The organism is Planococcus sp. 1R117A (assembly GCF_051417975.1).
GTDB classification, from domain to species: domain Bacteria; phylum Bacillota; class Bacilli; order Bacillales_A; family Planococcaceae; genus Planococcus; species Planococcus shenhongbingii.
The window spans coordinates 1-57,671 of sequence record NZ_JBPRLO010000001.1 but is presented as its reverse complement, the minus strand read 5'-3'; the positions used below and the strand labels follow the sequence as shown (position 1 = coordinate 57,671).

Genomic DNA, 57,671 nt, shown 5'->3' with positions numbered 1-57,671 from the left:
AGTTTTCAGGAATCAATGATTCCAAAAATAATTGCGGCTCCATGTCAGATGTTAAAAAGTCCCGGACAATCGCGCCGCGAGAGATTTTATTCGCTTCCGGCATGGAGGGATCCCGGAAGTTGGTGAGAGCAGCAATCCGGCCGTTTTTGGCCACTCCAAGCCAGGTGCCCATTTGCATTAAATCTCGGCCTGCCAATAAAGCGGGCTCGTCTTTCCAGAAATGGGCAGGTTCTGTGGGACGATTGTAAAATTCATCCCGGTTTGCTGCCAGAACCAATTTGTATTTTGGATGATCCTTGTATTGAAAATTAACCAAACACATGAACGCCACTCCTTTTTCATTTCATTATATAGAAGGTATGGAAGGGTTAACAGGGAGAGGACTTTTATATGGGGTGAACTCTAGAGGGAATTATGAGGAGGGAAATTTAGGGGATTTCAACTTCAGCTTTTATAAGAAAGCTTGAATTTATTATTGCCCAATAAATGAAGATTGCTATAATGACAAGTAATAGCGCTAAATGAGGGAGGACTGTCGTGATGAGAAAAATCAGCATTGGCTTTATATCGCCATATGATGCGATGGTTCCAATGATTGAAGAATTAAAGCAAGGCCAGACCGATTTGGAGATTTCTGCTGAAGTAGGAAATCTGGAAAAAGGAGTGTCCATCGCAAAAGAGATGGAAAAGCAAGGGACTGATATCATAATCAGTCGGGGGGGGACGGCTAAATTAATACGGGATGCTGTGTTGCTTCCGGTTATTGATGTCCATATGTCCGGTTATGATTTAATGCGCTCAATCATGTTGGCAAATGACCATTCCGAAGAAAAAAAAGCGCTGGTGGGCTTTTCCAATATAACAATAGGAGCAGCTTCGATTGTCAGCTTGCTGGAAATTGATATGGAAGTGGTAACCTTGACAGATGCTTCGGAAGTAGAGACGATCTTAACTCAGTTAAAAGAAGCTGGATATACACGGATTCTTGGTGATGTTGTGACTGTCAATGCAGCTGCCCAGCACGGCTTGAACGGGCTGTTGATCCAATCGGGACGTGAGGCGATTTTACAATCGTTTGAAGAAGCGCGGCGGCTATTTAAAACCTTGAAAAAAAATCAGCAATTGCTGCGGGTTTTAGGACAGCTGGTTACTGAGCGGGAGCAGGATTTTATGGTTGCTGCAGAAAGTGGCATTGTCTTATTCGAAAACTGGCTTTCTTTCGAACGTCTCCCGATAGCCAGTGAAGAGCTGGAACCACTGAAGAAGCAGGTCCTGGAAGAGGGTTCACCAGTTTCAAGAGTTATAAACGATGCGGAATTTCCTTTTAGTGTTCAGGTGAATTCATGGCAAGATCGGAATGAACTCCTTTTTTCTTTCTTTTTCAAACGCATTTCTGCTTCAACTCTGGAACTATATGGAGGCAAAGCTGAAGAAATCAATCAGCTGCCTCAAATAGTAACGGAAAGTAAAGCTATGAAGAACATCAAACAATTGATAGAAGAACCTCTGCTAGCGGCAGAGCCTGTCATTTTGGTGGGGAAAGCGGGAACAGGCAAACAGACAATTGCCCGCTATATTCATGCCTACCATAAAAAAAAGGGATATTTCGTTTCTCTGCCAATTGAAGAGCTGAAAAAGTCATTCGGGGAATTGCATTCTTTAAATACCTCGACTTTATGTTTAATAGTGAATAAAATATCTGCTTCATTGAATATCTATGAAATTAATGAGCTGCTTACCATTATGGCTGCACAAAAAGTACAAGTTATTTTAGCGGCTGAAGAAATGCCTTCGGAATTAGCAGAGGCACTGGAATTACATGAAGCCATTAGAATTATTCTACCGGATTTAAACGACAGGCAAGAAGATATTGAATTTCTGGTGCGTCAATTTTTAACTGAATTTCATCAGTCGCTTGGCACGCAGCCGATCAAAGTGCGGGATGATGCAATGGAAGAGTTGAAACGAATCCAATGGAACGGCCACTTGAATGAGCTGAAAGCATACATTAAAAAATTGGCTTTAGCTGAAAAAGATTATGTCATTGAGAAAAGCGCTTTGCAAAAAACGCCAGCGATTTCTCAAGTCCCTCCTATAGAAGAAGGATTTATCATTGACGAAACAGATACATTAAAAACAATCGAACGAAAAATCATTGAGCAAATCCTGCAAAAAGAAGGGTACAATCAAACAAAAACTGCAAAACGGCTTGGCATAAATCGGGCAACTTTATGGCGCAAACTCAAAGAATGAGTTTGCGTTTTTTTATGTTCTAATTGTTGCATTTTTAAACTATTTTTATTTTATTTGAATTTTACGGTTTAATAGTGTTGCTTTTTGATACTAAAGTTTTTATAGTATTAGTTGAAAGCGGTTTCTAATAAAAGATTATTCAAATAATAAATAAAGGGAAGAGGGAGAAAAATGAAAATCAAAAAAACACTGGAACGTATTCCGGGCGGTATGATGGTCGTCCCTTTGCTGTTGGCTGCAACAATCAATACCTTGGCACCAGATTTATTGAGAATTGGCGGATTCACGGAAGCGCTTTTTGTCGATAGTGCAAATGCCCTCATCGCTTTGTTCCTTCTTTGTACTGGGGCGCAGATTAATGTTAAAATGTTTGGCGTCTCCTTGGCTAAAGGGGCGACGCTGTTAACAACGAAATGGGTAGTCGGTGCAGCTGTTGGGCTTATTGCATATATGTTTGCCGGTGATAATGGATTGTGGCTTGGAATTGCTCCTATAGCTGTAATTGCTGCAATGACAAACAGCAATGGCGGCCTCTACATGGCACTTGTAGGACAATACGGCGGAAAAGATGACCGCGCTGCTTATTCTTTGTTAGCATTAAACGATGGTCCATTCTTAACAATGGTTGCGTTAGTTATTTTCGGGACGATGGGATTTGTCGAAGGGCTATTTTCTCCGTTAACCTTTATTGCTGTCCTGTTGCCGATTATTATCGGAATGGTACTTGGGAATTTGGATGAAGATATGCGTTCTTTCTTGGAACAAGGCAGCTCAATGCTGATTCCGTTCTTCGCTTTCGCCCTTGGAATGGGCATTGATTTCCAAGCGATTATTGAAGGGGGACTTGGAGGAATTGCTCTTGGTTTAATGACTGTGTTCATTACAGGTACTGCAGGATACATGATCTTCAAAGCATTAAAATGGAATCCGATTGTTGGGGCCGCAGAAGGTTCAACAGCTGGAAACGCAGTAGCAACTCCAGCGGCTATTGCTGCAGCGAACGCAAGTTTTGCATCGATGGTTGATATTGCAACAGTACAGGTAGCTGCATCTACCGTGACGACAGCAATTTTGCTTCCTCTGTATATTGCGTTTTTAGTGAAACGATTAGAAAGAAAAGGGTTTATGTTTGATAATGGTTCTTTGATCAGAAAAGAGGCTTTAAGGAGTGACGGATAATGACAGCTCAGCTTGGCATCATTGCAGATGATTTTACAGGAGCGAACGACAGTGGAGTAAGGCTGGCGCAAAAAGGCTTAAAGTCGAAGGTTATACTCTCTGGTCCAGAAGAACAATATGACACCGATAACCAGGACATAGATGTGTGGATTGTCGACACGGATAGCCGGGCAATGACAGAAGAAGATGCTTATCATGCAGTTTTTAATGAAGTAGCACGATTAAAAAAACGGGGAGTAGAGTCATTCTATAAAAAGGTCGATTCTACTCTTCGAGGTTCGGTTGCAGCAGAATTGAAAGCGATGCAGGACGCCGCGGCAATGGATATTATATTTGTCGCACCGGCTTTTCCTGATATGGGAAGAACCGTGGAAGAAGGTGTTTTATATGTCAATGGGGTAGCTATTACAGAAACGGAATTTGCGCAGGATCCGAAAACTCCAGTGCTTCATAGCTATATACCGGATTTGTTGGCTTCAGGCAATATTAAAACAGCCGTGCTGACACGTCGCATCCTGCATTCAGCCACCCCGGAAAAATGGGTGTTAGAGCAAGTGCGATTTGGAGTTCAGTGGATTGTATGTGATGCTGTAGAAGAAGAAGACTTTCGTTTATTGGCGCAACTTGAACCAAATCTGGACTTGAAAATCGGTTGGGCTGGTTCAGCGGGTTTGATCAATCATTTATATACAAAGCGTGCAAGAGGTAGCCAAAAAAAAGCTTTGCCAAAACCGGTCGGTAAAGTATTGGTGGTTTCGGGGAGTTTGTCGGCAAAAACTCAGGAGCAGCTGAAAAGGCTGAAAGCAAGAAAAGCCACAGAAATGATTGAAATAGACCCATTGGAACTGTTGAAAGATCCGGTGCAAGCCGGCAAAGGAATTTCTGTTCTTGCGGAACCTGACAGCTGGGATAGTGCTGTTATATTCGTTGACGGGTCCAAAGAAAACCGGAATAAGGTCAGTGAATGGGCCGCTGAATATCACTGGACTGCCAATCAAACAGGCAAGGCCATATCTGAAGGGTTGGGACATCTGGTCCATGCCGCGCTGGAAGTGGCGGATTTTGATGCTATTATCATGACCGGCGGAGACACGGCAAAAGACATTTGCAGTATCCTCGGCATCCTTGATATGGAACTGCTTTTTGAAGTGGAGGCTGGTCTGCCGCTCGGTTTGGTGAAATGGAACAATAAAGAATTAGTGGCTATTACAAAAGCTGGCGGATTCGGCATGGCCGATTCACTTGGCAATGCTGTGAATTATTTGAGAGGAGTGAAACTGCATGCAAGCAAGTAAACCGATTATCGGAATTACTATGGGAGACGCTGCTGGCGTTGGACCTGAAATTATTTTAAAAAGTTTTGAACACGATGTTGTCCATGATACAAGCCGTTCGTTCGTCATAGGCGACGCTTCAATTTTAGAACGTGCAAAGAAGTTTACGGGAAGCGCAAAAACCATCAATCGCATCAGCCATGTTTCCGAAGCAAATTTTGAAAAAGAAGCAATTGATTGTCTGGATTTGAATTTGCTTTCGGATTCTTTGCCTATTGGACAAGTTTCACCCGAAGCGGGAGATGCAGCTTTTCAATACTTGGCAAAAGCAATTGACCTGGCAAATGCCAAAGAAATTGATGCGATATGTACTGCACCGTTAAACAAAGAGGCGCTTCAAAAAGGTGGCCATATGTACCCGGGGCACACCGAAATCTTAGCCGAGTTGACGGGCACTAAAGATTATTCGATGATGTTATCGGCTCCAAACTTAAAGGTTATTCATGTGACCACCCATGTTGGCATTATTGATGCTATTAACATGATTACACCTGAACGCGTATTCTATGTGATTCAACTGGCGCATGATACCTTATTAAAAGCTGGAATTGAAGAACCGAAAATCGCGGTGTGCGGCATTAATCCGCACGCGGGCGAGAATGGATTATTCGGGTACGGTGAAGAAGAAGAAAAAGTAATTCCTGCTGTCGAGAAAGCAAAAGCAATGGGAATAAACGTTCAAGGACCGCTTCCAGCCGACACACTGTTTTTCCGTACTGTTCGTGGAGATTTTGACATCGTCGTTGCCATGTACCATGATCAGGGCCATGCACCTGTCAAAGTACTGGGGCTTGAAGCAGGAGTCAATATCACAGTCGGGTTGCCGATTATCCGGACAAGTGTCGACCATGGAACAGCATTTGATATTGCAGGAACAGGCATTGCTGATGAAAAAAGCTTAGTTGAAGCATTGCGCCAAGCTGTAGAGCTGGCTCCGAAAAATCAATGAATTAGAAAAGCCGTTTATGCGCAAATGCATAAACGGCTTTTTTGATTGCAAATTAAACGTAAAAGCTTTGTATGGGGATTTTACTGCCAAAGTTGTTTTCGAATAAATAAAGAGAAATTCACTTCAACTCCAAATGCTCTTTTAATTGATCTTTTACAGCAGCGAGTTCATCTTCATCCATCATGTAATACCAAATGCCGTCAATTGTTTCGCCAGTCCCTTTTTCAAAAATGAGCTGCTCTACATTTTTGGAAGCTTCCCGGTAATTGCTTTGAATATCAATCATGGCGTTAAATTCCATATTGGTTTTAACGTTGTTTCCTAAAGCATCAAAAATTTTAGGGTAATTGAACAGCGTAGTGGCGGAGACCGCTTCTGTCATTATGCTTTTGATTACTTGCTTTTGGCGGTCCTGGCGGCCAAAGTCGCCGTTGGGATCTTGATACCTCATGCGCACATAGTCCAATGCCTCATCACCAGTTAAGGTGATAGCTCCTTTTTCGAAGCCGTCAAAAGGAAAAGAATTATCAACTGTGATGCCGTTCAAAGCATCGATAATATCTTTAAAGCCGTCCATATTCAATTGGACGACATAATCAATCGGAATATCCAGTAAGTTCTCCGTAGTATCAAGCGACATTTCAATTCCTCCGAAAGCGTAAGCGTGATTAATTTTATCCGATATATCAAGTCCTACGATTTCTGTATAGGTGTCTCGGGGAATACTGACCATTTTTGTAGATTGATCCGCTGGATTAATGGTCAAAACAATCATTGTATCGGAGCGTCCCCGGTCATCTTCTCTTTCATCGACTCCCAATAGCAGAACAGATATCGGATTTTTCTCTTCCAGCACTATTTTTTCCGCTCGTTTTGGTGATGCTTCTCTTTCAATGGGCTGGTGAATGTTATCCAATGTGCTTGAAGCTTTAGGGAAGAAGACAACTAGATAAATAACACCAAGCAAAATAAAAAATATGAGGGAGCGATTAACCCAGCGCTTCTTTTTTTTAGTTTTTCGGCTTTTGTTATTTGGTTTAAACATGCATTTCACCTCTTCTTGGGCAACAATTGCCCTAAATATGAAATATGCGACCAATGAACTTATAAATTCCTTTTATATAGCTTAATCGCTTTGAATTAATAGGTCAATAGTTTTAATTGAATTTTCAGAAATAAATAAGTTTTATTTTTGTGTGATAAATGGTATGATTCTAGTAAATCAAACAACCTATTTTAAATCCATTAATTGTAATTAATCTTTCTTAATTTTTCTGAATAATCCGTTATTGTGAAAAATATTTATTATTAACTTTTCCGGATGCATATCCTGCTAGCAATAATTGAACTTCAAGAAAACAGAGGTGTTCTATCATGTCTTCAACTTATCAAAATATATCTTTGGCGATTAAAGTATTGTTTATGTTTTGGATATTGCTAATGTTCTTAGGAATTGATGAACAGCCGGACCGTCAAATCAAAAGCGAACAGACCATACAACTTGACTCTGCCCAAAGACATCTGGAAATCGAAGATGAAATATTTATTTTCGAGGATCAAGAAGGGGATTTGACAATTGAAGATGTTACACAGCCGCTAATAGAAATGCAATTTCTTCCAAACAACGATGGCATACCGAATGAAGGGTTTACTGATCATGTCTATTGGTTGAGATTTCAAGTACAGAATCAGGAACCTGAAAAAAAATGGCTGCTTGAAATTGCAGCTCCTTCTTTAGATAGCGCTATTTTATATTCGCCGGTTTCTGCAGGAGGATTTGAAGCAAAAGAGTTGGGAAGGGCCAGTGATTCGGGGGATAGTAATTTTTATCACCGAAACTTGGTTTACCAATTGGAAATGCCAGAGACGGCTGAGAAGACTTTTTATATGAGAGTAGAATCAGCTGGACCGCTGCAAATTCCGATCTCCATATGGGAAATGGGAGGTTTTGAAGAGAACGGCCGAACGACTGCGGCTCTCATCGGAATTATCAGCGGAATCATTTTTGTGTTATTGCTTTATCACTTGGTGCAATTTATAAAAGTGCGACAATTGAGTTATTTATATTATGCCTTTCTTGCTTTTTCATTAATTTTTACATTTACTTCATTAGCAGGGCTGACATTGGCATTTGTTTGGCCGGATGTGCTTTGGCTGGATGAGCAGTTCTTATTATTATTTATTGGATTATCGAATATTTTCGCCATTCTTTTTGCGGAAAACTTTTTGGACATGCGGCGCCATCTTCCAAGAGCCGAGAAAATTTTTCAGTTTTTGATTGCTGTCAGTTTACTGGGGATTGGTGTTTTGTTCTTTTCAAGTGAAACAGTGCGCTGGGTGCTTCCGGCTTTGCTACTGGCTACAATCGCTTTTATATTCGTTCTGGCCATTATCTGCATGAACAAAGGAATATTGTATTCCCGTTATTTTGCAATAGCCCTGTTTTTGCTGGTATTTGGAATAGGGGTATCGTTCTCAACGCTTGCCGGCCTGTTGCCTTTGACAGATCGGTCTCATCATGGCGGCTATCTGGCTGTATGTCTCGGGGTGTTTTTCATGGCACTGGCATTAACGGACAAGGCTGCTGTAAAGCGGCAGGAAAAATACAATCTTGAACGCAAAGCAATAGAACGGCAACGTTTGGCTATGGAGTCATTAAAACATGCCAATGAACGGAAAGATGAATTGCTGGCTTTTACATCACATAGTTTAAGAACGCCTTTATATGGAATGATTGGAATAGCGGAATCTCTTCAAGAGATGTCTGCCGGAAGAGTTTCTCAAGCAATGTCCCATCAACTCGGCACTATCATATCGAGCGGGAAAAAATTGGCGCATATGATCAATGACATCCTGGATTTCTCGAAGCTGAAACAGAATGCCTTGGATATCCATGTAGAGCCAGTAAACTTATCCAATATAGTGGAAGCCGTAATAACGGTATGTGCGCCGTTAGTAAAAGATAAAGATGTGGCACTTTACCAGACCATCTCTGACAGTGTGCCTTTGGTTATTGCAGATTCAGACCGGGTCCAGCAGATATTGTTCAATTTAGTTGGCAATTCAATCAAGCACACTCAAACCGGCGAAATTGTGATTTCTGCACAAAAAGCTGGGAAGCAAGTTAAAATTTCAGTCAGGGATACAGGAAAAGGGATACAGCCAGACAAAATTCCGTCATTATTCGAGCCTTACAGACAGGAAGATGATGAATCTGGCACAGCAATCGGAGTTGGAATTGGATTGAATATTTCAAAGCGGTTGGTTGAGCTGCAAGGAGGCTGGCTGGAGGTTGAATCGGAAGTAGGTGCCGGATCTACATTCAGTTTCACGCTTCCGATCTATATAAAAGAAGAACTGGAAGAAACCGAAGCTGACGAAGATATTGTCGTAGAAGAGTTATCTACCGAAGAACTGGCACATTCAATGGTGCAGCGCAGATTCGACAGGAAACAAATGAGAGTTCTGGTTGTTGACCATGAAGATATCAACCGGCAGATGGTAACTTATCAGCTTATGAGAGAAGGCTTCGAAGTAACAGGAGTTACAGAAGGACAAGGTGCATTGCAGCTGCTGGAAGAACAGCCTATCGATATGGTCATTTTGGAATGGGAATTGGCAGATATGACCGGCGATGAACTATGCCGCAACATTCGGAAGAAATTTACTTTGACTGAATTGCCGATATTGATGTTATCGAAAGAAGAAGGGCTTCAGCATAAAACAAATGCCTTTACCGCAGGAGCTAATGATTATTTGGTGAAACCATGCGATAAAGAAGAATTTTTGATGCGCGTAGAGACGCTCGCGAACTTAAGAAGCCTGACACAAGAAATCACTAATATTAATTACTTCCTGGAGCGCAATATTAAAGAACGAACCATGGCACTGGAAATCACCAACATGAACCTAGTGACGGTAAATGATGAAATTCAGGAAATCGAGAAGTCACGGAATGAGATGCTTTCTACAATCTCGCATGAATTAGGTACTCCGATTACATTGATCCATAGTTATATCCAAGCGGTAAAAGAAAGTTTAATTGATGAAAAGAACCCCCGGTATTTGGATATGATCCATAATAAGTTATTGCTGCTGGAGCGGTTAACGGAAGATCTGGTTGAGCTGTCGAAATACAAATCGGGCAATATGACTTTGAGGTTTGAGCAAGTAGAGCTGGGAAGCTGGCTGCAGCGCCTGATTATTGGAATGGAATCAGATGTTACCCAAAGCGGCCGCATTTTTGAACATCATAAAGGAAAACATGAGTCTTGGGAAGACAAAATGATATTGTCCATAGATGTTGACCGGATTGATCAAGTATTTTCGAATGTTTTATGGAATGCTGTCAAACATACATCTTCAATAGATGGCAAGATTACGGTTTCTGCCGAAGTTTATACCAATGATAAAGAAGATGCGGTACTTGATCTGGAAGAATTTGACGGAGAAGTGATTATTAAAGTATCCGATACAGGAAGCGGTATTGATAAAGATGTCTTGCCTCATATTTTTGACCGCTTTTTCAAAATGGATGAATCCACAAAACATAAAGGCAGTGGATTGGGGCTTGCCATTGCAAAAGAAATTATTCTATCGCATAAAGGTGAAATTTGGGCAGAAAGTGAAGTAGGCAAAGGAAGTGCGTTCTATATCGCGCTGCCGCTGAATTTCTGATTATTTAGGAGGTATATTATGAGTGAAGCAACAGTGCTGGTCGTCGAAGACGAAGAAGGCATCCGTGAACTGATCCGATTGTTTCTGGTGAAAAAGGGCTACCGTGTCATTGATGCAGAAGATGGCTATGAAGCCATGGATATGCTGGCACGAGAAAATCCAGACCTCATTTTGCTGGATATTGAAATGCCGGGAATGAATGGGTTGGAAGTGTGCGAACAAATCCGTATGCAGACAAAACTGCCTATCCTTTTTGTCAGCTACCGAAAAGAATTATCTTACAAAATCCAAGGCCTTGAAGTCGGAGGAGATGATTACATCACCAAACCTTTTGACTTTAATGAACTGGAAGCGCGAATCAGAGCTATCCTAAGAAGAAATGGCTGGACGAACGGTGAAGATGATAAATTGTCAATTCTGCAATACAACAATATAAAAATTCATATTGACGCCCGGGAATTATATATCGACGATAAACCTGTACGCCTTTACCATAAGGAATTCCAGCTTCTTTTACTGCTGGCCCAAAATCCAAACCGGGTATGGACCGCTGAGCAATTGTATGACCGGGTTTGGGGATACTATTCCGAAGGTGACATCCAGACAGTGAAAGTCCATATCAGTAATTTGCGAAGGAAAGTAGAGAGAGATCCTGCTAATCCTGTTCATATTAGAACAGTCAGAGGATTTGGCTATAAGTTTGCAACTGAATAATAATACCCATACAGAATCTCCGATATTTTTGTCCATAAGACAAAAGGATCGGAGATTATTTTTTTATTGAAAAATTATTTGAATTATTAAAACTATTTAACTTCTTTTTAACCTAACCACTTTAGTATTAGGTCAAATGATTGAGAATAAAGGAGGAACAGAACATGGTTGAGAACAACTTTAAAATGTCCAATGAGCAGCAACTGGGAAATCTGGAAAAGCAAACAGTGTTCAAACGGCCTGCAGAAGTGGGCGTTGCAGGCTCAGATAGTACTTCGATCGGGCTCACTGAAAATATTGCTGGTTCGCTTGCTTACTTATTCGGTTTTTTCTCTGGTTTCATTTTACTTTTAATCGAACGAGAAAATCGATTTGTCCGTTTCCATGCATTTCAATCCATTTATTTATCCATTGTGTTTTTTACCGTATTTACGGTACTGGGCATGCTTCCAATGATTGGCTGGCTGTCCGGGGTTATCTTATCGCCAATCGGTTTAGTGCTCTGGATCATTTTGATGTTAAACGCCTATAACGGCAAATATTCAAAAATTTTTTATATCGGCCAATTTGCTGAAAAGCAATTGCATTAAAAGCAGTTCAAAACCAATTAGAAATAGAGGTGTAAGGCATGGAAAGTACGTTCAATATCAAGGAATTTTTACAAGCTTTACGGAAGCGGCTCCCGCTGATCATCATTGTGACTTTATTGTTTGTCGCATTGAGCGGAATTGTCAGCTACACAATGATGAAACCCATTTACGAGGCTTCTACACAAATTCTTGTTAACCAGCGAGTCACAAATCCGCTGCAAGCCAGTGAGCAGCTAAATATTGATGCCAATCTTCAATTGGTTGAAACGTATAACATCATTATTAAAAGCCCGGCTATTTTAACGGAAGTGATTGAGGAACTGGAATTGAAAGAATCAGTTTCAGATCTAAACGAAAACATTTCAGTTTCCAGCGCAGAGAATTCTCAAATTCTTACTGTAGAAGTTGAAGATGTATCTATGGAAAGAGCCGTTCTGATCGCAAATACAACTGCTTCAGTATTTCAGGCGAAAATTAAAAGCTTGATGAATGTGGACAACGTCAATATTTTGGCGCCTGCTATTGTACCAATTGATCCTGATCCAGTGAAGCCGGATCCGATGTTCAATATGGCAATCGGGGCAATTATCGGTTTCATGTTAGGCACGGGTCTTGCTATTTTGCTGGATCAAATGAACACAACAATCCGGAAAGAAGAAGATATTGAAGAAATTGTCGGCCTTCAAGTGCTGGGAATCGTCAGCACAGTGCCAGAAGTCAAGGAATTTAAAAGATCGGCAAATATTAATGATAAGAAGGAGTTGATAGCTGATGTGGACACAGAAAAAATCAAAGCGGTCAGCAACCCGAAAATTGGTGGGTCGTACTAAACCGCAATCACTCGTTACTGAACAATACCGGACCATCCGGACAAATATCAATTTTTCTTTGCCAAGCGATGACACGCAAACAATCCTGTTCACGTCTGCTTCGAAAGAAGAAGGGAAATCGACTACTTCCTGCAATATGGCCATTGTCTATGCAGAATCAGGCAAACGGGTACTGCTGGTCGATGCTGATATGAGACGCCCGACTTTGCATCATTCTTTCCAGCTCAGCAATAAAATCGGCTTATCAAACCTGCTGCTGAAAAAAGGAAGATTACAGGACACCGTAAAAAGAAGCGGTGTAGTGGGGTTGGATCTCCTGTTATGCGGGCAGATTCCATCAAATCCGGCGGAACTGCTCAGTTCGCCTGCACTGGACACCTTATTGGAAGAAATGAAAGCGAGATACGACTTGATCATCATCGATTCTCCGCCTTTGCTGGCAGTGACGGATTCAAAAATCCTGGCGAATAAATGCGATGGAACTGTATTGGTAGTGAATACAGGAAAGACGGAAAAAGACAGCGTCAAAAAAGCCAGAGACGCACTTGTCACTTCAAAAGCTTTCATCCTGGGCGTTGTCATGAACAACTACCAGCTGACCAAAGATAATTACTATTACCATAATTACAGCAATTGAAAGCTGTTCACAATGAAAGATGAGATGGGGTAATTCAATTGACGATAAAGAAAAGATTCATTTCATTATTCTTCATTGACTCACTGATCCTTCTCTCCTCCATTTATGCATGTTATTTGTTTCTGTATCCATATGCGAGCGTTCTGTCTAATGAAATGCTTTTTATCAGCACAGTAACGCTTTTCATCGCATATCATTCATTTGCCTGGCATTTCGGTTTATACCGTAAAGTGTGGTCTTATGCCTCTGTCGATGAGTTGAAATCGATCGTGACGGCGGTATCGTTGACCATATTTGTTGCAATGATCATGCAGTATGCGTATTCAAGTCAATTATATGTAAGAACATTGATGCTTTCATGGATGCTGCTGATTTTCTTCATTGGAACTTCCCGGATTTCCTTAAGGATTCTTCAGGAAGAAAAAATAAAGAAAAAAGCGATAATGACGAGCCGGACGATGGTAATTGGGGCTGGTCAGGCAGGAAGAATGATTGCGCGGCATATGAGGCAGAATCCGGAGTGGGGAAAAAACCCGGTAATTTTTGTAGATGATGACCGAACTCAATGGGGACTTGAAATTAATGGAATAGAAGTCGTGGGAGCTCTTAATAAAATTCCGGAATTCGTGGTTGATCATCGGATTGATCAGATTGTCATTGCGATTCCTTCGTTATCTAAGAAAGAGATGGCTGAACTGACTAAAAAATGCATCGATACAGGTGCTAAAACACAGACACTGCCACGCATAGAAGATTTAATGACCGGCAAAATCAAGGTCAGCGATATCCGGGATGTGAAAATTGAAGACTTGCTTGGACGTGAGGAAGTCAAATTGGACATGGCCGCTATTGAAGAGCAAGTAACAGGGAAAACGGTCATGGTTACTGGTGCCGGAGGATCAATCGGTTCAGAAATATGCCGGCAGATTTCCAACTTCAATCCAGCTCGCATTCTTTTATTGGGACATGGAGAAAATTCGATTTATACAATCGACATGGAACTCCGCCGCAAATTGCCTAAAACTATTGAAATCATTCCAATTATTGCGGATGTTCAAGACCGGGAACGGATTTTTCATGTCGTCAATAAATTCCGTCCAGATATGATTTACCATGCAGCTGCCCATAAACATGTGCCGCTCATGGAAGCAAACCCGTTGGAAGCTGTAAAAAACAATGTGTTTGGCACAAAAAATGTTGCGGAAGCTGCTGATAAGTATGGAGTTGGAAGCTTTGTAATGATTTCAACCGATAAGGCGGTCAATCCACCGAATATTATGGGTGCCACGAAGCGTTTTGCTGAAATGATTGTCCAAAACTTAGCAATTAACAGCAAAACCACTTTTTCAGCAGTCCGCTTCGGAAATGTATTGGGTTCAAGAGGCAGTGTTGTACCGCTATTTAAAGAACAGATTGCCAAAGGCGGTCCGATCACAATAACCGATGCGGAAATGACACGTTATTTCATGACCATTCCAGAAGCTTCCCGACTCGTTATCCAAGCCGGACTTTTGGCTTCCGGAGGAGAAGTGTTTGTTCTGGACATGGGAGAACCGGTTAAAATTGTCGATTTGGCACGTAACTTGATCAAGTTATCAGGATACGAAGAAAACGAAATCAAAATACAGTTCACAGGCATGCGCCCTGGAGAAAAACTTTACGAAGAGCTGCTGGATGCCAGTGAAATTCAAGAAGAGAAAATCTTCCCGAAAATATACATCGGAAAATCCACTCCGATCAGCCAAGTTGAAATGCTTAAGATTATCAAACAATTGCCTGATATGGAGGCAGAAGAAACAAAGGCCGTCTTAATAAGGCTTGCCAACCGCAAACGCCAAGAGCCGGACTGGCAAGAAAACTGGAATGTTGAAGCGAAAGGTGAGTTTGCTTGACGCTCAAGAACCGAACTAGCTGCATAATAACTTACTATCATTTAAAGGAGGAAGTGCGAATGCGTGATTTGACTATGAAAATATACGACAATTCGCCTATCTACTTCCAAAACCTTTTGACAAGCGTTGAGGGATATAGAAAAACAAAAAAGAGGTATGGAAATATCTATTTTAAGTATTTGAAAAAGCTCGGCCAACGCGATTACTCAGATGAACAGTCGGAAAAAGAGCATCAGCAGTTGGAAATGCAGAAATTGCTCAAACATGCTTATGCAAATAGCCCTTTTTATCGGGAATATTACAAAGACATTGATATTGAATCAATTCAAAGCATAGAGGATCTTAAGAAACTGCCAATCCTGGAAAAAGAAACGATCCGCGACAATATCAAGTCCATGTATACCGTTCCTGAAAATTCAGCGCTAGTCAGCCAAACATTGGACTCCACTGGAATCCCTTTGAAGTTCCTTCTGACAAAGGAAGATGTGCAAAAATATATGGCTTTCCTTGATTTTTTCAAGAAACAGCATGGAGTTGTTAATTTGGAAATGAAGCGCGCCACGTTCAGTGCGGAGCGCTTCGTTCCAAAGAGACAACAAAAAAAAGTTTTTTGGCGGGACAATTATTACATTAAACAGCGCTTGTATTCCACTTATTTCTGCAATGAACAAAATGTTAAAGCATTTGTGGAAAACCTGGATGACTATAAACCGGATTTTATAGACGGCGTACCCTCCGCAATTTATGAAGTCGCCAAATACATCAACCGGAATAATATCATTTTGTCATTTAAGCCCATTGCTATTTTCTCTACTGTGGAGGCGCTTTCTTCAGCATATCGAAAAGAAATCGAAGAGGCTTTTGATTGCCCGCTTCGCGTTCATTACGCTTCATTAGAAGGTGCGCCTTTTATAACGGAGTGTGTAAAAGGAAATCTCCATTACAATCTGAGTTCAGGAGTGATTGAAACAACAGAAGACCAGGAAATGGTCGTCACCAGTTTTAATACTTATGGAACGCCGCTGATCCGTTATAACATTGGCGAGCGGATTGAAATGTCCAAAGAAAAGCAGCGATGTGAATGTGGCAATTCCCATCCGATTCTTAAAGAGATAAAAGGGAAGAAAGAGGATTACCTTCAATCGAAGAGCAAAGGGAAATTCACCGCCTTATATATGTCGATGGCCAGCAGCAAGTTTTCCTCCAATATCCGAAAGATCCAGTTTATCCAAAATTCGCGGGATGTAATCGATGTAATGGTTGAAGCTGCAGAAAGTTATACGAATGCTGTGACGCTCAGCATCCATGAAGAAATGGAATATATTTTCGGGGAGGATATGAGATTCAATATCCGAATCGTTGAAGAAATTCCAGCACAGTCAAACACAAAGCATAAACTCGTCATCAATAATATCAATTAAAGAAAGACTGTCTTTTGATTAATCGTTGAAGGAGTGGAAGCAGGTCAATGGATCTTTTGCATAACAGTATTTTAAAGAGCACGAAAAAATTTCTCCCGGCTGCTTTTGATGGCATGCCAAAATATGATGAGGTGGTTAAACGATGAAGATTCTCCCTATAGATCATGGCAAGCAGACCAATATTTTTCTGCCTGCTGTCGAGAAGAAAGACAGAATCCTATTGTCAGCTCCTCATATGACTGGCAATGAAATGAACTATATCAGTGAAGCATTTGAAACCAATTGGATTGCTCCAATCGGACCGAACGTGGATAAATTTGAAGAAGAATTAGCAGCTTATGTAGGGACGGCTGGCGGGGCGGCATTAAGTTCCGGAACTGCCGCTATTCATTTGGCGCTCAGCCTGCTGGACGTGGGGAAAGATGACCGCGTATTTTGCTCGACATTAACTTTTGTAGCAAGTGCCAATCCTATTTTGTATGTCGGAGCTGAACCGGTTTTCATTGACTCGGAAGAAGAAACCTGGAATATGTCTCCAAACGCTTTGCGCAAAGCTTTTCAAGCAGCTGACCAGGAAGGCCGCTTGCCGAAAGCGGTTATTGTCGTTAATATATACGGCCAAAGCGCGAAAATGGATGAACTGATGGCTATTTGCCAAGAATATGATGTGCCGATTATTGAAGATGCAGCCGAATCACTGGGATCCTTATACAAAGGCAAAAAAAGCGGTACAATCGGCAAATTCGGCATATTCTCTTTCAATGGCAATAAAATCATTACGGCATCCAGTGGGGGAATGCTTGTCTCTAATGATCAAAAAGCCTTGGAAAAAGCGCGGTTTTTGGGTTCCCAAGCAAAAGACCCGGCGCCTTTCTACAAACATCATGTCATGGGGTATAATTACCGGATGAGCAATGTACTGGCTGGAATCGGAAGAGCGCAGTTGGAAGTTATTGATCAGCGAGTATGCACTCGACGGGAAATCTTTGAACGGTATGCTGAAGGGCTTAAAGATATACCGGCAATCAATTTCCAGCCCGAGCTTGAAGACACGTATTCGAATCGCTGGCTGAGTGTGATGACGCTCGATCCGGAACTGACTATTATTACCCCTGAAGTAATAAAGCAAGCATTGGAAGCTGAGAACATTGAATCCCGCAATGTCTGGAATCCATTGCATCAGCAGGAATTATTCAAAGATGCACAGTTTTTTGCCCATGATGGGGAGGAAGCGGTTAGTGAAAAGATATTCCGGGAAGGATTATGTCTTCCGTCTGGATCGAATATGACAGTTGATCAGCAAAAGCGTGTCATTGAAGTAATAAAGGATTTGTTTATCCAACATTAAACTATAGCTCAGGCCATTCTTTTATAGAATGGCCTTTTTGTTTTGCAATAGAAGTTCAACTTTTCCCTTTATAAATGCTAAGATAAGGAAAGATATTTTAAAGTGTACATAGTACCATCGAGTGAGGAGAAGGAAAATGGCAGACAATTTAAAACGAATTCCAGCCGTAATATATATTCCTGGATTGCTCATTTGTTTGGTGATAATGGCAGCTGGAATTTACGGTGCTGATTTAATCGGTTTTCTTTTAGAGGCAGCCAGCATTTTGCCTGAAGGAAGTGCCAGCCCGGTTTCAGGAATCTTTGTGGCAATTTTAATCGGGATAATTATACGGAACACGATCGGCCTGCCGGATGTTTTTTCAAAAGGAATAAGTTTTGCAGTAAAATATGCACTGCGTGCCGGGATTATTTTGCTGGGGCTGCGCTTGAGTTTAACGGAAGCGTTAAAACTTGGTGCTTGGGGTTTGCCGCTGATTGTAGCATGCATTTCAGTCGGGCTGTTTGTCACATTGTTTTTCACCCGCAAGATGAATCAGTCGAACCGGCTGGGAACTTTGATTGCGACGGGTACTGGTATTTGCGGCGTGACTGCTATCATGGCAACAGCTCCGGTTATTAAGGCGAAAGAAAATGAGATTTCATATGCAGTCGCAAATATAACAATTTTCGGGTTGCTGGGTATGCTGTTCTATCCGTATCTGGCACATGCATTTTTTCCGGAAGAGCCGATAAAAGCCGGCCTGTTTTTAGGAACCGCCATACATGATACGGCACAAGTAACGGGAGCTGCATTAATTTATGATCAAATGTACAACTCTGATACTGTAGTGGATGTTGCGACTATTACCAAATTGACCCGTAATTTGTTTATTATCGCAGTGATTCCTTTTGTATCTTATTTATTTTTTAGGAATGGCGACAAGAGCAGCCAAGAAACGAAATTGCCGAAATGGTATAAGCTATTCCCGCTGTTCATTCTCGGGTTCTTATTTTTATCTTTGTTGCGTACGATTGGAGATGCTGCTGTTGCTTCAGATGGCCAGGCATTCGGCGTGTTCAGCGAAGAAGCTTGGGAAAATTTCTATGGCTTTTGGAGTTCATTCGGTTCCACCTATATGCTGGGATTGGCTATGGCAGGTGTCGGACTGGGGACCAATTTAAAGATTTTTAAGGGGCTTGGGATTAAACCATTTTACATTGGATTAATTGCAGCACTTTCCGTCGGCGGAGTCAGCCTGCTTTTGATTTCATTGTTTGGCGATTTAATTAAAGTATAGAAAACCCTCCCGCATTAGCGGGAGGGGGGAGCTTGCAGACAAAAGAATATACTGTAAATCAAGTGAATAACTATCAATAAAAAGGTTCTCCTCTCGGTTTCCGCTGCGGAACCTGATGTGAAGTGAAAACCGGATGACGCTTCTCCTCACTTAGCTGAAAAGCGGCATTACGTATGGAAGGGATGCCTTGAAGTCAAGCGACACCCCAACCGGTCCGGCCACGAGACTCCTGTGGGAGCAGCACGAGCCGAAGACCCTGGAGCGAACGCAGTGAGTGAAGCGGCTGAGGCCGTGCCCACGGAAAGCGAAGTGGCCGGACCGGTTGGGATTTATACCGTCTTATCCATTTCAAGCACACTTTGTCTACAGTCTAAACCCTCCCGCATTAGCGGGAGGGTTTTGTATAACTTGCACGTTAAACCTATTTATTTACGGAATTACAGTTTCCAAAGGTTCGACAGTTTTAGAAAGCACAGTTCCGGATAAATCGGAAATAATGATGGTGGGCTGCTTCCCTTGGTAATAAGCCGAACGGATATAGACTTGCCTTACCTTAGTATCCAGGAAAGGTGCTGCCACTAAATTATCAAGCGATTCCCCGTCATGGTTATTCAGTATAATGCTGATTTTTCCTGAACCCATTTTAACTTCGTCAATTTCCTGGATGCCACTAGCATCTTTAACTTTTAGCTGTGTTAAATATAAATCGAAATCCTTCTTTGTTAAGTGAAGGGTTTCCCATTCCTGGGCAGTTATTTCTTCAAATGGCTGACCCAGCAAATCTACATTCGAGCTTTTTTCTTCTGCTGCTTTTGAACTTGCCCCATCATCCCCATTGACATTTGAACACGCAGTTAACCAGAAACAACTGGCAACTCCTATTAACATAATTCTTTTTTTCATGATTTACCTCGCCTATTTTTTTAAACAATTAAAATAAATATTACCAATAAAATCCTAAAACTTCCATACTTTCTGTTTTTATTTTTGAAACGGCCAGCAATGAATTACGTCTAATTCAAAAAAGGAGAGATTTAAATGAAATGGATACGGTTAATAGGAATGCTCGTATTTATATCGATGCTTACTGCCTGTGGGCCAGAACCAGTGATGCCGGAAGTAGGAACTCCAGAGCCTGAAACAGAAATACCGCAAGAAGTAGATCAGTCTGACGGTGAAGAGGCAGCGGCAGAGGAATCGAATGAGAACCAGACAGATCTTTATGCTTTTTTCATGGAAGACGGTACAACAGCAAAGTTTAAAGGTGAAGGAAACGAATTTGCGGCCATTACGCTGCGGACCGAATATTTGGAAGATCATCACATTGCCGTTTATGAAGATAACGGGGGAACAGTGACATTGCGGGTATACCGGCTCGAAGAAAATCGGATAGACTTGGTCAAAGAACAGCCCGAGTATTATGAGGATTATCAGCCGACTGCAGAAGAACTGCAGGCATTGGAACCGATGGCCTTGTTTCTGGAAACACCAATAGAAATAGGTGATCAAGTCAAAGGCATGACCGTTATTCAAACTGATGCGCAGGTTGAAACACCATACCGCAACTTTGACGAGGCGATTCTGTTGGAAAATACCAGCGAAGAAGGTGCTTTGCTCCGGACCTACCTCGTCGAAGGATTTGGGGAAGTAAAACGGGAATTCCGGATGGGGGAAGGGGAAGAGGAATTTGTTGTAACTTCTAGCCTGGAGTCAATTGAATAACTTCAGAAAACACCGGTATATGCAATTCGCCGGTGTTTTCTTGGTTCACTAATTTAATTTAATTTAATGCCAACAATACATTAATGGTGTATTCTAGAGTTCGAGATTAGGGAAAAGGATTGAACGTTATGAGACAGGCCGTTACAGCAAAAGATGTAGCAAAACTAGCAGGGGTTTCACAGTCATCAGTGTCAAGGGTGTTTTTTGACGGGGCAAAAGTATCGGAGAAGACCCGAGCTAAAATTATGGCTGCAGCTGAACAACTGGGGTATCGTCCCAATGAGTTTGCCCGCAGTTTAATTACCAATCGGACAAGAATTATCGGAATGGTGATGAAGGGGGTGCAGAATCCTTTTTATCCTCAAGTGCTAAAACAATTTGCGACTGCATTCAAAGAAGAAGGGTACAGCATACTATTCGTCCATACCAATAAAGATGAAATTGAAGCAGAAGATGTAGAAACTTTACTGAATTACAATGTTGCAGGCGTCATTATTACGGATGCCGCGATGGCATCAACAGTCGCAAAGAAATTTGAAATGAATAAAATTCCAGTGGTATTTTTTAACCGAAAGTTGAATACCGATGAATTTTATTCGGTGTGCTGCAATAACGTGGATGCCGGCCGGAAAGTTGCAGAGTTCTTAATCAGTAAAGGTGCCACAGACATGGCCTATATAGCTGGAGATGAAGACACGTCGACAAGCCGGGAGCGGCAAATAGGCTTTCAGGAAATTTTGGACCAGCGAAAAATTGCTTTCAGCCAGTTTTCTTCTGATTACACATATAACGGAGGTTATCAAACGGCGATGCAAATTATCGGGGAAAGGAACCTTCCAGCTGCATTTTTTGTGGCAAATGATATTATGGCACTTGGTGTATTGGATGCGCTTAAAAACAGCGGCATCAAAATCCCGGAAGAAACGAAAGTGGTCGGTTTTGATAATATTGACATGGCTTCCTGGCCAGCATATCAATTGACTACTTGGGAGCAGCCAATTGAAAATATGGTTGAGGCAACCGTAGCGTATTTACTGAACGAAATTGCTGAATATACTGGACTGGCAGAAGCGGTAGAAGTGGATGGCTGCTTGATTGAAAGATCAACTACTTAGTGGAGATTGACTTTTTTGATTATTTGAAATATCCTTTTTGTAGTACCTTATTTTGCATACGTATTCAAAAAAGGAGGAAATTCTATGGTAAAAGTATATAAAGCAGGGAAATCACAGGAAGAAGTAAGCGCCAACGATTCGAAAGTATCTCAAATTGTAACGGAGGCTTTAAAAGATATTGAAACAAGAGGAGACCAGGCAGTGCGGGAACTATCTGAGAAATTTGATAAATGGGCGCCAGAGGCCTTCCGTTTATCCGATGCGCAGATAAATGAAATCGTTTCCAAAGTGCCGGATGAGGTGATCGAAGATATTAAATTTGCCCAAAAGAATATCCGCGCGTTTGCGGAAGCACAGCTTGCTTCAATGAAAGATATAGAAGTGGAACATATTCCTGGTGTAATTCTTGGCCATAAAAATATTCCGGTGAACAGTGTCGGATGCTATATCCCGGGAGGAAGGTATCCAATGGTTGCTTCAGCGCATATGAGCGTTATGACCGCTAAAGTTGCTGGAGTAAAACGTGTAATCGCTTGCACACCGCCTATCAACGGAGAAATTCCAAACGCGACAATTGCTGCCATGTCTTTAGCCGGAGCAGATGAGATCTATCTTCTTGGCGGCATCCAGGCGATGGGGGCGATGGCAATCGGTACAGAATCAATCGAAGCGGTTGATATGATTGTTGGACCTGGGAACGCGTTTGTCGCTGAAGCGAAACGACAGCTTTATGGAAGAGTCGGCATCGACTTGTTTGCTGGGCCGACCGAAACTTTAGTGGTGGCAGATCATACAGCAGATGCTGAAATGATAGCGACTGACCTTCTTGGACAAGGAGAGCATGGGCCGACATCACCTGGCGCATTGATCACAACTTCTGAGCAGCTGGCTGAAGAAACTGTGAAGGAAATTGAACGACAGCTCCAAACCTTGTCGACTGCAGATGTAGCACGCGTATCATGGGAAGATTACGGCCAGATCCTGATTGTTGATTCGATTGAAGAAGCACGGATTGAAGCGGATCGCTTAGCGTTTGAACATGTGGAAATCCTGACAGAAGACCCGGATTATTTCTTAGAAAATATGACAAACTACGGCTGCTTATTCTTAGGGCCGGAGACAAACGTCGCCTATGGCGATAAAGTAATCGGCACTAACCATACATTGCCGACAAAAGGTGCGGCGCGCTACACTGGCGGTCTTTGGGTAGGCAAGTTCATTAAGACGGTTACGTATCAAAAAGTCACCACACCGGAAGCAAGTGTATATATTGGTGAGTATGCAGCGCGCCTATGCCAATTGGAGAATTTTGTAGGGCACGCTGAGCAGGCACTTCTTCGGGTCAGACGCTACGGAAATAAATAATGGATAAAGAAGCTGGCGGGAGTTCAAACTCCCGCTGCTTATCTGTTTATCCACAGAAACCTTGTATCTGTATACGCAACGCTTTACACAAACAAGGGATGATGGAGGAAAGTTCATGATAGGTATGATCGGCTTATTTGGCGGTTTGGCATTATTAATTTATTTGACGATGAGAGGCATGAACTTGCTGATTGCTGCACCAATTACTGCATTAGTGGTTGCGGTTTTTAATGGGTTACCGATTTTCCCCCAGTTGGCTGCTGAAGGGGCTGCCAACTTTTTGACCAATTATATGACCGGCTTTACCGGCTTTATCGCTTCCTGGTACTTGATGTTCCTGACAGGGGCGATTTTCGGGAAAGTAATGGAAGACAGTGGAGCGGCAGATAGTGTGTCCAAATGGATTGTCAGCAAAATCGGTATGAAACGGGCCGCTTTGGCGGTTGTAATCGCCTGTGCAGTTTTGACTTATGGCGGCGTCAGTTTGTTTGTTGTTGCATTTTCTGTTTATCCGATGGCTCTTAGCTTATTTAAACAAGCGGATCTTCCACGGCGTTTTATCCCGGCTGCGCTTGCTTTCGGTTCGACCACTTTTACGATGACTTCAGCGGGGTCACCGGAAATCCAGAACTGGATTCCGATCGAATTCCTGGGCACTACTCCTTATGCCGGTTGGGAAGTCAGTTTAATCGTTGCCGTCTTTATGATGGTCTTTGGTTATTGGTGGCTGAAGAAAATGATCAATAAAGCAATGTCTAAAGGAGAGCGGTTTGTTGCTAGAGCGTCAGACGATCCTGGGGAAGAGCGCAAAGAATTGCCGAATCCTTTGCTTAGTATGCTTCCACTTTTGGTGGTTTTAATCATTTCATTCTTTTTCCATAATTCGCTTGGAACATCAGCTTTGATCATTGCTTTGAGCGGCGGGATTTTAGCGACTTATATCATCAACAGAAAATACTTCCGAAATATCGGCCATGCATTTAGCGAAGGCGCATTGGGAGCGGTCATTGCCATTGCAAATACAGCCGCTGTTGTCGGGTTCGGTGGAGTCGTCAGAGCGACCCCTGCATTTGAAACGGCAGTCGGTGTCATGACTGATATTCCAGGAAGCCCATTGATCGGCGGGGCATTGGCAGTCGCCATTATTGCCGGTCTAACAGGATCTTCTTCAGGGGGCCAAGCGATTGCATTGCCGCTTCTTGCGCCGCATTACCTCGAAATGGGCGTCAATGCAGAAGCCTTGCACAGAACGGTGTCCATTTCTTCCGGATCCCTGGATTCATTGCCGCAAGGTGGATATGTTGTTACGACTATCCGTTCAATTGCTGGAGAAACGCATAAAGATGCTTACCCGGCATTCGGTGCATTGACTGTTGTAGTGCCATTTATCGGTGCAGCTTTAGCGGTCGTATTATTCTCACTTGGCATCGGCATATAAGGAAACTTCAATCAGTAAGGGCATTCCTAGACGAATGTTAGTTGACCCAATGAAAATACCCAGCAAACTATTAGTTTCTCAGTTTGTTGGGTATAGTTCGTTATACATAATAAAAAAAGAGGTGCAAACTATGGAAAAGATTTCGATTTTAGGCTGCGGTACAATGGGTCATTCCATTGCGCTATCGGCAGCTTGGGCAGGACAAACGGTAAAAGTATATGGCATCAATGACAAAGATCTTGAAAATGCAAGGAAAGGGCTGCGCAATAAACTCAAAGTCATGTCAGAAAACGGTTTATTCGATGAAAAAGAAGCTGAGGAAATTAAAGGGCGTATTCAGTTCTCAACGTCGCTTGCAGAAGTAGTGGAAGGCGCTACATTCATCATCGAAGTAATTCCGGAAGTTCTGGAACTGAAGAAAGAGATGTATAAAAAACTTGAAGAGATGGTAAACGATGAAGTCATCATTGCCAGCAACACATCCGGCTTTAAGCCAAGCATGCTGGCTGAAGAGATGAAGCATCCGAACCGTTTTGTCGTGACTCATTTCTGGAATCCCGGCCATTTGATCCCTTTAGTGGAAGTGGTCAAAGGCGAACATACGGATGATGCAACAGTAGGGCGCGCCATGGATGTGCTCTTTGGCATGAATAAAAAACCGATTCTATTAAACAAGGAACTGCCCGGATTTATCGGCAACCGTCTGCAGTATGCGCTGTTCCGGGAAGCACAGGACTTGTTAGATTCTGGGGTTGCCACAAAAGAAGATATCGATGCTGCAGTGACATACAGCATCGGTCGCCGTCTGCCGGTAACTGGACCGCTTATGACAGCGGACATGGGCGGACTGGATGTATTTTCTGCCATCTCGAATTATTTGTTCGAGGATCTCTCAAAAGCTCAGCGCTCTGGTAAAGTTCTGACAAAACTGGTGGAAGAAAAGAAATTTGGAGATAAAAATGGAGAAGGATTTTACAGATGGGATCCAGAGATATCAGAGAAAATCAATGCGGAAAGGGAACAGACGCTTATTCACTTTCTGAAAAACGATATAAAAACAATTAAGGAGAACGGCAAATGAGCGCATACTTTTCTGAACTGGAAAACAAGACAGTAATTGTTACAGGCAGCAGCAAAGGAATCGGCAAAGACATTGCTCTGACTTTTGCCAAACTGAATGCCAATGTGGTAATTTCAGGCCGTGACAAAACGGTGCTGCAGGAGACGTTGAATGAATTACAGAAATATAACGACCGCTGTATTGCAGTATCGGGAGATTTAAGCGACATTAAAGAAGTAAAATTTCTTATCGATACGGCAGCCGCACATTTTGGCACTGTTGATGTGCTCGTCAACAATGCAGGCGTCAATATTGCTAAGCCGGCAATGGAAGTGACTGAAGAAGATTGGGATACAGTTCTTGATTTGAATTTAAAGACCGCTTTTTTTGCCAGCCAGGCGGCTGCGAAATATATGCTGACTCAAAAAAGCGGCCGTATCATCAATATTGCTTCCCAAATGGCTTTTGTTGGATTCGTTAAACGGGCTGCTTACTGCTCGAGCAAAGGCGGCTTGGTACAGCTGACAAAAGCGCTGGCAGTGGAGTGGGCAAAAAACGGCATCCGTGTAAATGCTGTGGCTCCGACATTCATTGAAACCGAATTTACTGCCAAAATGTTTGAAGACGAAGAATTCAAAAATGAAGTACATAGCCGCATCCTTTTGGACGGCTTATCACAACCAAAAGATACTTCAGGAGCGGTCCTTTACTTGGCTTCTGATTTAGCGAATTTTGTCACGGGTGAAACGATTAAAGTGGATGGCGGCTGGACTGCGATCTAAGCTTAAAAATTCTTAAGGCATGGCGTTAATGAATGGAGGAAAGTGGCTGCATTCGAGATAGGAACAGCCGCATTATCGTAAACTCCTTTTGTCCGGAAAATGTAAACTCACTGCCGCTGCAAATCCGATTCGCTGATTCTTCCAAGATATGCAAATATTGAAATGAACGAGTTCTAGCAAAATTCCTGTCTCCGATGCTGCATCAAAAATGCTTATTTAATGTGAAAGGAATCACAGGTTTGGCGCTTTCCATTGCTAGTGAATCTGCTCTCTCGATGGCAGGGACCGGCAATTATTTTAGATGGGGCTATAGCACCCATTATAGGTTTGGGCAGGAAGCGGCTTAGAAAGCGCTTCCTTTTTTCTTCGTCTCAGACAAAAGGATGAATTGTTATGCCAATGGCTGAAAAAGCCTTCCCTTTTTCTGAAAACTCTTTATAATGAACAATTATGAATAAAGGGAGATGAGGCAATGTCGAACCTAAAAAACGATTCTTTGCATTTGCACCGAAAACATCAAGGAAAGCTGGAAGTCCGATCAAAAGTGTCGGTGAAAAATGAACGGGATTTAAGCTTGGCCTATTCTCCCGGAGTGGCTGAACCATGCAAGGAAATAGCACAAGACCGCCGTAAAGTATACGACTATACGATGAAAGGCAATACTGTGGCGGTTGTCACTGATGGAACAGCGGTTCTTGGCCTTGGCAATATTGGCCCTGAAGCAGCATTGCCGGTAATGGAAGGAAAAGCTGTATTGTTCAAGGAATTCGCTGGAGTGGACGCTTTTCCGATTTGCTTGAATACTACCGATGCTGAAACAATCATACAGACTGTTAAATTGCTGGAACCCGGTTTTGGCGGCGTAAACTTGGAAGATATTTCCGCTCCGACATGTTTTATTGTCGAACAGCGTTTGAAAGAAGAAATGGGCATTCCGGTTTTCCATGATGATCAGCACGGAACTGCGATTGTCACATTAGCTGGCTTGACCAACGCATTGAAATTAGTCGGAAAAAATATTTCAGAGACGAAAATAGTCGTCAACGGAGCAGGAGCTGCCGGTATTGCGGTGGTTAAGCTATTGAGAAAGTTCGGTTGCAGCCAGTTGATTATGTGCGACACGAAAGGCGCGATTTTTAAAGGACGGACGTATGGCATGAATCCGTTCAAGGAAAAAGTGGCAGAAAATACAAATCCTGAACGTATTGAAGGCTTGCTGAGTGAAGTGATCAAAGGAGCAGATGTCTTTATCGGGGTTTCGGCAGAAGGTGCTCTTACCCAGGACATGGTTCGCAGTATGGCTCAAGACTCGATTATTTTCGCAATGGCTAATCCAAACCCTGAAATTTTACCGCATTTGGCAAAAGAAGCAGGCGCCCGTGTAGTTGGAACAGGCCGCTCTGATTTCCCGAACCAAGTCAATAATGTGTTGGCATTCCCGGGGATTTTCAGAGGCGCATTAGACATACAGGCAAGTGAAATCAATGACGAGATGAAAGTTGCAGCTGTACATGCCATTGCCGGTTTGATTGAGGAAAAGGAAATTCATGATGATTACGTGATTCCGGCTCCATTCGATCTGCGGGTAGCCCCAGCAGTGGCGGCAGCTGTTGCAAAAGCTGCAGTGGAAACAGGTGTAGCAAAATACGCATCTGTGCAGGAAAATCAGTCAGTTGAAGTTGCGGCCGGGTCAGGCAGTTAACATATATATAGAAGAAAGCCGTTCAATCTAATCGATTGAACGGCTTTCAGGCTGTCGAGAAACTCTCGGCAGCCTTTTCCATTTCGCTCCAGGGCGGACGCTTTTCGCGGGGGGCGGCCTAAGCCTCCTCGCTCGCTGGCGCTCCCTGCGGGGTCTCAGGACTCGCCCTATTCCCGCAGAAGTCGCCGCCTTCCGCTGCATTCAGCTCTCTGTTGTCACTTTTAGAGACTCTCTAAAGTGGGACGGTTTAAGAAATTCCTCTCTTGTTTATTCCTACTCACCTAGATATGGAGCCAACCAGCGGAGACGCCTGCGGGATAGCGAGACAGCCGAGACCCCGCAAGGCGCGAAGCGGCTGAGGAGGCTTGGCGCTCGCCCGCGGCAAGCGCAGCTGGTTGGCGGAATATCGGTTAAGGGATGACCTTATACAAATTTCAACTTTCCCAACAAGCTGAAAGCCGTTCAATCTAATCAATTGAACGGCTTTTTTTATTGGACAAGAGGAGGAAAGTTGCTTTTTATCGTATAGACGATGTGATTCCGGCAGATTCCCGGACTTTCTGCAATGCTTGTTCCAAGTCTTCCAGTAAATCATCGGTATGCTCCAATCCGACTGACAGGCGCAATAATCCGTCTGTAATGCCCCGCTTTTCACGTTCTTCTCTCGGCATAGAGGCATGGGACATCGTCGCTGGGTACGATAAAATCGACTCGACTGCGCCTAAGCTGACAGCGAAGATGGGAATGCGCAAGCTCTCAACAAACGTCCGGGCAGCTGCTTTATCTGCCAAGCGGAGAGATAGGACCGCTCCTGCGCCTGAAGCTTGCCGTTCATGAATCGGATATCCCGGATGGAAACGGAATCCGGGATAGAAGACTTCTTCGATCACCGGATGGCTGTGCAGATAGTCGGCGATGATGCGGGCTGAAGCGGCTGACTGTTTGAGCCGTGCTCCCAAAGTTTTAATGCCTTGGATCAAATTATAGGAATCCTGAGCTCCCAAAATCGAACCGAAAGTGTTTTGGATAAACCCGAGCCGGTCTCCTAGTTCCGCATCTTTGGTAACGGCGAGCCCTGCGATAATATCGCTATGCCCGGACAAGAACTTCGTCGCACTATGTAAGACAAGGTCCGCTCCAAGGTCCAACGGATTTTGATAAAGAGGAGTCATGAAAGTATTATCGACAAATGTCAGGCAATCGTTCGCTTTCGCCAGTTTTGCAGCGATTTCAATATCAGTGATGTTCATCACAGGATTAGACGGCGTCTCAATATAAATCACTTTTGTATTCGGCCGGATTGCTTCTGCCATTTCACTTAAATCGGTCATATTGACGAACGTATAATCGATATGGAATTTATTCAGCACTTCTGTAACGAAACGGTAAGTGCCGCCGTAAACGTCTTCAGAAATCAAAACATGATCGCCGGCTGAAAGCAGCATAAAAGCGGAAGAAATGGCAGCCATGCCAGAAGCGAACGCAAAACCGCGCGTGCCGTTTTCAAGTTTGGCAATGGTTTCTTCCAGCTTCAAGCGCGTTGGGTTTCCCGAACGGCTATAGTCGAAAGGGCCGAATTCGTCAAAGCTGGGCTGATGATAAGTTGAAGATAAATAAACAGGGACGTTCACTGCGCCAGTCTGTCGGTCAATTCCGGTTGAGTGGATAAATTGAGTTTCCAAATGATCGGTCATAAGCGAAGAGCCTCCTTTTCAAGTTTGGCGAAAGCCTGGGTTAAATCAGCAATTAAATCGTCAGCATCTTCAATGCCGACTGAAAACCGGAGCAGGCGATTACATATGCCGCGGCGCAGCCGTTCTTTTTCTGGAATATCCGCATGAGTTTGGGTCGCCGGGTAAGTGATGAAACTTTCCACTCCGCCAAGGCTTTCTGCAAAAGCGATCAGACGGATGTTTGAGAGGAATGGAGCAACCCATTCTTCTTTTTGCAGCCGGAATGACAGCATGCCGCCTTTACCGGGATATAAAACTTGTGAAATGACGGGCTGTTCTTCTAAAAAAGCAGCAATCTTTTTGGTGTTATTTTCATGCTGCCTCATACGGAGAGGCAAAGTCTTCAATCCACGAATCAAAAGCCATGAATCGAACGGGGACAGCACGGCACCGGTGGCATTATGCATAGTGGCTAATCGCTCACATAGGCTTTTGCCTTTTGCGGCAATCACTCCAGCTAATACATCGTTATGGCCGCCTATGTACTTAGTGGCGCTATGGATGACAATATCCGCTCCTATTGCAAGTGGCTGCTGGAGATAAGGGGTTAGAAATGTATTATCGACAATAAGCAATAAATTGTGCTTTTTTGCGAGTGCTGCATAAGCTCGGAGATCTATTTCCTGCATCAATGGGTTCGTTGGAGTTTCGATAAACAACGCCCGTGTTTGAATGGTGATTTGCTGTTCAGTTGATTCAACATCTTTGAATTCTGCATGAGTAGCCTGGATATTGTAGACGTCGGCGAAATGGCCGAGCAGCCGATAAGTTCCGCCGTAAATGTCTTCTGGCACCAACAGCTCGTCACCTGGACGGAACAGCGACAAGACAAGTTGGATAGCCGCCATTCCAGAGCTGCAGGCAAACCCTGCATCTCCTTCTTCAAGGTTCGCGATGCCTTCTTCCAAAATGCTGCGTGTTGGATTTTTTGTACGTGTATAGTCAAACCCTGTCGACTTGCCAAGTGCTTCATGCGCATATGCTGTCGATAAGTAAATAGGAGGGCTTACGGCTCCAGTTTTTGCATCACTGTGATTCCCTAATTGCACCAATCGTGTTTCCAAGCTGTGTTTCGCCATTTTCATCATCCTTTCAAATAAAAAACAGGGGCTTTCTTCAAAAAGAAGAAAGCCCCTGTTCAGGAAGCACAATCTTCTCATCTTCAAGGCAATGTGGAATGCCTTTTGGAATTAGCACCGTGGCCGCGAGGCTGGTTGCTGAGACATCACAGGGCCAAATCCCTCCGTCTCTCTTGATAAGAAATAAATTTATGAAGTTGTGTACTGTTCGATATTTCAAAGTTTAGAGTATTTGGCAGGGAAGTGCAAGGCAAAATTAAAAGTATTCAAAATTATTATGTTAATTTTATGAAATGACCGATTATAGTACATTTCTTTTAATTCGAATAGCGAAAGGTTATAATAATCAGTAACAATTCAGCAAATGGGGAATATAAAGATGTACATTGTAACATCAACAGTAGAAGTACCGGAAGATAAGACAGCGGATCTCATCAAAATTTACCAAAATCGGTCCCGTCGGGTGGATCAGGCTGAAGGCTTTCATCAGTTCCGGCTGATCCAGAATACCAAAAAGTTAAATGAACTGACTGTACATTTGGAATGGCATTCAAAAGAAGCTTATTTGAAATGGGTCAGAAGCAAGGAATTCAAGGAGATCCACGAACTTGAAAAACATTACCCCGACAAGGCACTGGCAGGAATTGTGCCGAAAGTGCGGCAATATGAGGTCGTTGCCGAATGAACAAAGCCATTAAACAGCAAATTGCGACGGAAACGGCTAAAAGCATTTACAAAGCCTATCCCAATCTTTGGGACCGCTTCGGCGAGCGGGGCTTCCAGCATACAGAGCAGGACAACCACCATCATCTGGATCATCTTGAGACGGCTTTTGAACTTGAAGATAAACAAGTGTTTCTGGATTACAGCCGCTGGCTCGAGACAGTTCTAAACAGCCGCAACGTGGAAACCGCGCTAATCATTGATAATTTTGAACGGCTCATTAATATTCTTCCAGGAAAGACGGGAAAGCAAGAAGAAATTTTTATGCTGGAATGTCTTCAGGAAGCGAATGCATTGCTTTCTAAACCGTAGCAAAAGGAGGTTGTTCAATTGCTTCAGCCAACCCAATTAGCGGAGTTGTTTCTGCAAGGAGAAGATATGGAAGCGCTGCGCCATATCCAGTCTTTTCTCGGAGACCATAGCCGCAAGGAATTGTTCGACGAATTGTTGACGCCAGCGATGTACCATATTGGCGCATTATGGGAAAACAATGAAATCACAGTTGCTGATGAGCATTTGGCTACAGCGATCTGCGATTTTGTAGTGTCTGCTGTTGAAAATAGGAGATTGGCAGAAAAAGGCCTGGAAAGAAAAGCCATGGTGCTGGGGCCAGAAGGCGAAGACCATTATATCGGATTGAAAATGGTGGCTTCGCTGTTCCGGGAGCATGGCTGGTCTGTGAAGTATCTGGGGCCGAATCTTCCGCTGCTCCACGCTTTAGATGCAGCAGAAAAGTGGAAACCGGATGTTATTGCTTTGTCAGCTGCATTAGTTTACAGATTGCCCTTATTGAAAAACTATGTAAAAGAATTTTTGGCATTGGAGCACAAACCGGCTGTTCTGGTTGGTGGGCGGGCAGTCAATGTCTCCAATCTGAATTCTTTAAGGAGCAGCGGGGCCATGGTTGTGAAAGATTTAAACCAATTGGAACTTTGGATCAAGACGGGAGAGAGGCCTGAAAATGACTATGAAATCTCAATTTAATGGTTTGCCGCTCCCGGCATTGAAAGTCGATAATGAATTATCCGTCATAGATTACTCTATTGAAGCCCTTGATTTATTTGGGGAATGCCATAACTTTACCGATATTGTGGATGAAGGTAGTTTGCAAAAAGCACTAAATTTGCTGAGTTCCGATTTTCTTCAGCAAACATTCGAACTTAATTTCATTTCAAAAAAAGGCGATTTACTTTTAGCAGATGTCTATGGCAAACGCAACAATCCGATGGGTTTTTCTCTTGTCATTGTGCCAAAGGATAACCAGCTGCAACACATCTCAGACCAACTGTCTAAGCTTCGCGAAAGACTAAGGGAAACCGATTACGATCTTTTCCAGGAAAAAGAGCGGACACTTGAATTGCTGCAAAAAGTGCGTGAATTATCGGCACCGTGTATCCACTTGGACAGAAATCGTCTGCTCGTCCCTTTGTTCGGCGATTTGACTGAAGAACAGGTACTGGCATTCACGCCACGGCTGTTGGCGAACATTTATGAAAATCAAGCAGAAACAATCATTTTTGATTTAACAGCGCTGGGAAAAATTATGGATGAAGGTCTTCAATACTTGGATGCCCTGCTTCAATCATTAAGCATCATGGGAACATCAAGTGTTTTTACAGGAGTCAAACCGGAGCATGCAAAACGGCTGTATCGTATCAGGACAAAGCAGCCGATGTGTTTTGCCGCCTCTCTTCAAGACGTACTGTCTTCCGATAAATGGCCCAGTAAAAGCTGACTCTTTTCTTGAGAGCCAGCTTTTTTTATGTCTCCTTCCATGAGCGGAAAAGATGTATTTAATTGGCAAAATCGATACAATATGAGGGATAAGGAGTGAAGATGAATGCACATAAAGAAATTTAAAGATATACCTTTATCTGTTTTGGATTTAGCGCCGATTAACGAAGGCAGCAACGCCTCCGAATCATTCCGCAACAGTGTTGAGCTCGCGCAGCATGCTGAGGAATGGGGATTTAACCGTTACTGGCTGGCAGAACATCATAATATGCCGGGCATCGGCAGTTCAGCTACTTCTGTGTTAATCGGCCATATCGCCGGAGCAACTAAAAAAATACGCGTCGGTTCAGGCGGCATCATGCTGCCAAACCATGCACCGCTTGTGATTGCAGAACAGTTCGGTACACTTGAGGCGATGTATCCGGATCGTATTGATTTAGGGCTTGGACGGGCACCGGGAAGTGATCAGGCTACTGCCTATGCCCTTCGCCGTACGCTGCAGAGCAGCGGCGATGATTTTCCACAGCAAGTGGCAGAGCTGGAAAACTACTTTTCCGATAAACCGGTAGGGCGGGTCCGTTCATATCCGGGAACCGGGCTGCATGTACCCATCTGGCTTCTCGGATCAAGCGGCTTTAGTGCACAGCTGGCGGCCATTAAAGGATTGCCATTTTCATTTGCCAGCCATTTTGCCCCTGATTTCACGATTCAGGCGCTGCAATTATACCATCAGAATTTCAAGCCTTCGGCAGTATTGAAAGAGCCCTATGCCATGGTCGGCGTCAATGTTATCGCGGCGGATACACAAGAACGGGCAGAATGGTTGGCAACTTCCAGCCAACAGCAAATGTTCAATCTGATGAGAGGCATGCCTACTGCTTTCACGCCGCCAATCGACCATCTGGAGGAAGTGTGGACGGACCGGGAAATTGCTATCTTTAAAGAAAAAATGGCGACAGAGTCAATGATTGTCGGAACACCGGATGTCGTGCAGGAAAAACTTCAGAGCTTTGCCAATAAAACCCGTGCCAATGAAATCATCGTCAATTCACAGATATTCCATCAAAAAGACCGTCTGCGTTCTTATGAAATTGTTGCCGAGTTGATGGAATGAAAGTTCAACCTCTTAAAGCTTTCATATGCTTTGAGGGGTTTTTTTACAAAATAAATCCGACTCCATTTTCAAGGAAGCGGAAATAGAGAAGCCTAATGAAGGTTTTGTGCTTTCTTTTCTTCACTTTTTATTTCTTCGACTGCGTCATCTTCTTCCACAAATGAAAAATCAGGTGCTCCTTCACCAACCATGTTCAAAGATGCAAAATAATCTTCGTCAAACTGCCGGCGCTCCACTTCTTGGGGGTCCACACGTCTGCGGTCCATGCTGATTACCTCCTTAGTTTATGTTGCGAATACAGGTGGAAAGAAGGATATATCTATACATCTATATTATACAGACTATTCAGTTAAAGGTGAAGCGAATATACTCCTGGCCTAGAGAATCTTGAAGATAGGAAAAAACCCGCTAAAGAATGGCTTTAGCGGGTTTTTTATTGCTCCTGGGCAGCTTTTGAATTCAATACCATTGATTCGAAAAATAAAGAAGGAGCTGTTTTGTTCCATTCAGCTGAAACCGGATCTTTTGTTCGTTCTTCATCCCGGCTATAGGCCAGTTGAGTCCGGAGATCTTCTGTCTGTTCGACTTTAACCAAGGGCCCAGCAGGGGTGAGCCAATTGAGCTGCTGGAGCCTGTTGTTCAAAGCAAAATCAATCCACTTGTCTTCCGTGGCTGCTGTTTCAAAAAATGGAGCTTCTGAAATCATAAACCAGGTCTCTGTCTGATAGTTTGGGGGGAGCCAAAAGTTCTTTCTTAAGGAACCTTCTTCCATCGTCAAATCAGGAATTTCATGGCGCAATTCCTGAACTTCCGTTCCATTGCCAAGTGTTAATCCTCTGGAGACATATAAATTCCCTTGAAGTATTTCCCCAGCATCCATTTTAATTGTGCCATAAGGATTCACCGTAGGATCTATGCCATAAAGGGGATCTTCCTGATGATTCACAGGTTCCGGATTCCACGTTTTAACTTCAGCTTCTGCAAGGCCGTTCGTGTTCAGCGATACCGCGAAAGGCATCCAACTTGTATTGTCCAATTGCTCAAAAACGATTTTTACGCCATTATCAAGTGTTCTTTCAACAAGTGTGTAAGTTCCAATCGGCAATCCCAATAAAGTCAGGTTATGGGAACGGGTCACATCTTTGCCTTGTTCAGTTACCGAAGGCTCAGACAAAGTGAAAAAAGTCGGTTTTTCTACTGTTAATGTGATGTTTCCTTGTGAATAAACTTCCGTTTCGTTTTTCAAATACATCATGCCTGTAAATAAAACAAGCCCCATGAAAAATACTACGGCTACTAAAAGAATGATCTTTCTAAACAATTGTTCCACCTCGACTATTTCATAGTGCTTTAATTATATCACGCAGATATAAAAGAAAAGGGGGCTATATATGAGCATCAAATGAACGATGAAGGGGGATTGCACGTAAACGTGCCTAAATCGCTCGCAAAAGCCGATAGTTGATTGCAAAATAGAGCAAGTCGCTCGTAAATAAAAAAAGCGCCTCCAGGGCGCTTTTTTATAACACTTTTTCTAAAAAGTCTCTTGCACGTTCGGTTCGGGGACTGTTGAAAAATTCCACTGGCTGGCCTTCTTCCACCAGGACACCATGGTCAAGGAAAATCACACGGTCAGCGACTTCACGGGCAAAGCCCATTTCGTGGGTCACAACCGCCATGGTCATGCCGGATTTAGCCAAATCTTTCATAACATCGAGAACTTCTTTCACCATTTCCGGGTCCAAAGCAGAAGTCGGTTCGTCAAACAACATCAAATCCGGTTCCATCGCCAAGGCACGTGCAATGGCAACACGCTGTTTCTGGCCGCCGGACAAACTGCTCGGATAAGCTTTTTCTTTCTCCGACAAACCAACGCGTTTCAATAAAACACGTGCTTTTTCCTGTGCCACGTCTTTTTTTTCGCCTTTGACTTTCATTGGGGCGTAAGTCAGGTTTTCAAGCACAGTCAAATGCGGAAACAAGTGAAAATGCTGGAACACCATGCCGATATGCTGGCGGATTTTTTGGACATCCTTTTTAGGTCCCGTTAAATCTTGTCCGCTGACAATAATGGTACCGGAAGTTGGAATCTCAAGCATATTCAAGCAACGCAGAAAAGTTGACTTGCCTGAACCTGAAGGGCCGATGATGGAAACCACTTCGCCTTTTTTTATCTCTGTGGTTATGTCTTTCAATACTTCGTTATTGCCGAATTTTTTATACAAATGTTCCACTTTAATCACTTTGCTTCAGCCTCCGTTCAAACATTCTGCCGATGACCGTCAAGCCCATGACCAGGCACCAGTAAATCACTCCGACGAACAATAGCGGTTCAAAGTTGCGGAACAAATCGGAACCGACGACTTGTGCGCGGCGCATTAAATCGAGATAACCGATTGTCGAAACAATCGCAGATTCTTTCGTCAGCGTGATAAATTCATTCATCAAAGCAGGGAGAATATTTTTCAGCGCCTGCGGCAGGATGATGTCTGTCATCATCGCCCGGTAAGGAACGCCAAGAGCTTGGGCAGCTTCCATTTGTCCTTTGTCAACTGCCTGGATTCCAGCCCGTATAATCTCCGAAATATAAGCAGAGGAGTTTAAGCCAAATGCCAGGATTGCCGAAAGAAAAGGCGAGATGTCATAGCCGGTCAGCTGCGGAATGGAATAATAAATGATCATCAATTGCAAAATCAGCGGAGTACCGCGGAATACCGAAGTATACGCATCGGCAAACCAGCGCAAGGCCCTAACCGAGCCAATCTTAAATAATGCCAGAACCGTTCCGAGAATAGAACCAAGGATAATGGCGAAAAATACAAATTTTAACGTAACCCATATCCCTTCCAGCATGAAAGGGATATAGGGAACAATCTGCGAGAAGTCCAAATTCATCGTTTACAACCCATTTCTATAAAAAAGATTTATGCCGCTAAGATTAATGTGGAAGAATAAATATTGAGTGGAGAACGAGGTCCCCACTCAATGAAGTTTTGCTTTATTATATAAACTTTAATGGTCAGTGGATAAATTAGTGCTCAAGCGGGATAGTTCTTCCTTGCTTGAGTGTGGTTTTTCTTTATTCTTCTATTTTCCATTTCTTTTTCAATTCAGCGAGTTCACCGCTTGCTTCCATTTCTTCAATGACGGCATTGACATCATCAACTAGCTCACTGCCTTTAGGGAAGGCAACAGCCATTCCGGGCGAAGAAGTTGTCGGATCGTCAAATGAGTCAAGGTCTTGTGCTTCGATATAACCTTTTGCTACTTGTTTGTCCATGTAGGCAGCGTCGATGCGGTTAGACAGAATTTCCTGGATCAATGCGCCGGAGTCGTCTAACGCTTTTATTTCAAAGTTGATGCCTTCTTCTTTCACAATAGCATTCGCGCCTTCTTCTTGGATTGTTCCAAGTTGAACGCCGACTGTTTTGCCTTCCAAGTCTTCAAGTGACTTAAGCTCAGATCCTTTAGCAGTTAAAAACATTTCGCCAGAATGGTTGTATTCAGTAGAAAAATCGACGTTCTTTCTGCGCTCTTCTGTTGCAGACATTCCCGCGATGACCATATCAACACGGTCATTTTGCAAAGCTCCAATCAATCCATCAAATTTCATGTCGGTGATCTTCAGTTCATAACCAAGCTCTTTCGCAATGTGGTTGGCCAGGTCAATGTCAAAGCCCACGATTTCCCCTTCTGGATTCCGTGATTCAAATGGAGGGAATTCAGCAGAAGTTCCCATATCCAATTTTTTCGCTTCTTCTGAGCCGCCTGAATTTCCGGATTCCGGTGATTCGCTTCCACACGCGCTTAGCAGCAAAGCCGCTGAAGCAAAAAATGCAAACATGGTCTGTTTCTTTATCATTTATAGTTCCCCCTAATATCTTATGGATAATTATTCAACTAAATGAATTTTAACAAATAAAAAGTGCTTTGAAAAGGATTTTTATTAGTATTAATGAATAACGTTGAATTTTAATTTTTCTGTATATTATTATATGATAATTAAGGCTAAGAGTCACTAAAAAGTTTAAGGGTTTCGACAGAGCGGATAGGAGCATAGGTTTTTCACTGAAAAATGGCATTAAGAACAAAATAATATGAAAATCCCATAAGGTCTCAATGGAAGAAGCGGCTAATGTAAACAATCAAGTGGTGTATAATGACATTGATATTTCATGGGTTCCGCCAAGTTTAACTTGGATTTTTTGAATGCAGTAATGATTCATGGGAATTGATGTTGAAAACAAAAAAGCGAATCGCAGCTGCGATTCGCTTTTTATTAATTTCTAAGCACGGTACTCGTTGGAACAATATAACTGCCGGCGCTTCCCTAGATGATTTCCCAGTGCCGCTCTTCAGCAACTGCCCTTAAACTTGGTTCTGGCTGTACAGCTACCGGATGTCCGACCAGTTCAAGAACAGGCAAATCCGATAGGCTATCTCCGTAAGCGAAGCTATTCGGCCAGTCCACATCATGCCCAGACAAGGCTTCTTTGATTTTCTCTGTTTTGAGAGGTCCTTGGATATGGGAAATCTTTGATTGGTGATCGAGGATGTTATTGGCATACGGAATTTCAGTGCCGATGATGGTTTGAATCGGAAGCTTTTCCGTTACTGCATGGAGAAGAGGAGTGAACGCTCCTGATACGAGCATGACATAGTCGTCATCATGCACATGCTGCTTCAAGCGCTCAACGACAGCCGGGTTAAAATCGCCATGCATTTTGTCGGCAATTTCTCCGAAATAAGATTCCAGCTCCGGTTTTGTAAAACTTTCAAGCGCTGATAAATAAGCTTGAACAGACTGTTCACGCATTCTTTTCACGGACACGAGCTTTAATTTTGAACCGATATAAGGCGGCATGATGGCCCGATAAAATTGGCGGTACCGTTTGCTGTGTACAGGGTGCTTTTTTAAATGGTCCATCATCAATTGAAAAGTTTCTTTTGAATATAAAGTTCCGTCAAAATCGAAAATGGCAACGCGCATTGGAATCACTCCGGTTATAGGATTTTCTGTTAGCTACATCATAACGGAAATGTTGGCCGGCTTCTACAGTTTTAAGTAGAAGGGAGGGGGGACCTTAGGTTTATGCGGCTTCAGGAGCAGGGTATAGAAGAGGAAATGAGATACTGGGAGGTTTTTGGATGACAGCACAGCGAATTATGGTCGGCTACGTTGAACTGACTGAAGAAGAGTCAGAAGAACTTTTTGAAGAAGTGAAAAAAGATAAAGAGGTGCAAAGCTACGACGCCCTTCAGGCTTTGATGGAAGACTTTGATTCACGGATTATTGAACCAGAGACAAAGCCGTTGAAAGAAATTTTAGACGAAGAAGCTCCGTCAGAAGAAGCGAATACGGGAACCCGCTATATAGAAATTTTCAATAAGCTGGAAGAAGACTCCAGTTACCGCATCAAATCTTCTAAACAAGATTAAAAATTTGACTGATCATGCAAAAGCCGGCTGTAATATTTACAGCCGGCTTTTTTATGAGTTTATCGCAAACGGCTTTGTGCGTCTTCAACGTCGAATAGAGGCATTTTACATACAGAATTTTCGCAGATATAAATGGCAATCGGCTGCTCGTTATGGACTTTTCCTTCTGCCAGGGCTGACATTTCTGCATCCGCTATGAGCCACATATCAAATGGACGATAGGTGGTAAGGAGAAATTCCATCATATTTTCTTTATCGGCTTCAGAAGCTCCGCTAATCACAATTTCTTTACCGCCAGCTCCGAAAGCCATGCGAACCATCAATAAACTGAGAACGGCTGTCGGATATTTGACAGCTTCATCGGCAAACGACATCATTGCCCGCTCGGCTTTATCCAGCAATTGACTATCTGCGTCCAGTTTTGCCAAGCGCCATAATTGAAGAATGGCGACGCCGTTTCCGGAAGGCATGGCGCTGTCAAGAACGGATTTGTCCCGGACGATAAGAGTTTCCGTATCTTTGTCGGTGAAGAAGAATCCATGATGCTCAGAATCCTCAAACCGGTGAAAGATTTCATTCGCCAATCCCCGTGATTTATTGAGATAAAGCGGTTTTCCGGTCGCCAGGAATAATTCGAGACGGCCTGACAGGAGGTGGGCGTAGTCATCCAGATAGCCTAGATGCCGCGCTTCGCCGTCCCGGAAACGGGCGAACAGCCCTTCGTTTTTCCATAACTCCCGATCTATGAAGGAAACGGCTTTTTCCGCCATTTCAATAAACCGCGGTTCTGAAAAAGCAGCGCCGGCTTTGGCAAGTGCTGCGATAGTCATACCGTTCCAAGCGGTAAGGATTTTGTCATCCAGATGCGGGTACGGCCTCTTTTCACGTTCAGCAAGCAATTCACGCCGGCAGGATTCCATTTGATCCTCTAATTGTTCTGGGCTGTATCCGTATTTTTCTGCAATCGCGGTTTTATTCGTACCGATCAAGTTCGGGATATTGCGTCCTTCAAAATTTCCTTCAAGTGTAATGTTGTAAACATCCGCGTATATTTCAGCGCGGGCGGTCCCGAGGATTTCTGAAATTTCAGCGGCTGTCCAAATATAGTACGTTCCTTCCGCGCCTTCTGAGTCTGCATCAATCGCTGAATAAAAACCGCCGTCCGGATGGGTCATTTCACGTTCAATAAATTCAATGGTATCGTAAATAATTTTCTTGAACCGGGGCTCCGGTTTGATAAGGTAAGCTTCGGTATACGCTGACAATAGTTGCGCCTGGTCATACAGCATTTTCTCGAAATGGGGGACAAGCCATTGCTGGTCGGTCGAATAACGGGCAAAGCCGGAGCCGAGATGGTCATATATTCCGCCGTCTGCAATGCCGTTCAAGGTTTTTTCCACCATGTCGTAGGCCCGCTGTTCACCTGTTGTGTGGAAATAACGCAATAGAAACAGCAATTGGCTTGGAGTCGGGAATTTAGGTGCTTTGCCAAAGCCTCCGAAAATCGGGTCAAACTCATTTCTAAGAATCGCATAGGCATGTTCAAGAACTGAATTCGGGATTTCTTCTTGAGATGAACCAGCGGCAGGCTGCAGCGCTTCCGTCAATTTGCCTGAGATATCCTGAATCTTAGAAGGATTGTCCCGGTAAATCGCGTATAATTGCGGCAGCACGTCCATCATGCCCGGACGGCCATACTTTCCTGTTTTCGGGAAATATGTGCCCGCGTAAAACGGCTTCTGCTCGGGAGTCAAAAAGACATTGAGCGGCCAGCCGCCTTCTCCGTTCAGCAACTGGCAAATGTTCATGTAAATTGAATCGATGTCCGGCCGTTCTTCACGGTCCACTTTGATCGAGATGAAATGTTCGTTGAGAAGGGAGGCGACTTCTGGATCCTCAAACGATTCCCGTTCCATCACATGACACCAATGGCAAGTTGAATAACCAATTGATAGGAATACCGGCTTGTTTTCCCGGGCGGCTCGTTCAAAAGCGGTATTGCCCCACGGATACCAGTTCACTGGATTTTTTTCGTGCTGAAGGAGATAAGGAGATTTTTCCTCCGACAGCCAATTCTTTTCTTCACTTGGGCGGGCATCAACAAGAGGATTTTTTTCAGCTTCAGCCATGCAGAATCATTCCACCTTCCACAAAGATTCTTAAGGTGCTGTTTGCAATAAATGCAAAATTCATCGATTACGGGCTAACGGTTAATTTTTCTTTTCTGCTGAGTATTTGCACGTACCCATTCGTACCATCAACTTTGATGACGTCGCCATCTTTTATCAGCTCCGTTGCCATATCCACTCCGACAACAGCCGGAATCCCATATTCACGGGCGACGACAGACCCATGCGTCATCATGCCGCCCACTTCAGTCACTAGCCCGACCGCTGACGTGAACAAAGGGGTCCATCCAGGATCGGTATAAGGGGCAATCAGGATTTCCCCGGGATTCAGCTGTGCATCTTCTGCCCGTAGAACCACCCGTGCAACACCGGTTACTGAACCGGAAGAAACGGGCGTTCCAATGAGTGCATCTTTTGGCCCTTTTGCTGCGCGCGGCTTTCCTTCAATCATTTCCCCATCGCTCGTCATAACTCGCGGAGTTTTTAATTTGTAATTTAAGTCATGCTGTTTTTTACGCGATTCAATCACTTCCGGCAGATTCTTCGATGATTGTCCTTCCAGCAATCCAATCAGTTCTTCTGATGAAAGGAAAAAAATATCTTGAGTCTGGAAAAGCTTGCCTTTATGAACCAGGAATTCAGCTTCTTCCAGAATAGCAAGTTTGTATAAATACATCAGCTTCACGAGTGCGAATTTATGGTGTTCCCGCATCCCCATCAAGTTTCGGTAAAGTTTAACCAGTTTGGCAACATAACGTTGGTCGATACCGCTAAACTGGCGAATGATTTCCTGGCCGGCTGCTTCTGCATCTTTTTTGCCTTGTTCGAATCTTTTGCGGTGCTCACCATATGCCATGGTCTGCAGGTTGCTGATGATTGAAGAGATGAGTTGTGCCGGATCTTCCTGCCATCGCGGTTTTGCCATGTCAATTTCTCCAATACAACGCGCGCCATACTTCATGAGAAAACGGTCCAGCTTCTGTTTGAACTCCATGCCGCCCGGGATATCGCCAAGACCAGCGTAAAAACTTTCATGGTCCACAGTTTGCAAATAATGAATCAGTTCCGGTTTCTCCCGTATGAAATCAGCAAGGTCGCCCAATTGCAGCCCCATTTCCGTTGTTACATTGCCGGAAAGGGATTTATACAGCCTGCCAAGCAGCAAAGCGCTTTGCTCTTTGCCAAGCCGTTGGTCCAGCTTTTTCTTAAGCGCTTCAGAAGCTAGCATGCCCGTAATGAAATAAGGGATAATTTTGGACAGCACTTGCGGAAACATATTGCCCATCCCTTGCTCAATCATGCGAATGCGTTCAGGTCCTGTAACTTTTTGCAATTTCAATTCGGTTGCCTTGACGTATCTATTGATAAAATTGGTAGCTTTGCTGTTTGCTTTTGCAGGGTCTTTAAACCAATAATTGGCGGCTACTTTGAAAGCGACAGGAACGGCCATCGGGGCAATTCTCCGCAGTCTCAGCAAAACAGTCTTTTTAGGCACGTTTACTCGCTGGAACTCCGAACGGCTGATCGCTTCTGAAAGAGCGGATGCTAGAAGCTCATCCATTCCGCTCATTAATTTCAGCAGCCGGTGCCGGACCGGAGGCAGTGTCAATGCTCCGGTAAAGTCGGCAAATGCACGGCCGCCTGCTTCCCGCAACACACGGTTTTCGGGAGCGACTGTGTTTTTATTGATAAAATTGGTGACATTGCTCAAAAGGGAGAAGGACAACGGCTGCATGGGATCGGTCATCATTTGGATATAACCAAAATTGATAAAGACATGAAACTGCTCATCGTTGACAAAAGGGAGGGGGTATAGGGAAGTGATGGGACGGCTCTGCAAAATTTTGAATTCACCGCCCACGAGGCCCCATTCAATGTCTTGTTCAGAACCGTAATGATTTTCAATCTGTTGGCCGATTTCAGCCAATTGCAAAATTTTATGATTCGGCAGCGCCTGTATTTCCTGGAAAGCCGGAGAAAGAGCTTTGTTTATAGTACCGCCTTTTGGGAGAGCATAAATAGCCAGTTCTTTTTTGGCGATTTGCTTATAAAAAATTTGGTTATGGCGGACTTGATACAGATCAGCCGACACGAGACCGGATACCAGCGCTTCACCTAAACCGAAGCTGGCATCGATTGAAATTGTGTGACGGTGACCGGTTATCGGATCAGCAGTAAACATGATTCCCGATACCTCAGGAAACACCATTTCCTGGACGACAACGGAAAGGTAAACGGAACGATGGCCAAACCCATTTTTTGCCCGGTAAGAAATGGCCCGGTCAGTAAAGAGAGAAGCCCAGCAATTTTGGACGGCCGAGAGAAGCGCTTCTGCCCCGATAACATTCAAAAAAGTATCCTGCTGCCCTGCGAAAGAAGCGTTCGGCAAGTCTTCCGCTGTGGCACTTGAGCGCACTGCATATGACTGCTTCTCCCCAGCGGATTTCCAAGCACTCAAAATCTCCCTTTTGATGTCTTCAGGCATCGGCAGGGATACCAGATGTTCTCTGATTTGACTGGCTACAAGGCGGATTTGATCAAATTCTTCCGGAGAAAGCTTGTCCAAAAGGGCGAACAGTTCTTCCATTTTTGTGCTGGATTGAATCAGTTTTCGGTAAGCGGAAGTTGTTACACAAAACCCTGTAGGGACAGGGAATCCTGCTCCTGCCAGTTCGCCCAGATTTGCGCCTTTTCCGCCCACAAGCGGCAAATGGTTTCGATTGATTTCAGTGAAATTCAATACGTACTTTTCCATTGTTCCACCTCCGGCATTGCTATGTTGCCTTTATTATAGTCGTTGTATGTCTAGGGTTAAAGGGATATTTGAAAAGAAGTAGTAGGGGTTAAATAAAAGGGGATTTCCAGTTATTTGGATATACTTTCTTTCCGAGGGAAAATGCTTTCTCTCCGAGAGCAAATACTGTCCGTCCACAACAAAATACTGTCCAAACCAAATATCCCTGTCCACTTCTCCACAAAAAAGAGGCCAAGCAGCATGGATGCTTGGCCTCTTTCTGATAAAACCCTTATTCCTCTTTTTGTCCGATGCAGCGTTCGCATTCATAGATGATGGACTCGCGCCGTTCTTTGATTTCACATCCACATTCCCGGCATTCTTTCTTTGTGCGTGCCTCAAAAGTATTCATCGTTTTCATAGCGATCTCCTCCAGTATTTTAGTTTAGTTTTTCATACCCAGGCAAGGTCAAAAATTCGGCAAAATCACTTTGCAGCGTGAGGTCTGTAAACAGCTCGCGGGCTTCCGCGTAACGTCCGGAAAGGTATACCGCATCTCCGACAGATTCCTTGATCTTATCGGCTTCTTCTTCAAGAATTTCATGGAACAGGGAAACGGTGATGTCCCGCCCGTCTTCGAGCATTCCTTTTGGATGACGGATCCACTGCCACACTTGCGAACGGGAGATTTCCGCTGTTGCCGCGTCTTCCATCAAGTTGTTGATTGGAGCGGCTCCGCTGCCGGACAGCCAGGAAGCGATGTACTGGATACCGACGGAAACATTGGAGCGGAGTCCTTCTTCGGTAATGCTGCCGGTCGGCACTTCCACTAAATCTTTCGTCGTTACACTAACATCTTCGCGTTTTCGATGAATCTGGTTCGGTGTAGGCATGAGTTCATTAAATTGTTCCATGGCCACTGCCACCATACCGGGATGGGCTACCCAGGTGCCGTCGTGTCCGTCTGTCGCTTCCCGCCGTTTGTCTTCGGCTACTTTTCGGAATGCCGCAAGGTTTGCTTCCGGATTGCCTTTAATCGGAATTTGAGCTGCCATGCCGCCGAGGGCGGGTGCATTCCGCTTGTGGCAGGTCTGGATGCACAATTGTGTATATGCCCGCATAAATGGAACGGTCATTGTGACTTGCGAACGTTCAGGGAATAAGTATTCCGGCCGGTTGCGCATCCGTTTGATGACACTGAAGATATAATCCCAGCGGCCACAGTTCAGTCCAGCGGAATGATTGCGCAATTCATAAAGAATTTCATCCATTTCAAATGCAGCGAGAATCGTCTCAATCAATACTGTAGCCCGGATGGTGCCTTGTGGGATTCCGAGCTCATTTTGGGCAAAAACGAAAACATCATTCCAGAGCCGGGCTTCCAAATGGCTCTCCAGTTTCGGCAAATAAAAGTAAGGACCCGTACCGCGGTCAATCAATTCCTGGGCATTATGGAAAATATAAAGTCCGAAATCAACTAAGCTGCCGGAAGCAGGCTTGCTGTCAATCTCAATATTTTTCTCCAACAAATGCCAGCCACGAGGGCGGACCATCAGTACTGCTGTTTGTTCATTCAGCGTGTATTTTTTGCCGGTGCCGGGCGTTTCAAACGAAATCTCTCGCCTGATGGCATCACGCAAATTTACTTGTCCATCAATAACGTTGAACCAGCTGGGCGCTGTCGCGTCTTCCAAGTCCGCCATGAACATCTTTGCGCCGGAATTCAGTGCATTGATCAGCATTTTACGGTTGGTCGGCCCAGTGATTTCCACCCGCCGGTCTTGCATATCTTCCGGCAGGGGAGCAATCGTCCAGTCGCTTTCACGAATATGTTTAGTTTCCGGCAGGAAGTCCAGAGGCTTGCCGCCATCGATTTCTTGTTGACGCACTTGGCGCTGTTCGAGCAAGGCAATCCGTTGCTTGTCAAAATTCACGTGCAGCTTTTCAATAAACGCCAGCGCTTCCGGCGTGAGAATGGATTCCATTTCGGGTGTTACTTTATTCTTAATCAAGACATTCGACTTTGTAATCAATCAGATCATCCTTTCATTTCACCGGGTGGAATTGAGCCGTTTCCGTTGAGCCTTTCATCGCAGTGGTTGAACTTGTACCGCCTGAGATGATTTGCGATACTTCGTCGAAGTAGCCAGTGCCGACTTCCCGCTGATGGCGCGTTGCTGTATAGCCTTTCGACTCGCTTTCAAATTCAGCTTGCTGCAATTTCGAATATGCAGCCATGCCATTGTCTTTGTAATCATGAGCCAGTTCAAACATGCTGTGGTTCAACGCATGGAATCCAGCCAGCGTAACGAATTGGAATTTATATCCCATCTTACCAAGTTCAACTTGATATTTCGCAATGGTTTCCTCATCCAATTTTGCTTTCCAGTTGAAAGATGGAGAGCAGTTGTAAGCCAAAAGTTTGCCTGGAAACTTCTCGTGGATGGCATCTGCAAACTGTTTCGCTTCTTCCAAATTCGGATGGGACGTTTCACACCATACCAAATCAGCATAAGGCGCATACGCCAATCCTCGGGCAATCGCTTGTTCAATGCCAGCGTTGGTGCGGTAGAACCCTTCAGGTGTCCGTTCGCCGGTGATGAAAAGATGGTCGACCGGGTCGATGTCGCTCGTGATCAAATCGGCTGCATCTGCATCAGTGCGGGCAATCAAGACAGTCGGAACGCCTAATACATCGGATGCCAGCCTCGCTGAGATTAAATTCCGAACCGCGTTCTGGGTCGGCTGCAATACTTTTCCGCCTAAATGGCCGCATTTTTTCTCGGAAGCTAATTGGTCTTCAAAGTGAACGCCGGCAGCACCAGCTTCAATCATCGATTTCATCAATTCAAAAACATTCAGCGGTCCGCCGAACCCTGCTTCTGCATCAGCGACAATTGGTGCGAACCAGTCGAAGCCTTCATTGCCTTCCACATTGTCGATCTGGTCTGCACGCTGCAAGGCCTGATTGATCTTTTTCACGACATTCGGCACCGAGTCGACTGGATATAAGCTTTGATCTGGGTACATCTGTCCGGCAGAGTTGGCATCGGCTGCTACTTGCCAGCCGCTCAAGTAAATGGCCTCGAGTCCTGCTTTTACTTGCTGGATTGCCTGGTTGCCAGTCAATGCGCCTAAGGCATTCACAAAATCCTTTTCATGGATGGAGCGGAATAGACGCTCAGCTCCTCTTTTCGCAAGCGTATATTCAATTTGGATAGAACCGCGAAGTTTGACTACATCCTCCGCTGAGTAAGGCCGGACAATTCCGTTCCAACGGCTATCTTCAGCCCAGCTCTTTTTCAATTGTTCGATTTGTTGTTGTTTGGTTACCATCAAATCCATCCCTTCGAATAAAAAAATTTATAAACTGTGTTAATACAGTTTGTGTTGATGTATATTAATATATAACAGTATATTGTGATTGTCCTGAAAGTTGGATGAAATCAGATATGCAGAGATGAAAGCAAAGATTTCGCGAAGAATACAGTTGAAAGGAGAATCGGTGTATGGAGAAAAGTGTTTTAGAACAAATGGGGTTCATTATGGAAGACTGGATTCCGAAAGAGGCGTCGATTGCAATCGCAGTTGGGAGCAGCTATGTTTACTGCAAAGCGGGTGTGCAGGATTCCCGCATCAAAGTGGGCGATGAAGTAGCAGAAGGCAGTGTGGCTGGCCGTACATATAAAGAAGAGAAGCGGCTGGAGATGCTAGTGGAAGACGAAGAATCCGGAATTGCATATTTTGGAGTGGGTTATCCGGTGCATATTTCCGGGCAAGCTGGAGTTTTAGTTGTTATTTTGCCGTCGGATTTCCTCCAGCGCCAAAAACAGCCACTGAAGTTTTTGACTGGAAAGCTTGAAGATACGTGGCGGCCGGTGCCGGTCACCAATGTTTCCCATATCGAAAGCAGCCAAAAGAAAACTTGGTTTTATGCAGAAGAAGAAGCCTATTGTTCAATCCACACATTGAAATCCCTGAAAGACCAATTACCGGATACGTTTTTGCCCATCCATCGTTCTTATATCGTCAATATTCCTTTTATCCAGGAAATCTCCCGGGACTTTTCTTCAAATTTAGTTTTAACGTTAAAAGATGGCGCAGTCTTGCCGGTCAGCCAGAATTACACCGCTTTGGTCCGGGAGCGGCTCGGCTTTTAATGCGGAAAATTTATATAAAACGATTACTTTTCAGATGCACGGGTAAAGTTTACTATCTGAAAAAGGAGCTGATGGTTTATGGGGAACGAACAGTTTTATCATTTTGAAGACGACAAAGCCATTCCGAATAATCCGAGATTGCCTTTGATCATTTACCCAGGGGCCTTTAAAGAAAATCCGGAAACAATCGAAGCGGCTTTCAACAAAAATGGCTGGACCAACAGCTGGGTTGACGGCATTTTTGATTACCACCATTACCATAGCAGTACACATGAAGTACTGGGAGTGCGTTCAGGATCTGCAACGATTCAGTTCGGCGGGGACCAGGGACAGGCGCTGCAGGTTTCAGTTGGGGATGTAGCGGTTTTGCCAGCCGGAACTGGGCACAAACTGCTGGATAGCACAGATGATTTTCAGGTGGTCGGCGCATATCCAGGCGGCGCGGAACCCGACAAGAAATTAGGCAAGCCAGAGGAACGCCCGGAAGTGCTGGAAGCAATCTTGGATGCCCCATTGCCGGAGAAAGACCCGGTTTATGGCAACGATGGACCGCTGCTTACTAACTGGACTTGAAAATAAAAAAATCCCCTGGCCACCCGCTGGCCAGGGGATTTAACATTTAATAATATAAGGACATATTAGACAACCAAAGAAGGAACAAAGAATTCATTGTATAACTCCTTTAAAATTTTGGTTTCATCTTCTTTCAAGACCCCGAAGACGAGGCTGACTTCGGATGAACCCTGATTGATCATTTCAATATTGGCGCCGGTTCTGGCAATGGCATCAGTTGCGCGTGCAGCAAGTCCAGTGGTATATTTCATCCCTTCGCCGACTAAAACGACCATCGAGAAGTTGCTGATGAAATGCACATCGTCTACGTGCAGCTCATTATTGACGCGTTCCACAATGCGGCTTTCTTTTTCAGGCGTTAACTGATGGCTGCGGATGATGACTGATAGATTATCAATGCCTGAAGGAATATGTTCATAGGAAATATCTTCGTCTTCCAGAATCTGCAACAGTTTGCGCCCAAAACCGATTTCCCGGTTCATCAAATATTTGCTGACATACAGCGTAGAGAATCCGCTGTCCGCCGAAATTCCGGTCACCGGAAGGCGTGAATAATCCCGTTCTGCTACAATCATCGTACCCGGAGACTGAGGATTATTCGTATTTCTGATGCAAACAGGAACAGATTCTTTGAACGCAGGCATTAAAGCTTCGTCATGCAATACAGCGAAACCGGCATAAGAAAGTTCACGCATTTCACGGTAAGTCATTGTTTGGATTTCCACAGGGTTTTCCACAATTCTCGGATTGGCTGCAAACACGCAGTCAACGTCTGTAAAATTCTCATACAATTCCGCTTTCACGGCAGCCGCTAAAATAGAACCAGTAATATCGGATCCGCCGCGGTCGAAAGTCCGCAGCGTGCCATCGTGTGTATAACCAAAAAATCCTGGGAACACACTGATGACTTGTTGATTGGCCAAAGTGGATAAATTATTGTATGATTCTGGCAACGCCTGAACGCGTTTTGGAAGTTCAGTGACGACCAGCCCTGCTTGTTTTGGATTGATATATTCTGCAGTCAATCCAATAGATGAAAAATAAGCTGCGATTAGTTTCGCGGAATTGTCTTCACCGCTGGCTTTTACTTGATCAAAGAATAAAGAAGGATCTTCTTTGCTGAATGCGAGCCTGTAAGAAAGATCGGCTGCAATGATGGAAACAATTTCACTGTCGAGCCCCAATTCTTCCGCAATCGACGCGTATCGGCCAACTACCTGGCTCAATGCTGAAGCAGTATCTTGTCCTGATAACGCAGTTGTTGCTAATTGGATAAGAAGATCCGTGACTTTTACATCGCCCTCGAAACGTTTGCCGGGGGCTGATACCACAATGATTTTCCGTGCGGAATCCGCTTTGACAATGTTCGCCACTTTCTGGATTTGTTCCGCGCTTGCTACAGATGTTCCGCCGAATTTACATACTTTCATCTTTATCAAGTCCAATCTTTAGAGAATTGAGGGTTGTTTTCCATTTAATATAATACTATAATGTCCTTATGGTAAAAACAACTGTATTTTTACAGTGTACACAGCGTAGGAGGAATCGTCAATGAAAAATGAAATTTCGATCGGATTATTAGGGCTTGGAACAGTGGGCACTGGGGTTGCAAAAATTTTGCAGCAGCATCAACAGGATTTGCATCATAAATTAGGCGTTCAAGTAACCATTAAAAAAGTACTGGTCAGGAACAATAACAAAGAACGTTTGTCAATTCTTGATCCAAGCGTTTTTACAACCGATATAGACGAAATATTGAATGATTCTTCCCTGGATATCATTGTGGAAGTAATGGGTGGAATGGACGGAGCGAAACGGGCGATTGAAGAAGCGTTAAAAGCCGGCAAGCAAGTTGTAACCGCCAATAAGGATGTCATGGCTGAACATGGCCACGATCTTTTGAAACTGGCAGATGCGCAGAAATGCGATTTGTTTTATGAAGCGAGTGTAGCTGGAGGCATTCCAATCATCCGCACTTTGGAGGATGGATTAGCATCAGACAGGATTTCAAGTTTGATGGGAATCGTCAACGGCACAACAAACTTCATCTTAACGAAAATGAAAAAAGAAAATATGAGTTATGAAACAGCTTTGGCAGAAGCGACAAGATTGGGATATGCAGAAGCAGACCCTTCAGCAGACGTGGATGGATTAGATGCTGCACGGAAAATGGTCATTTTATCATCATTGGCATTTTCGACAGAAGTCCATATTGAAGATGTGCTGGTCAGAGGAATGCGGGAAATACAAGAGGGCGACTTGGAAATGGCGAATGATTTCGGTTATACCATGAAGATGGTCGGTTCTTCTAAAAAAGACGAAGAAGGCATCGAAGTTGCGGTAGAACCTATTTTCCTGGCAAACTCACATCCGCTGGCTTCAGTCAATAATGAGTTTAACGCAGTATACATATATGGAGATGCAGTTGGAGAAACAATGCTGTATGGTCCAGGAGCCGGCTCATTGCCAACGGCTACTTCCGTTGTATCAGATATTATCGCTGCATGCCGGAACCTGTTGCTTGAAGTTAACGGCAAGCGAATTCACGCTGCCCAGCACGAACGAGTGATGAAACCGGAAAGCAGCCGCTATGCAAAGTATTTCCATCGCCTGCTGGTAAAAGATGAAGTGGGAGTACTGTCGAAACTAACTGCTGTTTACAGCAAACACGGTGCCAGCCTTCAATCTGTCATGCAGCATCCTGCAGCAGAAGAAGGGCAGGCCGAACTTGTATTTTTGACACATCAGATTTCACGCCAGCAACATCTGGATGTATTAAACGACTTAGCAGGAACGGCGAGCGTCATCAGCCATTACCGCATCGAAGGGGAGGAAACAGCATGAGATGGCCAGGATTGATCGAACAGTATAAGGAATGGTTGCCGGTAAGTGAAGCTACACCTGCATTAACGCTGCAGGAAGGAAACACACCGCTAGTCCATTTAGAGAAGTTATCAGAGCAATGGGGAATTGAACTTTATGCAAAATTGGAAGGGGCTAACCCGACCGGTTCCTTCAAAGACCGCGGAATGGTCATGGCCGTTGCAAAAGCAAAAGAAGAAGGAAAGACTGTACTAGTCTGTGCTTCTACCGGCAATACGTCTGCATCTGCTGCCGCATACGGCGCAAGAGCGGGTATGCGTACAATCGTCGTCATTCCGGAAGGGCGCATCGCACTTGGGAAATTGGCACAAGCAAAAATGTATGGAGCAGAAATCCTTGAGATCAAAGGAAATTTTGATGAAGCACTCCGCATGGTACGGGAAGTGGGGCAAGAAGCAGGAATTGCACTTGTCAACTCAGTTAATCCGTATCGTTTGGAAGGGCAGAAAACAATTGCATTTGAAGTGATCGACCAGCTGGACCGTGTGCCGGATATCTTCGCGTTGCCGGTTGGCAATGCCGGGAATATTTCTGCGTCTTGGAAAGGTTTTAGTGAATATGCTGAAAAAACCGGGGCAAAACGTCCGGAACTTTTAGGTGTCCAGGCAGCTGGAGCAGCGCCAATCGTTAATAATGAGATTGTTGAAAACCCGGAAACGGTTGCAACAGCAATCCGGATTGGCAATCCAGCCAGCTGGAACTTAGCATTAAATGCATTAGATGAATCAAATGGAACAATCTTAGCAGCTACAGATGAAGAAATTCTGGAAGCCTATCAATTGCTGGCTTCAACTGAAGGAGTTTTCGCAGAACCGGCATCTTGCGCTTCAATCGCAGGCATCAAAAAACAAGTGGAAAGCGGCATGCTGAAGAAAGGATCGACTGTTGTAGCGGTATTGACCGGCAATGGGTTAAAAGATCCGGAAACCGCCATTTCAGTAAATGAGCATAAAGCACAATTAGTGCCAGCAGATATGGAGCAGTTCTGGGAGGATTTGAAGAAAGGAGTCAAGGCATGAAATGGAACGACTTTACGGTAACTGTGCCGGCTTCGACAGCTAACTTAGGCCCTGGATTTGATTCGATCGGACTTGCTCTGGATCTTCACTTATCCATTCATGTCTCCCCTGCAAATGAGTGGTCGGTTCAATACAATAATGAAAGCTATCGGCATTTATCGCCTTCTTCAGATAATTTAATCGTTGTGGCGGCTCAGAAAGTTGCGGGTAAATATGGCCGGGATTTACCACCTGCCAGACTTCAAGTGGAAACCGATATTCCGCTTAGCCGCGGTCTTGGCAGCAGTGCTTCCGCGATTGCAGGCGGCATTGAAATCGCTGATCGCCTTCTTGATTTGAATATGCCAATGAAAGAAAAAGTGGAAATCGGCACAGAGATGGAAGGGCATGCGGACAATATTTCTGCAGCACTTTTAGGCGGCTTGACGATATCTTATGCAGATGCCGAAGAGCTGTCAATTGTTCATGTTCCAGAGGTCGAAATCGGTGTCTTGATCCTAGTTCCCCCTACAGAATTTCTGACTTCAGAATCCAGAGGATTATTGCCGGAAGAACTGCCGCATCCTGTCGCCGTCCGCAGCAGCATGGCTGCGAATGTACTAGCCGCAGCATTGGCAAAAGGGGATTGGGAAACAGCAGGGCGCATGATGGAGAAAGATGAATTTCATGAACCGTACCGAAAAAGCAGGTTCCCTGACTTTGATGCCATTCGGCTAGCTTGCCGGAAATCTGGTGCTTATGGTTCTGCCATCAGCGGAGCAGGTCCATCTTTATTTGTCGCAGCAGAAAAAGGCAAAGAACGAGACATCAGCCAAAAGCTGAAAAAGCTCTTTCCGCATTATGAATGCCTGATTACCAAACCGTCAAATGCGGGTATAAAATCAGTTGAAACAGTTTTATAACATATGAAAAACGGTCCGAAACACTCGGACCGTTTTTGTTTATTTATTTCGCTATAACAACCATTGAGAAGTTTTCATCATCCGCTGTTTGAAGACATCTTTATAATTTAATGGAAATATACTTCGTTTCCAGGAAAGCTTCCAATCCTTCTTGTCCGCCTTCGCGGCCAATTCCACTTTCTTTCATGCCCCCAAAAGGCGCTTGTGCTGTGGAGGGAGCCCCGTCATTCCAACCCACAATGCCATATTCAAGGTTTTCAGAAATATAAGTTCCCCGTGATAAGCTATCTGTAAAGAAATAGGCCGCTAAGCCGAATCGAGTGTCATTCGCAAGGCGTACCGCTTCTTCATCAGTATCAAAAGCCATAATTGGAGCAACCGGACCGAATGTTTCTTCGTTCATGACGAGCATATCCGGAGTTGCGTTGATCAATACGGTCGGGTTATAGAAGTATGCTCCGTTTTCCGCTTTTCCGTCTCCCCCGACTAAAACTTTTGCGCCTTTTTCCACAGCATCTTGTACATGCCGAGCCGATTTTTCATAGCCGTCCTGGTCAACAAGAGGGCCAATTTGAACGCCTTCATCCATGCCGTTGCCGACTTTCAATTTAGCTGTTGCTTCTTGCAGACGCTGTGAAAATTCTTCAACAATTGTCCGGTGAACATAAATTCGGTTGCCGCATACACAGGTTTGCCCCGCATTGCGGAACTTCGAAGCCATAACGCCTTCAATTGCCAAATCCATATTGGCGTCTTCACAGACAATAATTGGAGCATGGCCGCCAAGTTCAAGCGATAAATTCAACATAGAGTCAGCGCTTTGCTTCATCAATTCTTTGCCGATTTCAGTGGATCCAGTGAAAGTCAGTTTCCGGACTGCTGGGTGGCTGGTGAAGACACGTCCGATTTTGCTGGCGCTTCCGGTCACCAAATTAATAACCCCTTTTGGGAATCCGGCTTCTTCTGCCAGCTCATACATACGCACTGCAGTCAGTGGCGTCAATTTTGCCGGTTTCGCTACAAATGTACATCCGGCTGCGAGAGCTGGAGCCATTTTTCTGGCCATCATAGCAGCTGGGAAATTCCATGGTGTGATGGAAACGACAACACCAACCGGCTGCTTTAATATTTGGATCCGTTTGCCTTCTTTTGTTGCGGGGATGAGCCGGCCATTTGAACGCTTTGCTTCTTCAGCGAACCAGGAAATAAAGGAAGCGGAGTATTCAATTTCTCCGACGGCTTCAGCTAACGGCTTGCCCATTTCTTTCGTCATGATTTCTGCCACTTCCAGCTTATGCTCCAGTAAAAGATCATGCCATTTCATCAAGAGAGAGGCACGTTCATAGACGGTCGTTTTTGACCATGTAACAAAAGCCGCAGAAGCCGCATCAACTGCAGCCTTAGCTTCTGCTTCACCGCCGTTTGGTACGGTACCGAATTTCTCCCCAGTTGCCGGGTTCATTACATCGATGACTCCATCGCCCGATGTTGTCCATTCACCATTAATATAGTTTTTGCCTTCCATTCATCTTTTCCTCCTTTTATAGCTCATATTGTCCTATCCTATCCCGTTACCTCTAATAAAGAAAACGTAAACCTTTCCCGGTTCTCCATTGAGAAAAATCAAACATTGCCACAGTTTCGATGTGGTGGCATTAATGGATGAAGTCTTGAAAAGAGAATTGCCCACACCTTCAAATTAATGGCTATAATCCAGTTAATTGTAATTTCTAAATTGTCGTGGAATTCTATTTATAATAGCTTGAATTTATGCTAACATTGCAACAATACTTTATTAAAATAAAGGGAAAAGGCGCAATTAGTGCAGTGGATTGAAAGTAAAAGGAGGAAGTAGAAATGGCGCAAATGCTGGCATTGACAATTTTGGTTTTCATTCTATTTATTGGCGAAGTTGTATCAATTCGTACAAAAGCTTGGATTCCTTCTATTTTTATTAGTGGAGTATTATTTTTACTCGGATATTGGACTTTTTTTCCACCGGATATTGTGGCGCTTGCCGGTATTCCACCAGCGGTAGTAACGATGCTCATTTTCCTGCTAATCACCAACATGGGGACATTATTATCCCTGCAAGAACTGAAAGCTCAGTGGAAAACAATTTTAATCGCTTTAGCAGGAATTTTAGGGATTTGTGCTGCTCTTTTTAGTATCGGCATGCTGCTGTTTGATTTTCAAACAATAATCGTAGCTATTCCACCATTAGTAGGGGGAGTCGTTTCCGCTTTAATCATGTCTGAAGGTGCACAAGCGGCCGGATTGCCGACTTTGGCGGTTTTTGCGATTGTCATTTATGTTATGCAAGGTTTCGCCGGCTATCCTTTAACTTCGATTATGCTAAAACGTGAAGGCAGATCTCTTTTGCAAAAATACAGAAACAATGAATTGACGGAAAGAGTTTTGGTGACTGAACAAAAAGGAACACCGACTCAGGAAGTAAAAGAACCAAGAATGTTCGCAAACATGCCGGATAAATACAATACCGACTTTTTTAAATTTTTCCGGTTGGCTTTAGTCGGTTATCTGGCTTACCTTGTTTCTGATTTATCAGCGCCTTATGTCGAAATCAGCCCATACGTCCTTTGCCTGTTCTTTGGGGTAGTTGCACGAAGCATCGGTTTCCTGGAGCGCCATCCGCTGCAAAAAGCAAACGGCTTTGGATTTGCTATCATGGGTCTATTGCTTTTCGTTTTCGATGGCTTGAAAAATGCCACTCCAAGCATGATGCTGGAAATTATTTATCCGCTTGTGGCTTGTATTGCTTTAGGGGTTGCAGGGATGTACATTTTTTCTTTCATTGTCGGCAAGTTATTGAAAGTCAGCAAAGAAATGGCATTTGCTGTATCACTCACTGCGCTATATGGTTTCCCAGCAGATTACATTATTACCGTTGAAGTGATCAATTCCTTAACTAAAGACGAAAAAGAACGCGATGTATTGACAAGCCATATGCTGCCACCCATGCTGGTGGCTGGATTTATCACCGTAACAATTGTTTCGGTAATACTAGCAGGTATTTTCGTCGGATTTTTATAAAGTGAAACTTCCTTCAATGGAGTGTTTATTCCATTGAAGGTTAGTTGAACCAATCGGACTTTTACGGACCGTGGCATCCGCTCGGAGAAGCGGGAGCCATACTGCCCG

The 57,671-nt window shown here is 44.0% G+C and carries 50 protein-coding genes and 1 riboswitch (1 of these 51 running past the window's edge); of the genes, 32 read left to right on the top strand and 18 right to left on the bottom strand.

Annotated elements, in window-relative coordinates; genetic code table 11:
* Positions 1–322, bottom strand: partial view of an NRDE family protein gene (locus tag ACSFXN_RS00250; protein WP_437148193.1) — the 5' portion only. It extends 437 nt beyond the left edge of the window; 322 of the gene's 759 nt are visible here — the first part of the coding sequence; its start codon is at positions 320–322; the stop codon falls past the left edge of the window.
* A gap of 218 nt (positions 323–540) precedes the next feature.
* Between ACSFXN_RS00250 and ACSFXN_RS00245 the strand changes: the two genes are divergently transcribed.
* The 4 genes from ACSFXN_RS00245 (at position 541) to pdxA (ending at position 5,715) form a co-directional block, all read left to right on the top strand.
* On the top strand, positions 541–2,253 hold the full coding sequence (locus ACSFXN_RS00245) for a PrpR N-terminal domain-containing protein (protein ID WP_437148192.1): 1,713 nt from the start codon (positions 541–543) through the stop codon (positions 2,251–2,253).
* Positions 2,254–2,424: 171 nt separating this feature from the next.
* On the top strand, positions 2,425–3,432 hold the full coding sequence (locus tag ACSFXN_RS00240; RefSeq protein WP_437148191.1) for a 2-keto-3-deoxygluconate permease: 1,008 nt from the start codon (positions 2,425–2,427) through the stop codon (positions 3,430–3,432).
* Positions 3,432–4,727, top strand: a complete 1,296-nt coding sequence (locus tag ACSFXN_RS00235) for a four-carbon acid sugar kinase family protein (RefSeq protein WP_437148190.1) — start codon at positions 3,432–3,434, stop codon at positions 4,725–4,727. The genes ACSFXN_RS00240 and ACSFXN_RS00235 overlap by 1 nt, the downstream gene beginning before the upstream one ends.
* Complete coding sequence (gene pdxA / locus ACSFXN_RS00230; protein ID WP_437148189.1) at positions 4,714–5,715, top strand: 4-hydroxythreonine-4-phosphate dehydrogenase PdxA; 1,002 nt, start codon at positions 4,714–4,716, stop codon at positions 5,713–5,715. The genes ACSFXN_RS00235 and pdxA overlap by 14 nt, the downstream gene beginning before the upstream one ends.
* Before the next feature lie 118 nt (positions 5,716–5,833).
* Here the strand turns inward: pdxA and ACSFXN_RS00225 are convergent, their stop codons facing one another.
* The gene (locus tag ACSFXN_RS00225; protein ID WP_437148188.1) at positions 5,834–6,760 is read right to left on the bottom strand and encodes an LCP family glycopolymer transferase; all 927 of its coding nucleotides are present in this window, start codon (positions 6,758–6,760) and stop codon (positions 5,834–5,836) included.
* Between the two features lie 329 nt (positions 6,761–7,089).
* Between ACSFXN_RS00225 and ACSFXN_RS00220 the strand changes: the two genes are divergently transcribed.
* From ACSFXN_RS00220 to ACSFXN_RS00180, 9 genes are all read left to right on the top strand, one after another.
* Positions 7,090–10,392: an ATP-binding protein gene (locus ACSFXN_RS00220; RefSeq protein WP_437148187.1), complete on the top strand. Its 3,303-nt coding sequence runs from the start codon at positions 7,090–7,092 to the stop codon at positions 10,390–10,392.
* 18 nt (positions 10,393–10,410) lie between these two features.
* Positions 10,411–11,106: a response regulator transcription factor gene (locus tag ACSFXN_RS00215; protein ID WP_300989907.1), complete on the top strand. Its 696-nt coding sequence runs from the start codon at positions 10,411–10,413 to the stop codon at positions 11,104–11,106.
* A 164-nt stretch (positions 11,107–11,270) separates the two neighbouring features.
* Positions 11,271–11,696 carry a DUF4870 domain-containing protein gene (locus tag ACSFXN_RS00210; RefSeq protein WP_437148186.1) on the top strand — a complete coding sequence of 142 codons (426 nt, stop codon included), beginning with the start codon at positions 11,271–11,273 and terminating at the stop codon, positions 11,694–11,696.
* A 38-nt stretch (positions 11,697–11,734) separates the two neighbouring features.
* A complete protein-coding gene (locus ACSFXN_RS00205) occupies positions 11,735–12,526 on the top strand; it encodes a YveK family protein (protein WP_301854914.1) in 792 nt (263 codons plus the stop codon).
* Positions 12,468–13,163, top strand: a complete 696-nt coding sequence (locus tag ACSFXN_RS00200; RefSeq protein WP_300989904.1) for a CpsD/CapB family tyrosine-protein kinase — start codon at positions 12,468–12,470, stop codon at positions 13,161–13,163. Before ACSFXN_RS00205 ends, ACSFXN_RS00200 begins: the two co-directional genes overlap by 59 nt.
* A gap of 38 nt (positions 13,164–13,201) precedes the next feature.
* Complete coding sequence (locus tag ACSFXN_RS00195) at positions 13,202–15,055, top strand: polysaccharide biosynthesis protein (RefSeq protein ID WP_437148185.1); 1,854 nt, start codon at positions 13,202–13,204, stop codon at positions 15,053–15,055.
* Positions 15,056–15,114: 59 nt separating this feature from the next.
* Positions 15,115–16,476, top strand: coding sequence for a phenylacetate--CoA ligase family protein (locus tag ACSFXN_RS00190; protein ID WP_437148184.1), 1,362 nt, complete (start codon positions 15,115–15,117; stop codon positions 16,474–16,476).
* Between the two features lie 142 nt (positions 16,477–16,618).
* Positions 16,619–17,824, top strand: coding sequence for a DegT/DnrJ/EryC1/StrS family aminotransferase (locus tag ACSFXN_RS00185; protein WP_437148183.1), 1,206 nt, complete (start codon positions 16,619–16,621; stop codon positions 17,822–17,824).
* A gap of 136 nt (positions 17,825–17,960) precedes the next feature.
* Complete coding sequence (locus tag ACSFXN_RS00180) at positions 17,961–19,103, top strand: YeiH family protein (RefSeq protein ID WP_437148182.1); 1,143 nt, start codon at positions 17,961–17,963, stop codon at positions 19,101–19,103.
* A gap of 429 nt (positions 19,104–19,532) precedes the next feature.
* Here the strand turns inward: ACSFXN_RS00180 and ACSFXN_RS00175 are convergent, their stop codons facing one another.
* Positions 19,533–20,006 carry a hypothetical protein gene (locus ACSFXN_RS00175; protein WP_437148181.1) on the bottom strand — a complete coding sequence of 158 codons (474 nt, stop codon included), beginning with the start codon at positions 20,004–20,006 and terminating at the stop codon, positions 19,533–19,535.
* A gap of 135 nt (positions 20,007–20,141) precedes the next feature.
* Between ACSFXN_RS00175 and ACSFXN_RS00170 the strand changes: the two genes are divergently transcribed.
* The 7 genes from ACSFXN_RS00170 to ACSFXN_RS00140 all read left to right on the top strand — a co-directional run bounded on the left by ACSFXN_RS00170 (position 20,142) and on the right by ACSFXN_RS00140 (position 28,287).
* Positions 20,142–20,825 carry a hypothetical protein gene (locus ACSFXN_RS00170; protein ID WP_437148180.1) on the top strand — a complete coding sequence of 228 codons (684 nt, stop codon included), beginning with the start codon at positions 20,142–20,144 and terminating at the stop codon, positions 20,823–20,825.
* 128 nt (positions 20,826–20,953) lie between these two features.
* Positions 20,954–21,940: a LacI family DNA-binding transcriptional regulator gene (locus ACSFXN_RS00165; protein ID WP_437148179.1), complete on the top strand. Its 987-nt coding sequence runs from the start codon at positions 20,954–20,956 to the stop codon at positions 21,938–21,940.
* A gap of 84 nt (positions 21,941–22,024) precedes the next feature.
* Complete coding sequence (gene hisD / locus ACSFXN_RS00160) at positions 22,025–23,305, top strand: histidinol dehydrogenase (RefSeq protein ID WP_437148178.1); 1,281 nt, start codon at positions 22,025–22,027, stop codon at positions 23,303–23,305.
* 115 nt (positions 23,306–23,420) lie between these two features.
* The gene (locus ACSFXN_RS00155; RefSeq protein WP_437148177.1) at positions 23,421–24,743 is read left to right on the top strand and encodes a GntP family permease; all 1,323 of its coding nucleotides are present in this window, start codon (positions 23,421–23,423) and stop codon (positions 24,741–24,743) included.
* A 130-nt stretch (positions 24,744–24,873) separates the two neighbouring features.
* Positions 24,874–25,824, top strand: coding sequence for a 3-hydroxyacyl-CoA dehydrogenase family protein (locus ACSFXN_RS00150; protein WP_437148176.1), 951 nt, complete (start codon positions 24,874–24,876; stop codon positions 25,822–25,824).
* Positions 25,821–26,585 (top strand): SDR family NAD(P)-dependent oxidoreductase, encoded by a 765-nt coding sequence (locus tag ACSFXN_RS00145; RefSeq protein WP_437148175.1) that lies wholly within the window; start codon positions 25,821–25,823, stop codon positions 26,583–26,585. The genes ACSFXN_RS00150 and ACSFXN_RS00145 overlap by 4 nt, the downstream gene beginning before the upstream one ends.
* Before the next feature lie 472 nt (positions 26,586–27,057).
* Complete coding sequence (locus tag ACSFXN_RS00140) at positions 27,058–28,287, top strand: NAD(P)-dependent malic enzyme (RefSeq protein ID WP_437148174.1); 1,230 nt, start codon at positions 27,058–27,060, stop codon at positions 28,285–28,287.
* Between the two features lie 518 nt (positions 28,288–28,805).
* On the opposite strand, the gene metC is transcribed toward ACSFXN_RS00140, so the two are convergent.
* Together metC and ACSFXN_RS00130 are read right to left on the bottom strand one after the other, a co-directional pair.
* A complete protein-coding gene (metC, locus tag ACSFXN_RS00135) occupies positions 28,806–29,981 on the bottom strand; it encodes a cystathionine beta-lyase (RefSeq protein WP_437148173.1) in 1,176 nt (391 codons plus the stop codon).
* Entirely contained in the window at positions 29,978–31,099 is a 1,122-nt protein-coding gene (locus ACSFXN_RS00130; RefSeq protein WP_437148172.1) for a methionine biosynthesis PLP-dependent protein, read from the bottom strand. Before ACSFXN_RS00130 ends, metC begins: the two co-directional genes overlap by 4 nt.
* 74 nt (positions 31,100–31,173) lie before the next feature.
* Positions 31,174–31,282, bottom strand: a riboswitch (SAM riboswitch).
* Positions 31,283–31,478: 196 nt separating this feature from the next.
* On the opposite strand from ACSFXN_RS00130, the gene ACSFXN_RS00125 reads away from it, so the two are divergent.
* The 5 genes from ACSFXN_RS00125 (at position 31,479) to ACSFXN_RS00105 (ending at position 34,670) form a co-directional block, all read left to right on the top strand.
* A complete protein-coding gene (locus ACSFXN_RS00125) occupies positions 31,479–31,784 on the top strand; it encodes an antibiotic biosynthesis monooxygenase family protein (protein WP_437148171.1) in 306 nt (101 codons plus the stop codon).
* Positions 31,781–32,134 (top strand): hypothetical protein, encoded by a 354-nt coding sequence (locus ACSFXN_RS00120; protein ID WP_437148170.1) that lies wholly within the window; start codon positions 31,781–31,783, stop codon positions 32,132–32,134. Before ACSFXN_RS00125 ends, ACSFXN_RS00120 begins: the two co-directional genes overlap by 4 nt.
* Positions 32,135–32,152: 18 nt before the next feature.
* Positions 32,153–32,806, top strand: a complete 654-nt coding sequence (locus tag ACSFXN_RS00115) for a cobalamin B12-binding domain-containing protein (RefSeq protein WP_437148169.1) — start codon at positions 32,153–32,155, stop codon at positions 32,804–32,806.
* Positions 32,784–33,557, top strand: coding sequence for an STAS domain-containing protein (locus ACSFXN_RS00110; RefSeq protein ID WP_437148168.1), 774 nt, complete (start codon positions 32,784–32,786; stop codon positions 33,555–33,557). The genes ACSFXN_RS00115 and ACSFXN_RS00110 overlap by 23 nt, the downstream gene beginning before the upstream one ends.
* Before the next feature lie 105 nt (positions 33,558–33,662).
* The gene (locus ACSFXN_RS00105) at positions 33,663–34,670 is read left to right on the top strand and encodes an LLM class flavin-dependent oxidoreductase (RefSeq protein WP_437148167.1); all 1,008 of its coding nucleotides are present in this window, start codon (positions 33,663–33,665) and stop codon (positions 34,668–34,670) included.
* Positions 34,671–34,762: 92 nt separating this feature from the next.
* Here ACSFXN_RS00105 and ACSFXN_RS00100 read toward each other — a convergent pair whose 3' ends face one another.
* The 6 genes from ACSFXN_RS00100 to ACSFXN_RS00075 all read right to left on the bottom strand — a co-directional run bounded on the left by ACSFXN_RS00100 (position 34,763) and on the right by ACSFXN_RS00075 (position 39,660).
* A complete protein-coding gene (locus tag ACSFXN_RS00100) occupies positions 34,763–34,936 on the bottom strand; it encodes a hypothetical protein (protein ID WP_437148166.1) in 174 nt (57 codons plus the stop codon).
* Positions 34,937–35,103: 167 nt separating this feature from the next.
* Positions 35,104–35,991 (bottom strand): hypothetical protein, encoded by an 888-nt coding sequence (locus tag ACSFXN_RS00095; RefSeq protein ID WP_437148165.1) that lies wholly within the window; start codon positions 35,989–35,991, stop codon positions 35,104–35,106.
* A gap of 199 nt (positions 35,992–36,190) precedes the next feature.
* A complete protein-coding gene (locus ACSFXN_RS00090; RefSeq protein ID WP_300989882.1) occupies positions 36,191–36,913 on the bottom strand; it encodes an amino acid ABC transporter ATP-binding protein in 723 nt (240 codons plus the stop codon).
* A complete protein-coding gene (locus ACSFXN_RS00085) occupies positions 36,906–37,565 on the bottom strand; it encodes an amino acid ABC transporter permease (RefSeq protein ID WP_437148164.1) in 660 nt (219 codons plus the stop codon). Before ACSFXN_RS00085 ends, ACSFXN_RS00090 begins: the two co-directional genes overlap by 8 nt.
* A 184-nt stretch (positions 37,566–37,749) precedes the next feature.
* Entirely contained in the window at positions 37,750–38,532 is a 783-nt protein-coding gene (locus ACSFXN_RS00080; protein WP_437148163.1) for an ABC transporter substrate-binding protein, read from the bottom strand.
* 468 nt (positions 38,533–39,000) lie between these two features.
* Positions 39,001–39,660 (bottom strand): HAD family hydrolase, encoded by a 660-nt coding sequence (locus tag ACSFXN_RS00075; RefSeq protein ID WP_437148162.1) that lies wholly within the window; start codon positions 39,658–39,660, stop codon positions 39,001–39,003.
* 158 nt (positions 39,661–39,818) lie between these two features.
* On the opposite strand from ACSFXN_RS00075, the gene ACSFXN_RS00070 reads away from it, so the two are divergent.
* Positions 39,819–40,109 (top strand): hypothetical protein, encoded by a 291-nt coding sequence (locus ACSFXN_RS00070; RefSeq protein ID WP_437148161.1) that lies wholly within the window; start codon positions 39,819–39,821, stop codon positions 40,107–40,109.
* A 59-nt stretch (positions 40,110–40,168) separates the two neighbouring features.
* On the opposite strand, the gene ACSFXN_RS00065 is transcribed toward ACSFXN_RS00070, so the two are convergent.
* From ACSFXN_RS00065 to aceA, 5 genes are all read right to left on the bottom strand, one after another.
* On the bottom strand, positions 40,169–42,238 hold the full coding sequence (locus ACSFXN_RS00065; RefSeq protein WP_437148160.1) for a thioredoxin domain-containing protein: 2,070 nt from the start codon (positions 42,236–42,238) through the stop codon (positions 40,169–40,171).
* A 67-nt stretch (positions 42,239–42,305) separates the two neighbouring features.
* Complete coding sequence (locus ACSFXN_RS00060) at positions 42,306–44,993, bottom strand: phosphoenolpyruvate synthase (RefSeq protein WP_437148159.1); 2,688 nt, start codon at positions 44,991–44,993, stop codon at positions 42,306–42,308.
* 271 nt (positions 44,994–45,264) lie between these two features.
* Positions 45,265–45,393, bottom strand: coding sequence for a protein YhfH (locus tag ACSFXN_RS00055; protein ID WP_437148158.1), 129 nt, complete (start codon positions 45,391–45,393; stop codon positions 45,265–45,267).
* A 19-nt stretch (positions 45,394–45,412) separates the two neighbouring features.
* Positions 45,413–46,957 (bottom strand): malate synthase A, encoded by a 1,545-nt coding sequence (gene aceB / locus ACSFXN_RS00050; protein WP_437149136.1) that lies wholly within the window; start codon positions 46,955–46,957, stop codon positions 45,413–45,415.
* Positions 46,958–47,018: 61 nt separating this feature from the next.
* On the bottom strand, positions 47,019–48,308 hold the full coding sequence (gene aceA / locus ACSFXN_RS00045) for an isocitrate lyase (protein ID WP_437148157.1): 1,290 nt from the start codon (positions 48,306–48,308) through the stop codon (positions 47,019–47,021).
* 173 nt (positions 48,309–48,481) lie between these two features.
* Between aceA and ACSFXN_RS00040 the strand changes: the two genes are divergently transcribed.
* On the top strand, positions 48,482–49,132 hold the full coding sequence (locus ACSFXN_RS00040) for a LytTR family DNA-binding domain-containing protein (protein WP_437148156.1): 651 nt from the start codon (positions 48,482–48,484) through the stop codon (positions 49,130–49,132).
* 78 nt (positions 49,133–49,210) lie between these two features.
* The gene (locus ACSFXN_RS00035) at positions 49,211–49,705 is read left to right on the top strand and encodes a hypothetical protein (RefSeq protein WP_437148155.1); all 495 of its coding nucleotides are present in this window, start codon (positions 49,211–49,213) and stop codon (positions 49,703–49,705) included.
* 65 nt (positions 49,706–49,770) lie between these two features.
* Here ACSFXN_RS00035 and ACSFXN_RS00030 read toward each other — a convergent pair whose 3' ends face one another.
* Positions 49,771–51,135, bottom strand: coding sequence for an aspartate kinase (locus tag ACSFXN_RS00030; RefSeq protein WP_437148154.1), 1,365 nt, complete (start codon positions 51,133–51,135; stop codon positions 49,771–49,773).
* A gap of 121 nt (positions 51,136–51,256) precedes the next feature.
* On the opposite strand from ACSFXN_RS00030, the gene ACSFXN_RS00025 reads away from it, so the two are divergent.
* Genes ACSFXN_RS00025 through thrB form a run of 3 tightly spaced genes read left to right on the top strand, consistent with a single transcriptional unit; the run spans position 51,257 to position 54,509 of the window.
* Positions 51,257–52,549 (top strand): homoserine dehydrogenase, encoded by a 1,293-nt coding sequence (locus tag ACSFXN_RS00025; protein WP_300989869.1) that lies wholly within the window; start codon positions 51,257–51,259, stop codon positions 52,547–52,549.
* Entirely contained in the window at positions 52,546–53,607 is a 1,062-nt protein-coding gene (gene thrC / locus ACSFXN_RS00020) for a threonine synthase (protein WP_300989868.1), read from the top strand. Before ACSFXN_RS00025 ends, thrC begins: the two co-directional genes overlap by 4 nt.
* Complete coding sequence (thrB, locus tag ACSFXN_RS00015; RefSeq protein ID WP_301854862.1) at positions 53,604–54,509, top strand: homoserine kinase; 906 nt, start codon at positions 53,604–53,606, stop codon at positions 54,507–54,509. The genes thrC and thrB overlap by 4 nt, the downstream gene beginning before the upstream one ends.
* A 100-nt stretch (positions 54,510–54,609) precedes the next feature.
* Here the strand turns inward: thrB and ACSFXN_RS00010 are convergent, their stop codons facing one another.
* Positions 54,610–56,034 (bottom strand): NAD-dependent succinate-semialdehyde dehydrogenase, encoded by a 1,425-nt coding sequence (locus ACSFXN_RS00010; RefSeq protein WP_437148153.1) that lies wholly within the window; start codon positions 56,032–56,034, stop codon positions 54,610–54,612.
* 332 nt (positions 56,035–56,366) lie between these two features.
* On the opposite strand from ACSFXN_RS00010, the gene ACSFXN_RS00005 reads away from it, so the two are divergent.
* Positions 56,367–57,563 (top strand): hypothetical protein, encoded by a 1,197-nt coding sequence (locus ACSFXN_RS00005; RefSeq protein ID WP_437148152.1) that lies wholly within the window; start codon positions 56,367–56,369, stop codon positions 57,561–57,563.
* Positions 57,564–57,671: the final 108 nt, after the last annotated feature.

Coding starts and splice junctions, on each gene's coding strand:
- ACSFXN_RS00210 (WP_437148186.1), top strand. CDS start 11,271: ATGGTTGAGAACAACTTTAAAATGTCCAATGAGCAGCAACTGGGAAAT.
- ACSFXN_RS00170 (WP_437148180.1), top strand. CDS start 20,142: ATGAAATGGATACGGTTAATAGGAATGCTCGTATTTATATCGATGCTT.
- ACSFXN_RS00075 (WP_437148162.1), bottom strand. CDS start 39,660: ATGCGCGTTGCCATTTTCGATTTTGACGGAACTTTATATTCAAAAGAA.
- ACSFXN_RS00245 (WP_437148192.1), top strand. CDS start 541: ATGAGAAAAATCAGCATTGGCTTTATATCGCCATATGATGCGATGGTT.
- ACSFXN_RS00065 (WP_437148160.1), bottom strand. CDS start 42,238: ATGGCTGAAGCTGAAAAAAATCCTCTTGTTGATGCCCGCCCAAGTGAA.
- ACSFXN_RS00040 (WP_437148156.1), top strand. CDS start 48,482: ATGGAGAAAAGTGTTTTAGAACAAATGGGGTTCATTATGGAAGACTGG.
- ACSFXN_RS00110 (WP_437148168.1), top strand. CDS start 32,784: ATGACTATGAAATCTCAATTTAATGGTTTGCCGCTCCCGGCATTGAAA.
- hisD (WP_437148178.1), top strand. CDS start 22,025: ATGGTAAAAGTATATAAAGCAGGGAAATCACAGGAAGAAGTAAGCGCC.
- ACSFXN_RS00205 (WP_301854914.1), top strand. CDS start 11,735: ATGGAAAGTACGTTCAATATCAAGGAATTTTTACAAGCTTTACGGAAG.
- metC (WP_437148173.1), bottom strand. CDS start 29,981: ATGACCGATCATTTGGAAACTCAATTTATCCACTCAACCGGAATTGAC.
- ACSFXN_RS00145 (WP_437148175.1), top strand. CDS start 25,821: ATGAGCGCATACTTTTCTGAACTGGAAAACAAGACAGTAATTGTTACA.
- thrB (WP_301854862.1), top strand. CDS start 53,604: ATGAAATGGAACGACTTTACGGTAACTGTGCCGGCTTCGACAGCTAAC.
- ACSFXN_RS00175 (WP_437148181.1), bottom strand. CDS start 20,006: ATGAAAAAAAGAATTATGTTAATAGGAGTTGCCAGTTGTTTCTGGTTA.
- aceB (WP_437149136.1), bottom strand. CDS start 46,957: ATGGAATCCATTCTCACGCCGGAAGCGCTGGCGTTTATTGAAAAGCTG.
- ACSFXN_RS00055 (WP_437148158.1), bottom strand. CDS start 45,393: ATGAAAACGATGAATACTTTTGAGGCACGCACAAAGAAAGAATGCCGG.
- ACSFXN_RS00005 (WP_437148152.1), top strand. CDS start 56,367: ATGGCGCAAATGCTGGCATTGACAATTTTGGTTTTCATTCTATTTATT.
- ACSFXN_RS00235 (WP_437148190.1), top strand. CDS start 3,432: ATGACAGCTCAGCTTGGCATCATTGCAGATGATTTTACAGGAGCGAAC.
- ACSFXN_RS00080 (WP_437148163.1), bottom strand. CDS start 38,532: ATGATAAAGAAACAGACCATGTTTGCATTTTTTGCTTCAGCGGCTTTG.
- ACSFXN_RS00155 (WP_437148177.1), top strand. CDS start 23,421: ATGATAGGTATGATCGGCTTATTTGGCGGTTTGGCATTATTAATTTAT.
- ACSFXN_RS00060 (WP_437148159.1), bottom strand. CDS start 44,993: ATGGAAAAGTACGTATTGAATTTCACTGAAATCAATCGAAACCATTTG.
- ACSFXN_RS00190 (WP_437148184.1), top strand. CDS start 15,115: ATGCGTGATTTGACTATGAAAATATACGACAATTCGCCTATCTACTTC.
- aceA (WP_437148157.1), bottom strand. CDS start 48,308: ATGGTAACCAAACAACAACAAATCGAACAATTGAAAAAGAGCTGGGCT.
- ACSFXN_RS00025 (WP_300989869.1), top strand. CDS start 51,257: ATGAAAAATGAAATTTCGATCGGATTATTAGGGCTTGGAACAGTGGGC.
- ACSFXN_RS00215 (WP_300989907.1), top strand. CDS start 10,411: ATGAGTGAAGCAACAGTGCTGGTCGTCGAAGACGAAGAAGGCATCCGT.
- ACSFXN_RS00085 (WP_437148164.1), bottom strand. CDS start 37,565: ATGAATTTGGACTTCTCGCAGATTGTTCCCTATATCCCTTTCATGCTG.
- ACSFXN_RS00100 (WP_437148166.1), bottom strand. CDS start 34,936: ATGGACCGCAGACGTGTGGACCCCCAAGAAGTGGAGCGCCGGCAGTTT.
- ACSFXN_RS00130 (WP_437148172.1), bottom strand. CDS start 31,099: ATGGCGAAACACAGCTTGGAAACACGATTGGTGCAATTAGGGAATCAC.
- ACSFXN_RS00165 (WP_437148179.1), top strand. CDS start 20,954: ATGAGACAGGCCGTTACAGCAAAAGATGTAGCAAAACTAGCAGGGGTT.
- ACSFXN_RS00150 (WP_437148176.1), top strand. CDS start 24,874: ATGGAAAAGATTTCGATTTTAGGCTGCGGTACAATGGGTCATTCCATT.
- ACSFXN_RS00180 (WP_437148182.1), top strand. CDS start 17,961: ATGGCAGACAATTTAAAACGAATTCCAGCCGTAATATATATTCCTGGA.
- ACSFXN_RS00200 (WP_300989904.1), top strand. CDS start 12,468: ATGTGGACACAGAAAAAATCAAAGCGGTCAGCAACCCGAAAATTGGTG.
- ACSFXN_RS00030 (WP_437148154.1), bottom strand. CDS start 51,135: ATGAAAGTATGTAAATTCGGCGGAACATCTGTAGCAAGCGCGGAACAA.
- ACSFXN_RS00220 (WP_437148187.1), top strand. CDS start 7,090: ATGTCTTCAACTTATCAAAATATATCTTTGGCGATTAAAGTATTGTTT.
- thrC (WP_300989868.1), top strand. CDS start 52,546: ATGAGATGGCCAGGATTGATCGAACAGTATAAGGAATGGTTGCCGGTA.
- ACSFXN_RS00035 (WP_437148155.1), top strand. CDS start 49,211: ATGGGGAACGAACAGTTTTATCATTTTGAAGACGACAAAGCCATTCCG.
- ACSFXN_RS00070 (WP_437148161.1), top strand. CDS start 39,819: ATGACAGCACAGCGAATTATGGTCGGCTACGTTGAACTGACTGAAGAA.
- ACSFXN_RS00010 (WP_437148153.1), bottom strand. CDS start 56,034: ATGGAAGGCAAAAACTATATTAATGGTGAATGGACAACATCGGGCGAT.
- ACSFXN_RS00120 (WP_437148170.1), top strand. CDS start 31,781: ATGAACAAAGCCATTAAACAGCAAATTGCGACGGAAACGGCTAAAAGC.
- ACSFXN_RS00125 (WP_437148171.1), top strand. CDS start 31,479: ATGTACATTGTAACATCAACAGTAGAAGTACCGGAAGATAAGACAGCG.
- ACSFXN_RS00240 (WP_437148191.1), top strand. CDS start 2,425: ATGAAAATCAAAAAAACACTGGAACGTATTCCGGGCGGTATGATGGTC.
- ACSFXN_RS00140 (WP_437148174.1), top strand. CDS start 27,058: ATGTCGAACCTAAAAAACGATTCTTTGCATTTGCACCGAAAACATCAA.
- pdxA (WP_437148189.1), top strand. CDS start 4,714: ATGCAAGCAAGTAAACCGATTATCGGAATTACTATGGGAGACGCTGCT.
- ACSFXN_RS00225 (WP_437148188.1), bottom strand. CDS start 6,760: ATGTTTAAACCAAATAACAAAAGCCGAAAAACTAAAAAAAAGAAGCGC.
- ACSFXN_RS00105 (WP_437148167.1), top strand. CDS start 33,663: ATGCACATAAAGAAATTTAAAGATATACCTTTATCTGTTTTGGATTTA.
- ACSFXN_RS00185 (WP_437148183.1), top strand. CDS start 16,619: ATGAAGATTCTCCCTATAGATCATGGCAAGCAGACCAATATTTTTCTG.